This is a genomic window from Myxococcaceae bacterium JPH2 (genome assembly GCA_016458225.1).
In the GTDB taxonomy this organism is placed as follows: domain Bacteria; phylum Myxococcota; class Myxococcia; order Myxococcales; family Myxococcaceae; genus Citreicoccus.
On record JAEMGR010000008.1, the window covers coordinates 1 to 57,671 of the forward strand.

Genomic DNA, 57,671 nt, shown 5'->3' on the forward strand with positions numbered 1-57,671 from the left:
GACCTCCTCGGCGATGATGATGAGCGGCTTGCCCGCGCGCGCCACCTGCTCCAGCACCGGCAGCAGGTCCTTCATCGACGAGATCTTCTTCTCGTGGATGAGGATGAGGGCGTCGTTGAGGACCGCCTCCATGCGCTCCGGATCCGTCACGAAGTACGGGGACAGGTAGCCGCGGTCGAACTGCATGCCCTCGACCACGTCCAGGGTGGTCTCGAGGCCCTTGGCCTCCTCGACCGTGATGACGCCCTCCTTGCCGACCTTCTCCATCGCGTCCGCGATGATCTGGCCGATGGTGGAGTCACCGTTGGCGGAGATGGTGCCGACCTGGGCAATCTCCTTCTTGTCCTTGGTGGGCTTGGCCAGCGTCTTCAGCTCGGCCGTGATGGTCGCGACGGCCTTGTCGATGCCGCGCTTGATGTCCATCGGGTTGTGGCCCGCGGCGACCAGCTTCGCGCCCTCGCGGAAGATGGCCTGCGCCAGCACGGTGGCCGTGGTGGTGCCGTCACCCGCGACGTCAGACGTCTTGGAGGCAACCTCCTTGACCATCTGCGCGCCCATGTTCTCGAACTTGTTCTCCAGCTCGATCTCCTTCGCCACCGTCACGCCGTCCTTCGTGATGGTGGGGGAGCCAAAGCTCTTCTCGATGACGACGTTGCGGCCCTTGGGCCCCAGGGTCACCTTGACCGCGTCCGCGAGGATGTTCACGCCGCGGAGGATGGCCTCACGCGCGCGCACGTCGAAAATGATGTCCTTCGCCATGGTGGAATGAATCCTTGGAAAAGAGGTGGGAAGGCCGGACTACTTCTCGATCACGCCGAGCACATCCTCCTCGCGGAGGATGAGGTGCTCCTCGCCGTCCAGCTTGATCTCCGTCCCGGCGTACTTGCTGAAGAGAATGGTGTCGCCCGCCTTGATGTCGAGGGGACGAACCTTGCCGTCCTCCTGCACCTTGCCGTTACCGACGGCGATCACCTTGCCCTCGAGGGGCTTCTCCTTGGCGGTGTCCGGGATGAAGAGGCCGCCCTTGGTCTTGTTCTCCTCGGCGACGCGCTTGACGATGAGCCGATCCTGCAGGGGACGAATCTTCATGAGTTGCTCCTTGCTCCACGTGAAGGACGCCCGTTCCGGCAGGTGCCGGTCGGTGCGCCGGTGGGGGGTTGAAGAAGGGTCGTGACGACCCGCGGCATTAGCACTCGAACCACCCGAGTGCTAATGCCTGAGCGCGCGGGATAATAACCAGGGTCTTTGACCCGTCAAGCGACGACGGGGCACCGTTCCGTGCAGCGCTAAACACCTGACCTCGTTGCGCTTTTGGGCCCCGTGGGCCCGGTGCACCCGCGCGCTCCAACCCTCGCCGCACCCACCCGGAATTGGCACTCAGAGGTTGCGAGTGCCAGCGTAACCCATTGGAATCACTGGGGGTGTCTTTTGCGGTGCTCCAGGCCTGTTGCTAGCGTTGCGGGAGGCTTGGAGGTGTCGATGAGTGGACTGCTGGCTTCCTCTTCCCTGAAGGAATTCTTCAAGTCGTTGCTCGACGAGGTCCTGGCCCGGCAGCGGGTGGGGCTGACGGAGGGCGCGGAGTTCTACCTGGTCAACCTGCTGTCGGACTTCGCGGCCACGGACGCGCTGTTCAACCGGGACGCGGAGGGCCGCCGGGACCACGAGCCGCTCGCGCTGCTGTACCACCGGGCCCTCCAGCAGGAGCGTGAGGAGCGGATCCGCACGCTGCGGCGCCTGGGCGACGTGTCGCTCTACAAGGCCGGCTTCTTCTCGGGGGCGCTGCAGCACGGCCTGGTGGGGCCGGACTACTACATCCAGATGGGCGGCTCGGCGTATGGGCAGGTGGCGGCGCTGGCGCCCGCGTCGGGCTTCGCCGAGGTGTACCGGGAGCTGTGCGAGAAGTTCCGGGCCCTGGTGTCGCTGCTGGAGGAGATCGCCGCGCGCGGCATGGTGAGAGCGGGCCCCAGCGGCGCGCTGAAGGTCTACGAGTCCTGGGCCCGCACCGGCGACGACAAGCTGGAGCGGGTGCTGGTGGAGGCCGGGCTGGTCGCGCGCAAGGGCACCTTGCCCAACTGAGGGAGGCCCGATGATTGCCCGGCTTCAGGAGCACCTGGAGGCCATCTACGGCTTCACGTGCGAGGCGAGGGCCGAGGCCTTCGTGGTGGACACCGAGGCGGCGGTGCAACTGGGCGCCAGTGGCCAGGGCTCGGAGGAGCTGCTGGTGAGCGTGGACTCGGACGGGGAGGGGCTGGAGCTGGCCCTGTACCTGGCGCCCTCGCTGCTGGCCCGCCTCAAGCCCTACGAGGCGGGCCCGCTGGGGCACGTGCTGGACGCGGACCTGGACGGCTACTGCCAGGTGACCGAGGGCGTCAGCCACTTCCTCTACGTGGCCCACACGGCCCACTACGGCCGCACCGTGTCCTTGCTGGAGCTGGAGGCCCAGGCGGAGGTGGACAAGTTCGCGGTGTGCCTGCTGCACCGCTGGGGCGAGGGTGCCCAGGCCTGGGCCGCGGAGCTGCTAGGCCGGCTGTTCGACCAGGTGTCCTACCAGCCGCGCCTGTCCTCCCAGGAGCGCTGGCGGTACGAGGAGGCCAACCGGCTGTCCCGGCGCTTCTGCTCGCGGCTCATGGGGCACGTCATCGGGAGGCGGTTGGATCGGCTCCTGGGCGACCTGCGCTACGCCTATCGGTTGGGGGCGGAGGCCAAGCTGCGGCACTTCGCCCACGGTGGTTGATTGCCCCCGGGGCCGTTCGCTTCGGGTAGGGTGGGTCCATGCCGCGCGAGGCATCCGCAGGAGGTGTCGTCATCCGGGGAAGTGCCCCCACTTGGGAAGTGGCGGTCATCCGTCCGCACGGGCGCCAGCTTTGGGCCCTGCCCAAGGGCCACGTGGACCCCGGCGAGACGCCCGAGCAGACCGCGATGCGGGAGGTCCGGGAGGAGACGGGGCTCACCGTGGGGCTGCTCGCGCCCCTGGGGGAGATCCGCTACGTCTACCAGTTCCGGGGACAGCGCATCTTCAAGCGCGTCCACTTCTTCCTGTTCCGCTACGAGGAAGGGGAACTCGGGCCACTGCCCGGTCCGCGCGTGGAGGTGGATGAAGTGCGATGGGTGCCCATGGAGGGATTGGTGTCCTCGTTGGGCTACAAGGGCGAGAAGGCCGTGGCGGGGCGGGCGAGCCGCTGGATGCGCGCGCAGGGCCTGCTGCCCGAGGCTCCCCCGCCAACCGAGAGGGAGCCAGGGTAGGACACGCGGGGGTTAACCCTGCTTCTTCTCGTCGCCCGCGTACTTGCCGGACAGCGCCTCGCGCACGTCCCGGTCGAACTTCACGCGGCCCGTGGCCACCTCGCGCAGGGCGAGGACGGGGGGCTTGTTCTTGGAGGTGTCGCTGATGGGGCGGGCGCCGGCCATGAGCTGACGGGCGCGCTTGGCACCCAAGAGGACCAGCGCGAACCGGTTGTCCACGAGGGGGAGGCAGTCTTCAACTGTGACGCGGGCCATGGAACATCCTTCTCTGGCGAAAAGCGGCTGAAAACGCTGAAACCTAAAGAGGGCCCCCCGACGAGTCAAGGAAGGACGTGGCGCCCGAGCCACCCGGCGGACAGGCGCCCTGTTTCCGCCCCGCGAACGCCGCGCCGACGATGTCGCGCGCCTCCTGGACGATGGCGTCCAGGTGGCCCTGGTCCCGGAAGCTCTCCGCGTAGATTTTGTACACGTCCTCGGTGCCCGAGGGGCGCGCGGCGAACCAGCCGTTCTGGGACGTCACCTTGAGGCCGCCGATGTCCGCGTTGTTGCCCGGCGCGCGCGTGAGCCGCTGGAGGATGGGCTCTCCGGCGAGCGTGGTGGCCTTCACCGCGTCCGGCGACAGCTTCTTGAGCGCGGCCTTCTGCGCGGGCGTCGCGGGTTGATCGATGCGCGTGTAGAGCGGCGCGCCGAAGCGCGAGGCCAGGGCCTGGTAGTGCTCGCCGGGGTCCTTGCCCGTGCGCGCCAGAATCTCCGCCGCGAGCAGGTCCAGGATGATGCCGTCCTTGTCCGTGGTCCACACCGTGCCGTCGCGCCGCAGGAACGACGCGCCCGCGCTCTCCTCGCCTCCGAAGCCCAGCGACCCATCCAGGAGGCCGGGCACGAACCACTTGAAGCCCACGGGCACCTCGAGGACGCGGCGGCCCAGGTCCTTCGCCACCCGGTCGATGAGGCTGCTGCTGACGAGCGTCTTGCCCACCGCGGCCTCGGCGCTCCAGCCGGGCCGATGTCCAAACAGATAGGAGATGGCCACCGCGAGGTAGTGATTGGGGTTCATCAGCCCCTGGCTGCGCGTGACGATGCCGTGCCGATCCGAGTCCGCGTCGTTGCCGAAGGACAGCGCGTACTGGTCCTTCAGCCGCACCAGGTTCGTCATCGCGTAGGGCGATGAGCAGTCCATGCGGATCTTCCCGTCATGGTCCAACGGCATGAAGCGGAACGTCGGATCCAACACCGGGTTCACCACGGTGAGGTCCAAGCCGTAGCGCGCGGCGATGGGCGCCCAGTAGTGCAGGTTGGATCCGCCGAGCGGATCCGCGCCCAATCGCAGCTTCGCGCCGCGGATGACCTCCATGTCCACCACGTGGCCCAGGTCCTCGACGTAGGGCGTGATGAAGTCGTGCACCTTCACCGTCGGGGCGCCGCGGGCCCTCTCGTACGTCACGCGCTGGACGCCCGCGTTGCCTTGCGCGAGCAGCTCGTTGGCGCGGCGCTCGACGATGGACGTGACGTTCGTGTCCGCCGGGCCACCGTTGGGCGGGTTGTACTTGATGCCACCGTCCTCGGGCGGGTTGTGGGACGGCGTGATGACGATGCCGTCCGCGAGTCCCGTCGCGCGGCCTCGGTTGTACGTGAGGATGGCGTGCGAGATGACGGGCGTGGGCGTCGCGCCATCCGAGAAGCGCACCTGCACGCCGTGCGCGGCGAGCACCTCCAGCGCCGTGCGCTGCGCGGGCTCCGAGAGCGCATGCGTGTCCATGCCGAGGTAGAGCGGCCCGTCGTAGCCCTGCTGCTGGCGGTACTCGCACAGCGCCTGCGTCACCGCGAGGATGTGGGCTTCGTTGAAGCTGCGGCGCGCAGCCGAGCCTCGGTGGCCCGACGTGCCGAACGCCACGCGGTGCTCCGGCTCGTTCGGATCCGGCCGCTCGGAGAAGTACTGCGCGCGCAGCTTCTCCGGATCGATGAGGAACTCCGCGGGAGGGGGCTTGCCAGCGAGTGGATGGGCCATGGGCCCCGACATTAAGCGGGCCGCGTGCGGGATGGAGCCCCCCTCGTGTGGCGCTGTCGTCCGCTGATCAGGCGCGGAGGTTTCCTAGCGCGCCAGCGCCGGGGTGGGTGCGTCCGGAGCGGGGGGCGGGTCATCCTCGACGGGCATGGCCGCGTCCTCGGGGAGGATCCGCAGCAGGATGATCGCGGGCACCGCCGCGACCATGGTGAACGAGAAGAACAGGGGCCAGCCCATCCACGTGGCCAGGTACCCAGACACCGAGCCGATGAGGCGATTGGCCACCGTGCCCAGCGCGGACAGCAGCGCGTACTGCGTCGCGCTGAAGCGCTTGTGACACAGCGACATCGTGAAGGCCGCGAAGGCTGTCACGCCCAGGCCCGTGCAGAGGTTGTCCACGGTGATGGCGGTGGCGAGCATGTAGTCGTTCTTGCCCACCAGCGACAGCGCCACGAAGCCCAGGTTGGTGAGGCCCTGGCCGATGCCGAAAATGTAGAGCGCGCGGCGCATGCTCAGCTTCACCATCACCACGCCACCGAGCAGCCCCCCGACGATGGTGGCCACCATGCCCAGGCCCTTGCTCAGCGCGCCAATCTCCGTGTTGGTGAAGCCGAGGTCGATATAGAACGGCGTCACCATGCTGGCGGCGATGGCGTCTCCGAGCTTGTAGAGCACCAGGAACACCAGCACCGCGCCGGCGTAGCGCCGCCGGAAGAAGTCCTCCAGGGGATGGATCACCGCGTCCAGCAAGTTGCGCGGCGGACGCACCTGGGTGGGCTCCGGCGCCAGCAGCGTGGCCACGATGCCCACGCTCATGAGCAGGCCCATGCGGAAGTACGTCTGGGGCCAGCCGATGCGGTCCGACAGCATCAGCGCTCCAGCCCCCGCTACCAGCATGCCCAGGCGGTAACCCGTGACGTACGTCGAGTTCCCCAGGCCGCGCTCCTCCACGGTGAGGATGTCCGTGCGCCACGCATCCGCCACGATGTCGTAGCTGGCGGACAGGAACGTCACCGTGAGCGCCGTGAGCGCCATGGTGAAGGGCGAGTCCTTGGGATTCACCAGGCCCATGCCGGCGATGGCTCCCATGAGGAGCACCTGTGTCAGCAACATCCAGCCGCGCCGCCGCCCCAGGAAGGGCAGCGTGTAGCGGTCCATCAGCGGGGCCCAGAGCACCTTGATGGTGTAGGGCATGGCCACGAGGCTGAAGACGCCGATGGTCTTCAGGTTCACGCCCTCGTTCTTCATCCACGCGGACAGCGTCACCCCGGTGAGCCACAGCGGAAGCCCCGACGCGAAGCCGACGGCCAGCAGCAGCCAGATGCGCGGGCTTCTCAGGACGGAGAGGAAGGACGGGGTGGGCATGGGTGCCGAGAGCATAGAGATTTCACTCGACCCGTCACGTTCCCCCTTCGCGAATGTTCGACTGCTCGCTCCCTGGGCTACGGGTTGAGTTCGGAGAAGTCCGGGCAGCTCTTGGGGTCCCCCTCGGGGGGATTGAACCAGTCCCAGTTGCGATGGATGAAGGTGGTGTGGGCGCCGATGTCCCAGCACTCGGTGTACTTCGCCCCCTTCGCGTCCCCCTCCACGATGTCCACGCTCACCATGCCCCGTCCGTCCGGGGCCCAGCGACTGGTGAGATCCAACGTCTCCCGCAGCCCTCCGGGCACGAGGTCCGTGTCCACCAGCCGGAACACCATCTCTCCCGGCCCGTTGGGCACGGACCGATAGGCGTAGCGCGTCCCGGGCTGCGTGCGCCCCACGGCCGTGAAGGCCAGCTCCACGCGCGTGGGCAGGGCCTTCGTCTGGTAGCCGATATCCAGGCGATCGAGCAGGGCCATGTCCCGCAACAGGAACCCGTGCGCCCGGGCCTCCTTGAGGTCCAGTGACACCGAGCCCTCGCCCTTGCGGATGCCGCCATTCGCCTGGAAGCGGCCGGGCAGGAAGGTCCACCACTGGTCGTCCCCCGCGCCCGAGGGGCGGTACTGCAAGGCATAGGTGAACGCGTCTCCCTCGCGCTCCATCACGAAGCGCACGTCGTTGCCTCGGCGGTCCTTGTCCGCGAAGGGGCCCCAGACGCGCCGGTGCGCCTCGCGCAGCGTGGGCTGCCGCGAGCGGATGGCCTCCAGCAGCGTGAGCAGCGCGTCCACGCTCTGGTTGAACTGCGTGCCTTGCTTGAACGTGTCTCCCGCCAGCTCGGAGAGGTCGCCCAGGAGCTGGAGGCCCAGCGCGTCCTTGCGGGTCTCGATGCCGTTGCCGGTGACCGCCTTGCTCGAGGGGAGGCGGGCGGCGAGGTCCTCGCGCTGGGGCAGGGCGTTGAGGAACTCCAGGTCGTCGTTGGAGAAGTCTCCTCCGCACGCGGAGGCGAAGAGACAGAGCAGGGCAGGGGCCAGGGTTCTCATCGCGTGTGCCCTCATGGCTGATACGTCACCAGCGCGGCCATCTCCCAATAGCCCAGCGCGCGCTGCGCATCGACGTTGTACTGAAGGTAGTGGGCTCGGCCGCGCGTCGTGATGTTCAGTCGCGGCGTGAGCTGCCATCTCACTCCGGCGACGAGTCCCGGAGAGAGCATGTTGAAGTGTTGATCCGGCATCGCCGCGTCGCTGAAGTCTCGGCGCATCATGAGGTACGCGAGCCGTCCTCCCACGAAGGGCACCACGCGCTCCCAGGGCCACTCTGTGACGAGGCTCGTCCCCAGGTTGATCATGCTGTAGCGATACGGCGGGCCGGACAGCGTGGGCAGCGTGAGCACCGCCTGCTTTCCACCGAGCGCCACGTCCACGCCCCAGACCCAGTCGCGGCGGAAGTAGTCATGCAGCTCCGCCTCGAAGCCCACGAGCGGCACGGAGAGGAACAGCGACTGTCGCGTGGTGGAATCGAAGAAGGACTGGTAGCCGCCCGTGAGGCCCAGCGACCACCACGCGCCTCGCAGCGTCATCACACCCTTCACGGGGTCGTCGGAGAAGGGCGCATCCCGCAGCCGCGTCTCTTCCAACACGGTGGTTCGTCCGCGCCGCACCTCCACCTCGCCGATGCGCAGCCGGTCCGTAAGCCGACGCTTCACGCGGTACGTGCCCGGAGCCAGTGCCACGCGCCGCTCCTGGTCTTGCGTCTTCTCCAGCTCGGCGACCACCAGTCCGCCCGGGGTGACGAAGTAGTACTGGCCCGCGGGCGCGAGGCCGGGAACGAGCAGCCCCTCGGCGTTGGCTCGGAGGTCCGTGAGCACCAGGTCTCCGTTGCCCGCGAGGTCGTAGCTGAAGGTCGGATGCTGCGGCCCCGCGCTGCTGTCGGCGGTGTCCGCCACCGTGCGCGCGTACGCGTGGGAGTACGCCTCGAACAGGGTGACCTGTCCGTCGCCGCTGCGGTCCGCGTCGCCCAGGAGGCCGCTGGCCAGGTGGTGCGAGAAGTAGCTGCCGCCCAGCGCGTCCGACTCTTGCGAGTCCTCATCCGCCGCGCTCGACGTGAGGATGACCACGCCGCGCGCCTCTCGCGCCACGCCCGAGTCGATGTCGAACGCGGGCGCCTTGCGAGCGCCCTTCGTGCGAGTCAGCGCACCGGAACGGCACGAGTCCAGGATGGCGATGCGGATGTCCGTGGTCGCCTCCGCCAGTCGCCGCTTGAGTGCGTCAAAAGGCAGGCCGGTGTTCCCCAGCCGGAGCGCGCCATCCTTCGCGTGGCCCGAGTAGTAGACGAGCAGCGCCGTGCGCTCACCCCGAGCCTTCGCCGCGCGAGCCCGCGCCTCCAACTCGCTCAGCGCGGCCAGGAAGTCCGGCGTGCCCGAGTCCAGCAACAGGCGCATGTCGTCATCCGCCACGCCGCCCAGGCGCTCCAGCAGGTCATGCATCTTGCGCGCGTCATCGCGCGCGTAGCGCAGGGGGCGCGTGCCCTCGCCGCCCTCGTCATTGCCGGCCACCAGGGCGAAGCGGTGCACGGACTCCGCGCCCGCGACGGTGGCCCAGAGCGTGCTCAGCAGCGCGAGCGCGCGCCCCACTTGGGTGACGGCGCTCATGGCTTGAGCAAGGTCCACTGGGTCTGTTCTCCCGGCACGTCCAGCGCGGGCATGAGGTCCAGGTCGCGTCCCGAGACAGCATAGGCCCGGCGCGCCGCGTCTCGCAGGGCATCCATGTCGAGCGGCGCATCGGTCAGCAGCACCACCACGCGCTCCGCGCCCGTCCCGGTGAACTCCAGGCTGCCGGGCAGCCAGTGCATCCCTTCACCGGGCTCCACGGGCAGGCTCTCTCCGGTGTCCGGGTAGAGCGCCGTCACTTCGCCCGCCGCGTCGATGGACAGCGCCGCGACAAAGCGATGCGTGTCCGCCGTGTAGCCCAGCCGCACGCGCTCACCGGGGCGCAGCGCTTCGCGGAGGTTCGCGTCCACCACGCGCTGGGGCGCATCACCCCCGCCGATGCGCAGCTCCGCCACCGCGCCACCCTTGAGGCGATTGCTGGAAGACTCCGTGTTCATCAGCGGCCGGACCAGCACGACGAGCAGCACCGAGGCCGCGAGCGAGACGAGCGGCGCCACCCAGCGAGGACGCGCCTTCGCGCGGGTCCGGTCCTCGGTGCGATGGCGCTCCAGGGCTTGCTCGATGCCGGCCTCGAAGCGCTCGAAGGGCACCTGGGCTTCGAACTGGGATTGCACCTGCGCGAAGCGCCGCAGGACCTCCGCGCACGGGGCGCAGCCTGCCGCGTGGGACCGGGCTCGGGCGGCGTCGGAGGCGGGCAGCTCCCCGGCGTGCAGGCGGCGCAGTGTCCACTCTGACTCGTGCGCGCTCATCGAACCGTCAACTCCTCTCCGCCCAGCGTGGCGAAGTGCTCCAACCGTTTGCGCACCGTGGGGACCGAGCGCCCCAACAGCGCCGCCACCTCTTCGAGTGTCATGCCATCCACGTGATAGTGGATCGCGGCGGCTTGGGTCTCCGCGTCCACTCGCGCCAGCAGCCTCCGCACCAACACCCGCGTCTCCATCGCCTCGGGGCCACCATGTCCCTCGGGCCGGGCCGCGGCGTCGCGCTCGAACCACCGTCGCCACGCGGCGCCCTCGGAGCGCAACTGATTGAGACAGTGGTGCGTGGCGATCTTCATCAGCCACGTCAGCGGTGAGGCCTCGGCCCGGAAGGACTCACCATGGGACAGGGCGCGGGCGAAGACGTCCTGCATCGCGTCCTCGGCCTTGGTCGCGTCCTTGAGCAAGTAGCGGCAGCGCTCCTGCACGCTGCCGCCGTACTTCGAATACAGCTCGCGCAGGAAGGCGCGCCGATCCTGGGAGGCACCCCCTTCGATGACCCGGAGGATCGGCTGGCTCGTTCCTGTCACGCGCCCGTCAGCCTACCGCGACTGGCCTCACGGTGAGGAGTAGACCGGCGAGGTGAACGCGCCGCAGTCCGCCGCCTCGGTGCCGTAGCGCGCGGCCAGCTCCAGGCTGAAGCGGAAGTAGGTGCTCTTGAAGTCGGTGTTCCAGCACTCGCTCACCGTGGCCTGACCGGAGAGGTCACCGCCCGACAGCTTGATGTCCGTGCGGCCGTTGCCCAGGTTCGCCCAGCGGCTCTTGATGGCGAGCTGCTCCAGCTTCGTGCGCGTCGGGTCGATGTCGATGTTCTTGTTGAGCACGTAGTCGAACTCCCCGCCCGCGCCCGGCGTGGCCTTGTAGTGGTAGTCCGCGTCCACGCGCACGTCCTGGGCATCGTTGTCACGCACCTTGCGGAAGTGCGCATCCACCGTGGTGCCCGACGTGTCGCTCAGCCGCGCGTAGTCGATCTCCGCCGTGCCCAGGTCCTTCTGGTTGCCATTGGGCAGCGTGCGCGCCACATCCCAGTCGATGAGGATGCTGCCAGAGCCATAGCCGCGCGCGCGGTGGCCGGTCGCGTCCAGCACCACCGTCTGCGAGCCGGAGAGGACGACCTTGTAGGCGGTGTCCGCGTCGCTCTTGGCCTTGCCCTCCAGCACCCACGAGTACGTCAGGTCGCCCGTCTTGGTGACGGTGAGCTTGTACGTGGTGGGGCTCAGCGCTCCGGTGAAGGGGCCCCAGATGGCCTGGGTGTCACTCATCGACGAGGGCACGTGCTGGGTGATGTCGGAGATGAGGTCGAGCACCCAGCGCGTCCCGCCGTTGACCGTGGCGGTCGCGGCGATGGTGAGCTGGTAGTACTCCGCGGTCTGTCCCGCGGCGGAGGCGGAGTCGAGTCCCTGGCCCGTCGAGCCGGGCGACTTCACTTCGACCATCTCCTTGGCGGGGAGGCCGTCCTTGAACGACTCCTCGTCGTTCTTCGGCGTGGAATCACAACCCGCGAACAGCAGGGCGGCACACAGCAGGCTCTTGCGCAGCATGGTTTCGGCGTCCTCTCGCCGGCCCCCGGCGGGCCGTGCATGACGAGTTCGCCCCAATGGACACAGCGGTCGCGGAAAACAGAAAGCGGCTCATTTTCCTCGGTCGCCGCGCCCTGAAAACAAGGGGTTGGGGGCCGCTCGTCTGCCCACCGGCCGCCCTCGCCCGCTCGCCCGACCGCCGGACCGAGTCATCCCTACCTTTCCGCCATGGAAAAACGACACCCAAACCACCCGGGGGAGATGGGGACGGATGCCGCGCTGGCCGAGCAGGCCCGGACTCCCGACGAAATCAACGCCCGGGCCGAGGCGGTCGGGCTCCTGCTCGATGCCGGGGTGCCGTTCGTGGTGGGCGGCGCGTATGCCTATGCCACGTATACCGGCATCTACCGGGACACGAAGGACCTGGACCTCTTCCCGCGCAAGGCGGATGCGGTGCGCGCCCTGTCCATCCTGGAAAACGACGGCTGGCGCACCGAGCGCACCGACGAGGTCTGGCTCTACAAGGCCTTCAAGGGCGAGTACTTCGTCGACTTCATCTTCTCCTCCGGCAACGGCGTGGCCAAGGTGGACGACGCGTGGTTCACGCACGCGCGCGTGGCCCGCGTCTTCGGACATGACTGTCTGGTGGCGCCCGCCGAGGAGATGATCTGGTCCAAGGCCTTCGTCAACGAGCGCGAGCGCTATGACGGCGCGGACGTCAACCACCTGCTCCTCAAGGCGGGACCGACGCTGGACTGGGAGCGGCTGTTACGGCGCTTCGACCGGTACTGGGAGGTGCTGCTCAGCCACCTCATGATGTTCCGGTTCGCGTACCCCTCCGAGCGCGACATCATTCCGGACTGGGTGATGGCGGAGTTGGTGGGGCGCACGCTCCAGTCCATCCGAGACGGAGGCTGGGACGACAAGCTGTGCCGAGGCAACCTCGTGTCGCGGGTGAACTACCACGTGGACATCCACCACTGGGGCTTCCGCGACGGCCGAGCCTGGGACGAGAACGAACGAGAACTGGGGGACGAGCGTGGCGCGAGACCCGAACTCGAGAATTCGGCTGGCGGCGGTCGGTGACCTGCACTGTCGTGAAGACCACCACGGGCGCTTCCGGTTGTTCGTCAAGCAGGTGAACGCCTCCGCGGATCTCCTCCTGCTGTGCGGCGACCTCACGGACCGAGGGATGCTCGAAGAGGGTCGCGTGCTCGCCGAGGAGCTGTCCGCGCTGCGCGTCCCCTGCGCCGCGGTGCTCGGCAATCACGACTATGAGCACGGCCAGGTGAAGGACATCTGCGCCGAGCTGGCCAAGGTGGGTGTGCACATCCTGGACGGCGACCACTTCATCTTCGAGAAGGTGCTGGGCGTCGCGGGGGTGAAGGGGTTCGCGGGAGGGTTTGGCAACGCGACGCTGCAAGCCTTTGGCGAGGCGCAGACGAAGGCCTTCGTGCAGGAGGCCGTGTCCGAGTCGCTCAAGCTGGAGGCGGCCCTGAGTCACCTCGACACGCCCCAGCGCGTGGTCATCATGCACTACGCCCCCATCCCCGAGACGCTGGAGGGCGAGAACGTGGAGATCCGTCCCTTCCTCGGCACCAGCCGCTTGTCGATGCCTATCGACCATTACGGCGCGGCGTATGTCTTCCACGGCCACGCGCATCACGGCTCACGCGAGGGCCGCACCAAGAGCGGCATCCCCGTCTACAACGTGGCCATGCCGCTGTTGGCCAAGTACACCCCGGAGCAGCGCTTCGTGTTGCTGGAGGTCTGAGCGGGACGCGTGCTCAGGGCTCGGCGGCATCCGCTGGTGCTTTGACCTCGGGCGTCGCGGGGGCTCGCACGTCGTCGGGGCGCCACGGCAGTTCGTCCACCGCCAGCGCGGGGATCTCCAGCACGTCCGGCCCGGAGCCGCGCACATAGAGGGACTCGGCTTGATGGGGGACAGCGTTCCCGACCGTGAGCCGAGCCAGCTCGTGTCCCGCCGCGTCCTGGAGCGAGATGCCGCGCGCGGTGTCTCGCAAACCATACGCCTGCCAGGACTTCTTCTGGAGTGCCTGGGATGACGTGGCTCGGAGCGCGCCCAGTCGCCCGAGGATGGAGAGGACCCGGAAGTGCTGGACGGGCTGCGGGGTCGCGCCCTCCAGCGTCCAACCCTCGCGAGCCTCGGAGGCGCGCACGAGGGCGAACGCCGGTGCGCCATCGCCTGGCGTGATGCTCACGCGTCGCACGTCCTCACGCCGGAACACGAGCACATGTCTGTCTTTCAGTTCCGTGGGGTCGAGGTCGAGCAGCGCTTGGGCCTGGTCCGGGACTTCGGCGAGCACCGCGCGCGAGCCTTCCTCCCGGAGCGCGGCCGTGCGGGAGTCGCTCGCAGCGCTCGAATGGCTCAAGCGGATCCGCACCGGCTCGCCCGTGAGCGGCACGAACCGCGCGTCCACCTCGGGCTTCTCCAAGCCCAGCGTGCGACGGGCCTCCACGCTGTCGTCGGGGAAGGCGAGCGCGGTCTGCCCCACGAGCGCGGAGAGGAGCTTCGCCACGCGAGTCGTCTCCACGCGAGCGGCCACGGGCTTCACCAACATCCAGGCCGACCCGTCCGCCGCGCGCTCCAGGACATACGCACGCGAGCGCGTCGTGACGGTGATGGTGCTGAGCCGTGGCTCCGCGAGCGGCCCCAGGACGTCCTTGCTGCGCAGCGCATAGGTGCTCTGGTCGAGCGCCACCCGCGTGGTCCCATCGGCCGAGTACACCGTGGGGTCTCCGTCCCGCCGCAGATACACCGAGGCGTCGAACGGATTCTCATTTCCGCCGGCCAGCTTCACGGTGCGCGCATGCGTGGGCTCATGGGCCTCGAAGCCCTGGGCCTCGACCTCGAAGACGGGGGGCGCAAGGCCGTACTGGCGCAGGTCCGCCGCGGAGGGGTTCTCCGTGACGGTCGCCTTGGGCTTCGCGGTCGCGAGCTGTCGAAGCAGCGCCTCCACCGTGGACGCATCCGCCGGAGCCTCCACGGGCGCGGTGAGGCGCCAGCCCGTGGTGTCCTTCACCAGCTCCGTGGTCGCGCCGTGCGCCTTCACCGTGAGCCGCGTGAACGAGAGGGCGGGAGGGCTCGGCGCAGGAGCGGTTTCGTCGGAGGCTGGCGCGGAGGCGAACGCGGCCGGTGTCGGTTTCGCTCGCGACGTGTCTGAACCTGGCTTGCAGCCGGTGAGCCCCAGCCCCGCGAGGACGAGCGCGAGCCCCCGTCTCATGCGTGCTCCCGTCGCGCGAGCCAGACCGCGAGGCCCAGTCCCAGCAGGGACAAGGGCAGGAGATCCATGGCCACAAGGCGCACGCCCTCGATGACGCCGGGGCTCAGCTTCAGCGTGGAGACGGCTCGGTCCGGAGGGCGAAGGGTGATCTTCTCGACCTGCGTGCTCGCCCACGCCAGCGAGTTCATCACGAGGTTCCGGTTGGGCTCATGTCCCCAGTTCGGATCCAGGATGAGTTCCGAGTCCCCCACCACCACGAGGCGCGCCTCATCGCTGCGCTTCGCGTTCGCGTCCCGCGTGGGACGCGTGCTGGCCGCCACGAGCGTGAGCTGACCTGTCTTCTCGCCATCGGTGGGCGTGGCGTCCTCGGCGGGGTGGGTCTCCACCCATGCATAGGGAGAGGTGAGCACCACGGGTTCTACGTGCACTCCGGGCAGCGTGCCCGTGCGGAGCAGCGAGAAGCTGCGCGCGGTGACCATCTCGACGTTCAGCGCGCGCGCCTGAAGCGGCTTGCCGATGGCGTGCTCGCTGTAGAACTTGGACACGACGACGTAGGGATTGCCGGCGTTGAACTGCGTGTCCGCCACGATGCCCTCGTCGAGCGCCACGCCATGATCCGAGAGGAGCGAGTCGAGCCCGTCGGACACGGTCGCCTCGGCGAAGTAGAGCATGCGTCCGCCCTCGGCGAGGTACGCCTGGAGCACGTCAATCTCCGGCGCGGTGTAGCGCGTCTTCGCGCCCGCGATGATGACGAGCGCGGCGTCTCGCGGGACCTGCTTCTGCCCGGCGAGGTTGAGGGACTCGGCGGTGTAGCCCTCCGCCGCGAGCTGATGCCCCAACTCCGCCAGTCCATCGCCCGGACCGTCAGCTCGCGCCGAGGGCTGTCGCTCCAGCGGCCACTCGGCATGGCCCGTGAGGAAGTACGCCTTGCGCGTGCCCACCGCGCTCAACTGGATGAGTGCGTTGGTCAGCTCCTGCTCGGAGACACCATGGAGCGCGAGCCGTGATTCCTTCGCGCCCTCGCCGCGCACCAGCATCACCGTCGTCTGTCCTGTCTTGAGCTGGAAGCGCGCGGCGAACTCGGGGTTGCGGCTCGGGTCCTTGAACGTGAAGTCGAAGCGCTCCGGCGCCTCCTCGTGGTAGCGCCGGAACAACGCCTCCAGCGCGTCGTAGGACGCATCATTCGGCGGGAGCAGCCCGATGGCGGTCACCTTGTCCGGGAGCGCCGCGAGCGCCGTGTGCGTCTGGGGCGCGAGGGTGAACAGGCGATCGCGCGTCAGGTCCCAGCGCGGCCCATGGCGGAACGCCAGCACGTTGAGCGCCACCAGCGCGACGAGCGCGGCCGTGACCGCCAGCACGCTGCGCACCGCGAACGCGCCCCAGCGCACGGTGGTGAGCTGCGTGAAGAGCGAGCGGTGGAGGGCATACGCGATGCCCAGGAACAGCAGGCCGACGCCGTCCTTGCACGCGGCGGCGAGCACGCTCCCCGAGCCGAGGAGCAGCGGGAGGGGACTGGTCAGCACGAGCAGCAGTCCGAACGCACCCAGGAATCTTCCGATGGAGGGCAGTCTCATGAGTCCCTTCGAGGCCAGAGGCCCGTCACATCCACCGCTGCGCTTCCACCGCGCGGTGGGTGAGCAGCAGCGAGAACACGATGACCGAGGCGAAGAACACCAGGGCCCGCACATCCACCACGCCCTGGAGCAAGCCCTCCAATTGCGTGTCGAAGGACAGGTAGCTCACCCACGAGCGCAGCGGCTCCTCGAAGGTGCGCGTCAGTCCACGCAGCAGCATCCACGGCAGCAGCACCGCGAAGGTGAGGAAGGCCGCCACCATCTGGCTCTCCGTCAGCGCGGACAGGACCATGCCCACCGCCATGCACGTCGCGCCCCAGAGCAGCAGGCCGCCGTAGCCCAGCAGCACGGTGGTCCACTCCAGCGCCTGTCCCTCCTCGCCGTGGTTGAAGGCCGTGAGCAGCAGCGGGAAGGCGAGCGTGAGGCCCAGCGTGGCGCCCATCACGCCCAGCCCGCCCAGGTACTTGCCCAGCACGATGTCGAGCGGACGCACGGGCGCGGTCATCAGCAGCTCGAACGTCTTGTTGCGCTTCTCCTCCGCGAACAAGCGCATGGAGAGGAAGGGCGCCACGAACAGCGTGATGATGAGGACTGCGCCCCAGAGCTGCACCACCACGCCGTCCGTGAGGTTGCGGTAGACGACCGAGTCCGGTGGGAGCCGTTCCCAGCCTTGCTCTCGGGCCAGGTCCTGCACCTGCTGGAAGGTTTCGAGCAGGCCCACGAAGAAGAACGACGAGAGGGCCGCCATCGCCGCCAGCACGACGTAGACCCACGGGGTGGTGAAGGAGATGGTCAGTTCCTTGCGAGCAATCGCCAGAGCGGTGCGCATGCGCGAGGTCCTTGTCGAGAAGAGGGAGGGCGCCCGCGTCAGGCGGCGGTCAGCTTGATGAAGACTTCTTCCAGCGACGTGTGCGCGGCGTGTCCATGCGCGGCGGCCAGCGAGCGGAGGTCGTCATAGGCGACCTTCTTCCCCTGATTGAGGATGAGCACCTTCTCGCAGGTCATCGTCACCTCCGGGAGGATGTGCGTGGAGAGGATGACCGTGTGCCGGCCCGCGAGGCCCTTGATGAGCGCGCGCACCTCGGCGCGCTGAGCGGGATCCAAGCCCTCGGTGGGCTCGTCCAGGATGAGCACCGGCGGCGAGCCGAGCAGCGCCTGCGCGATGCCCACGCGCTGCTTGTAGCCCTTCGACAAGTGCTGGAGGACGCGCCCCAGGACGTGCTCCACACCAGTGAGCCCCGCCACGCGCTCGACCTCGGCCTGGAGCCCTCGGCCGGGCAAGCCCTTGAGCTGCCCGACGAACTTCAGGTAGCCGTGCACCGTCAGCTCTGGATACAGCGGCGGGGTCTCCGGCAGGTACCCGATGCGCCGCTTCACCTCCATCGGCTGCGCCACCACGTCGAACCCGCCCACCTTCACGCTGCCCTCCGATGGAGGCAGGAACCCGGTGAGAATCTTCATCGTCGTGGACTTGCCCGCGCCGTTGGGCCCGAGGAATCCAAGGATTTCTCCCTCTCGCACGGAGAAAGAGAGGTCTTCGATGGCCACTCGGTCGCGGTAGCGCCGGGTGAGCTGGCGTACCTCGATCATCGGTCCTTCGCTCATAAGATGGGACCTTACAATGGGCGGGGAGGCGTTGATGCCAATCGTGGTGCAGAAGTACGGCGGCTCTTCGGTCGCTGACGTGGAGAAGATTCGCAAGGTCGCGCGGCGCGTGAAGGAGAAGCGGGACGCCGGCTACCAGGTGGTGGTGGTGGTGAGCGCCATGGGCGACACCACGGACGAGCTGCTGTCTCTGGCCAAGCAGGTGTCGGCGGATCCCCCCCGGCGCGAGCTGGACATGCTGCTCACCTGTGGCGAGCGCATCTCCATGGCGGTGCTGTCCATGGCGCTCCAGGAGATGGGCGTCGAGGCCATCAGCTTCACCGGCAGCCAGAGCGGCATCATCACCACCGACGCGCATGCGCAGGCGCGCATCGTGGAGGTGCGGCCCTATCGCATCCAGGACGAACTGGAGCGCGGCAAGGTGGTCATCGTCGCCGGCTACCAGGGCGTGTCCTTCAAGAAGGAAGTGACGACGCTGGGGCGTGGCGGCTCGGACACCACGGCGGTGGCGTTGGCGGCGGCGCTCGACGCGGAGTCGTGCGAAATCTATTCGGACGTGGACGGCATCTTCAGCGCGGATCCGCGCGTGGTGCCGGACGCGCGCAAGCTGGAGTCCCTCGGCTACGACGAGATGCAGGAGCTGGCGAGCGCGGGCGCCAAGGTGCTCAACGCGCAGGCCGTCGAGTGGGCCAAGGCGCGCGGCATCACCATCCTGGCGCGCACCGCGCACGGCCAGGGCACGGGTACGGCGGTGCGCGAGCTGACGGTGCCGTCGGATCCGCGCGTGAAGGGCGTGACGTCCGAGGCCGAGATGATGGTGCTCTCCGTCGCCTCGAGCGTGCCGCTGGCGGAGCTGCTGGAGTTCCTCGACGCGCGCGGGGTGCGCGGCCGCTCGCTGGGGCATGACGGGCTGGACGGCGCGTCACGTACCTTCCTCGTGATTCCGTTGGCGGATGTGCACGGGCCGGAGGCGCTGCGGCGCGAGCTGGGCACGCGCTTCGGTGAGGGCGTGGCGTGGCGTGACGAACTCGGCACCGTCACCTGCGTGGGCGTGGGCCTCAACGCGGACTGGGCGCCGCTGCGGCGCTCGCTGGGCGCGGCGCAGGAGCTGGGGGCGCGCGTGTTCGCGTTGCACACGTCGCCGCTTCAGCTCACGTTGCTGGTGGAGAAGGCGCACCTGAAGCCGCTGACGGCGCGCCTGCATCGCGAGCTGCTCGGCGCGTGACGCGTCGGAAGTGTTGGAATTGATTCTCCGTCCCGAGCAGGAGGCTTTCTTTCTGTTCGGGCGAGCCTACCCTCCGCCACTGAACGCTGGGGACGGAGGGTCCTCTCATGGGATGGGCTGGCCGTTGGGTCGCGACCGCGTGCGTGCTGGCTTGTGTGGCCATGGGCATGGCCGGATGCAAGGCCTCGAACGCGTCGCCCGCCGTCCATCCGCCCGGGGATCGCCATGATGAACCTCCCGTGAGTGGAGGCTCGGATGGCGGGACGACGGAGCCTCCGCCCACGGATGGAGGCACCTGGCCCAATGAAGCAGGTGGGCCCGATGGCGGCACGGGGAACCCAGATGCGGGGCCGTTGCCCAACCGCGACGCGGATGCGGTGCGCCAGGAGAACAAGCGCCCGGGGACCACCGCGTGGCGCCTCACGCACACCGCCAACAACCGGGAGATTGAAGGCTACGCCCTTGAGACCTCGGTGACCCAAGGGGACACGCTGCGCGTGGCGGTCTCGCTGTCCGACCCCAAGGAGTTCAGTTGGTACGTGTACCGGCTGGGCTACTACAGCGGCTCGGGCGCGCGCGAGGTGGCGCGTGGCAGCCACGTGCAGGGCATCCGTCAGCCGGACTGTCCCGTCGAGCGCGCCACGGGGGTCATTGCTTGCACCTGGACGCCCACGCTGGAGCTGCCCGTGAAGGAGGACTGGGTGCGCGGCGTGTACGTCGTGAAGCTCGTGCGCGAGGACACGTTCCAGCGCTACGTGCCCTTCGTGGTGCACGACGCGAACCCGCGCCCCGAGGTGGCGATGATCATCCCCACCGCCACCTGGGCCGCGTACAACACCTGGGGCGGGACGAGCCTCTACGACGACCAGAACCGCGTGATGAAGGACCTGGGCGTCGCGCGCGCGTTCCAGTCTTCCTACGACCGGCCCTTCGCGCGAGGCCAGGGCACCGGGCACCTGATGGTGGACGACATCAGCGTGGTGACGTGGCTGGAGTCGCAGGGCCTGGACGTGGGCTACTTCACCGACGAGGACATGGACGCGCGCTACGACTTCTTGAGCGGCGCCAAGGTCCTCATGTTGTCGGGACATGACGAGTACTGGTCCAGCCGTCAGCGCGACGCCGCGGACCGGGCCCTGTCCGAGGGGCGCTCGCTCCTCAACCTGGGCGCGAACAACGGGTACTGGCAGGTGAGGATGGACGCCGCGCGCGATGGTCGGACCCGGCGCATCGTCACGTGCTTCAAGGGCCATGACAGCGACCCGTTCAAGGATCAGCGGCGCACGGTGAAGTTCCGCGAGCTGCCCAAGCCGCGCCCCGAGAACGGCCTGTTCGGCGTGATGTTCAACAGCCGCTGGCACCAGTGGTCGTTCCCCGCGGTCATCACCGCGCCCAGTCACTGGGCGCTGGCGGGCACGGGCCTCAAGACGGGAGACACGCTCTGGATGTCCAACGGCTATGAGTTGGATCAGCGCGTGGACAACGGCTTCGAGCCGGAAGGTCTGGAGGTGCTCGCCGAGTCTCCCGCCTTGTCGCTCCAGGGTGCCTTCGGCTACTCGCAGATGGTGGTGCGCCAGCAGGGCAGCGCCTACGTCTTCTCCGCGGGAGGCATCGACTTCGCGCAGAAGCTGGCCGGCACGCCCGATCGTCAGCCCGACGCGAGGGCGGGGCGCATCGTGGCCAACGTGCTGTTCCGGGCGATGGGCCACACCGTGCCGGAGGCCTTGGTGCAGTTTCAGCCCCCCGCGACGCCGTCCGCGACCGGCCCTTTCGCGAAGGATGTGCGCACCGTGGCGGGCAAGCCGGGCAAGCGCGGCGCCGCGCTTGGACGCATCGCGGAGGACTCGCTCGGCGCTCCGGTGGCGGTGGCGGTGTTGCCGGGCGGCGGCTGGGCGGTGGTGGATGGACTGGCGAACGCGGTGAAGCGCATCTCACCCGAGGGCGAGGTGAGCACGTTGCTCGGAGATCTCGCCGGACCGCTCGGCATCGCGGCGGACGCGGCGGGGAACATCTACGTATCCGACTCGGACAACAGCGTCATCCGGCGCATCACCCCGGGGGGACGCGACGAGGTGTTCGCGGGCTCCGGGACGGGGCTGCTGGATGGACCCGCGAGGTCCGCGTCGTTCAATCAGCCCGCCGGACTCGCCTTCACCCCGGATGGCAACACGCTCCTGGTGGCGGACTTGAACAATGGCCTCATCCGCCGCATCGACATGACGACCTCCGAGCACCTCGTGTCGACCGTGGGCGGCGATTGGCTCTATCGCCCGTCCGCGGTGACGGCGGCCTCGGATGGGACCCTGTATGTCGTTGAGTCGGGGATGTCCCGCGTGGTGCGCCTGCGTGGAGGCGCGACCACGGTGATGACCGGGAGCGTGCCGGGCTACCAGGATGGCCCGGCGTCCTCCGCGCAGCTCATGCCCTACCTGGGCATCGCGCTGCTGAAGGATGGCTCGCTCGCGATATCGGACCCGGGCAACTACCGGGTGCGCCGGCTCCTGTTCACCTCGGAGGGCGCACCGGATCGCCTGACGACGCTGGCGGGGACCGGGCGCTATGGCTTCGGGGGCGGGCCGGGGGGAGACGCAAGCCTCGTCCTCCCCGCCGGCCTCGCCCTGGGCCCGGACGGCACGCTCTACGTCGCCGACGCGGGCAACGCGCTGGTGCGCGCCATCACTCCGTGACGCCCGCGACCGTGTTCGTCGCGGGGGTGGCGCAGCCTGACTCCACGGCGCCAACGTCTGGTGCCGCGCCGCAGAAGGGCAGCCCCACGTCCGCGCCCTGATCCACCGCGCTCGGGCCTGGGGCCAGGGTGGTGGTATCGGCCAGCGCCGTGCCGCCCTCGCGCGAGTTCGCGTCCTGCCCGGACTGCTTCCAGACGGTCAGCGACTGCCCCACCCAGTCCGCTCCAGGGACGAAGAAGCTGGCCGTGGAGAAGCTGGCGCCTTGCGCATACAGGTTGTTGTCGAGCTTCAGGCCCGGCGCCTGTCCACCCAGGCTCACGGCGCTGCGAGCGGCGAAGATGTTGTTGCGCACGGTGACGTTGGTGGAGGCCCCGCCGGTGCCATGGCCCACCACGAGCGCGAAGCCCTCGACGTCGGTGACGGTGTTGTTCAGCACGCGCACGTCGGTGCCGTTCTCGATGCGCATGGCCGAGCCCTCGGGCGCCACCACGCCATGGATGCGATTGCGCTGCACCCGGATGTTGTTGGGCGGCGGGCCCACGCGGTTGCCACCCACCGCGACGCCGATGGACGTATCGGAGATGTCATTGTTCTCCACCACGACGTTCTTCGCCGAGTAGTGCACCACGATGGCCTCTCCACGCGAGGTGGTGGAGTTGCGGAAGCCGTGCATGCGATTGCCGCGCACGGTGACGTCGTGACACGTCTTGATGTCCGTCGCGTTCTCGCGGTTGTCGTGCAGGTGGTTGTTCTCGATGAGCACGCCCTGCGCGGGCGTGTCGTTGCTGAAGCCCTCGGGCCCCAGGCACTGCACGGAGTCGCCGGAGTTGTCGTGGATGTCGTTGTCGCGCACGGTGATGTCGCGCGACGTCGGAGTGATGACGATGCCGTGCGAGTCGTCGTTGTCACGACTGAAGTGGTGGATGGTGTTCTTCTCGATGGTGATGCCATGAGCGCCGCCGTCGGTGCTCACGCCACTTCCGAACGACCCGTGATGGATGTCGTTGCCCGTGAGGACGGTGCCCTCGGTGTTGCCACTGAAGGCCACGGCGACCTGGCGCTGGCTCTTCCCATCGATGTCGAAGCCCTCGATGGTCCAGTAGGGGCGCTTGACTTGCATCATCGCCCACGGTCCCGAGATGGGAACGATGTGGGGAGTGCCCTCGCCGCGCAGCGTGATGCGGGCGTCCTTCGTGCCGGCGGCCACGCTCTCGTCGATGAGCAGCTGCTCGGCGTAGGTGCCGGATTGGACGCGGATGATGTCGCCCGCGCCCACGACGGAGAGCGCCTTGGAGATGGTGCGCAGCGGGGCTTCGCGCGCTCCGGAGGCGCTGTCATTGCCCGAGGGGCTGACGTACCACTCGTGCGCGTATTGCGGCGGCGGCACGACGGGAACCTCCGGTGTGACCACGGGCGGCGGCGTCTCGGTGCTCGGCGTCGTCGTGGGCGGCGGCGTGGGAGTCACCGGCGGCGTGGGCGTGACAACAGGGGATGGCGTGGGGAGGGGTGTCTCCTTGTTGCCAGGGGTGGTGTTGGCCTCGGAATCCTTGCGTTGGCCACACCCCGCGAGGGTGAGACAGAGCGCGCCGGTGAGGTACAGGCTTCGCAGCGTCGGCATGGGTTCGGCTCCTCCTTTTTGAGCGGAGCCGAGAACGCTTCGGGGGACGAGCGGTATTCTGCCTGGCGCGAGTGCTGTCTACCGAGCGACCGGGGCGCCAAGCCCCTTGGGGTAGGCATCGCGCGGACGAATTCCTATCACGCGCGGAGCGCTACAGCAGCGCGCTCGTGCCGGGCGAGTGGGTGACACAGGGCCTGGATGTTCGCGTGTCGGGCGAGCCTCCGAGGCTCAGCCCGAACGTGATGACTTCGAGCGCCTACAGCGGGTGCTCGGGCTTGGGAGGCGGCGGGGGCAAGAAGAGCTTCGCCGTCCCGGGATGCAGCAGACACGCCTTGGGCACGGGCGCGGGCAAGAGCGCGCCATGCGGCGGTCGCGTGCAAGCACCTGTCGCCACGGAGGGAGCTGTCCCTGAGGTCGGTGTCGCGGTGAGCGCCTCGGTCGCGGGCTGAAGCGGCGGGGTGGAAGGGCGCTCGTCCGTCCCGTCGGCCACCGTCCCAGGCTCAGGTGGATCCTCCGGCTCGCGATCCAACCCGAGGATCGCATCGACTCGCTCGCTGTCCTCGTCGCGAGTCTCCTTCGCGCGCGCCGAGGCACACGCCGCCACGACCGTGGCCATGGAGATGACCACCCCTCTTCGCACCCACCCGCCCATGCCACCCCTCCGCTGCCTGCTGTCTGGCAGGGTCCGTCGTGCCCGGGGTGGGTGCAACGCGTGCCCGGACGCTCCCCCCTGCCTGGGGAACGAGCCCGCTGTTCAGGACGCGGGTCGCCAGCGCGCGCGGGGCGGAGCGAGCTGACGACCCCCGGACGGGGTGGAAGGGCGGACGATGTCCCGGGACCCATTGGCCATGGTCCAGCCCCAGGCGAATCCCCACATTCCGCGCGAGGCGGTGCGCGGAGGAGTGTCGACGATGCTTTGCGAGAACTGCAGGTCCCGGCCGGCCGTGGTCATCCTCAAGCAGCGCGCGGGGGGGCGGGAGGCCACCCTCAACCTCTGCAACCACTGCGCGAGCGCCATGGGCATGAACTCCGGCTCGCTCGGACCCAACGGGTTCGGCAGCCTGGAGAGTCTCGTTGAGCAGATGATGGGGCCGCGTCCGAAAGGGCGCGAGAGCCTCCTGGCCCAACTCTCCGAGATGGCCCAGCAGGTCCTGGAGAACGCCGCGCGCCTCACGCTGGAGTGGGGTTACGAACGCATGCGCAGCGAGCACCTCCTGCTCTCCATCCTGCGCAACGTCCCCGAGCTGCGGGAGCTGCTCAAGTCCATGGGCGCACCGGTGGACTCCTACGAATCCCAGCTCGAGGGCGTCATGCCTCGCCGCGAGCCGAGGCGCGCCAAGGGCGTGGGGCTGTCCTCGGGCGTCAAGCGGGTGCTCCAAATCTCCCGCTTCCAGGCCATCCAGATGGGGCACACCTTCATCGGCCCCGAGCACCTGCTGCTGGCCATCCTCCAGGAGGGAGAGAGCTTCGCGTCGCAGTTCCTCTCCGGCATCAACGCGGATGAGCTGCGCCAGCGGCTCGCCACGGGGGGGACGCCCGCGGGCACTCCAGGCACGGGCATGGGGATGGGGGGCGGTCGACGTGGCGCGGGACTGCCGCCGAACCTCACGCGCTTCACGCGCGACCTCACCGCCATGGCGCAGGCGGGAGAGGTGGATCCCGTCATCGGGCGCGAGAAGGAGATTGAGCGCGTCATCCGCATCCTGAGCCGCAAGACGAAGAACAACCCGGTCCTCATCGGCGAGCCGGGCGTGGGAAAGACAGCCATCGCCGAGGGGCTCGCTCAGCGCATCATCGGGGGCGACGTCCCGGATGTGCTCAAGGACAAGCGCGTGCTGTCCTTGGACCTGGGAAGTGTGCTCGGTGGTACGCGCTTCCGCGGTGAGTTCGAGGAGCGCTTCAAGGGATTGATGGACGAGGTCCGCAACCTCAAGGGTCGCATCATCCTCTTCATCGACGAGGTCCACACGGTGGTGGGCGCGGGCGGCGCGGAAGGTTCCATGGATGCGTCCAACATGCTCAAGCCCGCGCTCGCGCGAGGTGAGCTGCAATGCCTGGGCGCCACCACGCTGGACGAATACCGCAAGCACATCGAGAAGGACGCCGCGCTCGAGCGTCGCTTCCAGCCGGTGATGGTGTCCGAGCCCACGCCGGAGCAGGCCATCGAGATCCTTCGCGGCCTGCGCGACACCTACGAGGCCCACCACCGCGTGAAGATTCTCGACCCCGCGCTGACCGCGGCGGTGGAGCTGTCGGACAAGTACGTCAATGACCGCTTCCTGCCGGACAAGGCCATCGACCTGCTCGATGAGGCGTGCGCCATGGTGCGACTGGGCGCGCGCACGTCGCCGGACCGTCTGGGCGCGCTGGAGGAGGAGCTCGCGCGCAAGGACAAGGAGAAGGGCGCGGCGGTGGCGGGCGAGCGCTACGACGAAGCCAGCCGCCTGAAGGGAGAGCTGGAGTCCCTGCGCGCCGAACTGGAGGGCCTGCGCACCCAGTGGCAGCAGAAGAAGGGCGTCACCGAGCCCACGGTGAATCCCGAGGACATCGCCACGGTGGTGAGCGAGTGGACGGGCATCCCCGCGCGCAAGCTCCAGCTCGAAGAGGGGCAGCGGCTGCTGGAGATGGAGGAGTCGCTCAAGCAGCGCGTGGTGGGACAAGAGGACGCGCTGCGCGCCATCTCCGAGGCGGTGCGTCGGGCGCGCGCGGGACTCAAGGACCCCAATCGGCCCATCGGCAGCTTCTTGTTCCTCGGGCCCACCGGCGTGGGCAAGACGGAGACCGCGCGCGCCTTGGCGGACTACCTCTTCAACGACGAGAACGCGATGGTCCGCCTGGACATGTCCGAGTTCCAGGAGCGCCACACCGTGAGTCGCCTCATCGGCGCGCCTCCGGGCTACGTCGGTTACGAGGAAGCGGGACGATTGACCGAGGCCGTGCGGCGCAGGCCCTACTCGGTGCTCCTCTTCGACGAGGTGGAGAAGGCCCACCCGGACGTGTTCAACCTGTTGCTCCAGTTGCTGGATGACGGGCGGCTCACCGACTCGCGGGGCCGCACGGTGGACTTCAAGAACACCGTCATCCTCATGACCTCCAACCTGGGCTCGGACATGCTGGGCAACACGCGCGGGTCGCTCGGCTTCCAGCGCACGGCGGAGGGGGTGCGGACGTCGGACGATCGCGCGAGCGAGGCGGTGATGAACGCTCTGCGCGGCCACTTCCGCCCCGAGTTCATCAACCGCATCGACGAGATCATCGTGTTCCGCCCGCTCGACGCGCCGCAGCTCCGCAAGATTGTCGACACGCTGCTCGTGTCCACCCGCCGCAAGCTGCACGGGCAGAACGTGACGCTGGAGCTGTCAGACGCCGCGCGGGACGCGCTGGCCGAGCGCGGCTTCGAGCCTCGCTACGGCGCGCGTCCGTTGCGTCGGCTCATCCAGCGGGAGATTGAAACGGAACTCAGCCGCATGTTGCTGCGCGGCTCGTTGCGAGAAGGGCAGCGCGTCCGGGTGGACTTCCAGGCCGGCCGCTTCACCTTCCACACCGAGGGCGGCGTGCCGGAGCAGGAATCGACCTCCGAGCCCGCGGCTCCGCCGCCCGCGTGACGTGACTCACCGCGCGCGAGGGGCTCAGGCCACCTTCGCGCGCAGCCGCCCTCGGCGCCGTTCGATGGCCGCGCGGCCCTCGGCCTCGCTGGCCACGAACTCCAACTCCATGGACGCCTTGCCGAACAGCGAGGCGCCGATGACGAGCGACTTGAGCACGGCCTTCTGGGCGAAGCCGGCCCCGTAGCCCACCATCGCGTGGAACCAGTCCGGCGAGACGTTCTGCACCAGATGCGTGCGCGCCGCCGGCTCCACCCCCGAGCCCGTCAGGTCCACCAGCACGAACACCGGGCCCCGGCTCGCGGCCTGCCGGTACATCTCCACCACCTGCTTCGCACCGTCTACATCGAGCGTCCCGCGGAACGTCACCAGGAGCAGATCAGGCGACTCGAAACGCCCGTGACTCTCCCCGAAGGACCACTGCGTCTGGGTTGCTGTCGACACGATGTTTCCCCCCTTGTGCAAAGGCACTCAATTCTAAGGCGACCCGCACCGCGCCACGCAAGTCGTTGCCTTCGTAACGCAATGAACTCTGTCACCCATGCTGAATAGGTAATTCGTGTTCACTCGGTGTCTGAATGTGTCGTCCGTCGGTATTCCTGAGGGTTGTCTGGAAAACACCGTGTGACGTGCCGGCAGTTATCGTGGTTTGCGGTGTTTGGTCCGAGGGGAGGGCGTTGTTGTCGCGAGGCCGAGATGCTGTGCTGCGCATGTTTCGCGGCCTGAGGGTGGAGGGGGCGCTGGAGCCTTGGGGGCGTCCAGCGGGGAGGGCTGAGCATGACTGTGCGGACCAAGGTTCTGCTGTTCGCGGTGACGGCGATTGGCCTTGTCATGGGGATGAGCGCGCTCGTGTGGCTGGGCGCACATCAGGGCCGACGCACGAGGGATCGCGCGCTCGTGGCGCAGCGACAGGCGGAGCTGCTGCTGGGCCTGCGCGCCAATGCCACACACTATCTGCACGGGCTGGCGGACACGGCCATCGCGAAGCAAGACACGACGGTGGTGCGCGACGAGGCGCTGCGACACGCGGAGGGAGACTTCGTGCGACTGGCGCAGCTCGCGCGCGAGGAGGCCCGCGCGTCGGAGGACACGCCAGATGAAGAACTCGAGCGGTTCCGCCAGCTCGCGGACGGCTATCGTCGATGGTTGCGCGAGACGGAGGCGGGGCTTCGCGCCGCGGGGCCGGAGGACCTCGCGTGGCGTCTGCACGCCGCGCTGCATGTCTTCGCGCGCGAGCCCGAGCCGGAGATCCTCCAGGCCTGGGAGGCCGAGCAGCAGGAGACGGCGGAGTTGCTCGAGGAGAGCACGCTCGCGTTCGATCGCGCGCGGTGGTTGGGGGGACTGATTCCGCTCGCGGCGCTGCTGCTCGTGGGGGGGCTGGCGCTGGCCATCGTGGTGCCCCTGCGGCGCTCGTTTCGCACCATCCTGGAGGGCGCGGAGCGCCTCGGCCACGGCGACTTCGACTGCCTGCTCCCCGAGAACTCACGCGACGAGTGCGGCGCCCTGGCGCGGGCCTTCAATCGCATGGCGCGAGAGCTGCGGGACACCTTGGCGGAGCGACAGCAGCGCGTGCGCCTGGAGGCCGAGGCGGTGGGCCGGGAGATCCGCAGCGACAACGCGCGCCTGGAGCAGACGGTGCGTGAGCGGACCACCGAGCTCGAGCGCGCCAACGCGAAGCTGACCGAGAGCCTTCAGGAGCTCCAGGCCACGCAGTCGCGGCTCCTCTTCGCGGACCGGCTGGCGTCCGTGGGGCAACTCGCGGCGGGCGTGGGGCATGAGATCAACAACCCGTTGGCCTTCATCATCGCCAACCTCCAGTTCGTCGCGGGGCAGCTCGACAAGGTGGATGGTGGGGGCCTGTCCGGACGCCAGCGCCTGGAGTTGCAGGCGGCGCTGGCTGAAGCAGGGGAGGGCGCCGAGCGGGTGCGGGTCATCGTCAAGGAGCTGCAGAACCTGGCGCGGCCGGACAGCTTGGACACAGGCCCGGTGGACCTGGGCGCGGTGGCGCGCAGCGCGGTGAAGATGGCCATGCACCTCATCCGTCCCAGGGCCGGGCTGGTGCTGGAGGTGGACAGTGTTCCCGCGGTGCTCGGCAATGGCGGGCGGCTGTGCCAGGTGCTGCTCAACCTGCTGCTCAACGCGGCGCACGCCATCGAGCCGGGGCGCGTGGAGTGGAACACCATCCGACTCAGCGCTCGCGAGGAGGACGGCTGGGTGCGCGTGGAGGTGAGCGACACGGGCTGCGGCATCGCCACCGAGCACCTGGACCGCATCTTCGATCCGTTCTTCACCACGCGGCCGGTAGGGACGGGCACGGGGCTCGGGCTCGCGGTCTGTCAGGGCATCATCGCGGCGCACGGGGGCGAGCTGTCCGTGGACAGCGAGGTGTCACGGGGCACCACGTTCCGCGTGCGCCTCAGGACCTTCGCCCAGCCTTCGCGCGCGACAGGCGACACACGGAGCTTCACCGAGCGCGAGTCACTGCCCGCGCGACGGGACTACGAGCGCGCGGGGTTGGAGGCGGAGCAGGCCAGCTGAATCGACTTCAACCCCGGCGCGTGCTGGCGAGGATCCACTCAAGATAGGGCGCGTGTCCGTCGGCGATGTCCACGCGGAGCACCTCGGGGACCTGGTACGGATGCAGCGCCACGAGGCGCGCGCGCAGCCCGTCAAAGAGGTTCGCGCGGCTCTTGATGACCAGAAGGACCTCCGACTCGTCTTGAACCTGTCCCTCCCAGCGGTAGATGGAGCGCAGGCCCGGGACGAGGTTGCAGCACGCGGCCCACTGCTCTTCCACGAGGGTTCGCGCCAGCTCCGCGGCCTTCTCCTGGGTCGGCGCGGTGGCGAGCACGAGGATGGCGTCCGTCACGGGTGAGGCCATGGCGCTCAGCGACCGGGGCCGCGAGGGCCACCCGCGCCGAGGGACGGATGCGTGTCCATCTCCTGCCGCGTGCGGCGGCGATCCGGCGTGTCCTTGGGCAGCTCGACGAAGGTGCACATCTCGCAGAGCCGGCTGTAGATGCGCTCGCCCACGCGCTCACGCAGCAGCTCCGTCTCCTTCACCGCCGCGCGCGCGTCCTCCGTGCTGCGGTAGCCGGTGGGCGCCTGCCGTGCGTTCTTCCGCTCGGGCTCCAGCGAGTAGTTCGTCGCGAACAGCGTGGTGCGGCGCGCGTTGTAGCGGCGGGCGATGAGTTCATCGAGCGTCTCCATCTCGAAGGGACTGCCGCGCCCCTTGCCCAGCTCGTCGATGGCGAGGACCTCCACCTCGGACAGCGGCCCGATGATCTCCCCGCCGCTCTTGCCCTCCTGGAAGCCGCGCCGGATGGTGGCGTACAAGAGGGAGATCTCCACGTAGCGCGTCCGCACGCCCAGCTCGAGGACGAGGTGCGCCAGCGTCGAGGCCAGCAGGTGCGTCTTGCCCGTGCCCACGGGCCCGCTCAGCACGAAGCCCTTGGACGGATTGCCCTTCACGTACTGGTGGGCGAAGTGCATCGCCACGCCGCGACCGCGATCCTGCGCCTCGTTGAAGGCCCGGTAGTTGTCGAAGCTCGCGTGCGCGACCACGCCCGGCATGCCCACGTCGTTGAACAGCGTCACCCGCTTGCGCCGGTGCGTGCAGACGCACGGCTCCAGCACTTCGTAGCGCCGAGAGCCCACCTTCTGGCTGAAGGTGGCCTCGCGCTCGACGAGCACGTGCCCCTTGCCTCCGCACACGGTGCAGAGCTCCGAGCACGCGCACACCTTCGCGCCCGCCAGGTCCCCACGCCGCTCGATGACGTAGGTGCGCCCCGCGCACACGCCACAGCCTTCGCCGACATTCGCCTTCGCAGCCATCTCGCCCATCGCCATAACACCGCCTCCTGGGCCCGTCAGCTCTCTGCTCGCGTGTTCAGCGCGCGCCTGCGCTTCAGGACTCCTGGATCCCCAGTCGGCGCCGCACCACCGCGAGCACGCGGAAGCGCCGCGACAGCCGCCGGGCACGCGACGTCATCACCTGCTGGGCCTCCATGCCCGCCTGCGCCTCGCGCCACGCGCCCACACGCTCCACGCGGGGCAGGGCGCGCAGCATCAGCAGGAGGGACAGCGCTTCCTGGGCATCCAGGCGGGCAGGCTCCTGGGGAACCTGCGCCAGCACCGTCTGCCGCAGCCAGCGCACCCGCGGGGCGAGCGTCGCTTCCCGCTTCGCCACGTCCTCCAGCGCCGTGCACAGCCGGGCGTGGCGCGTCTCCTCCCAGGTGCGGCTCTTGCGCCTCGTGGCGGTGGGCACCTCCTCCGTGCCCACCCCCGCCGACAGGGAGCGATACTTCTTGATCTCCGCGTCCACCGTCCGCTTGCAGGCGCGCAGGGAGCGCAACACCGGCTCACCCGGGCGCGCGTCCCACATCGCCTTCTCCGCCGAGCGCGCAATGCCTCGCGCGACCACCTCGAAGGGAACTTCTTCCCGGGCCCAGGACGTCAACAGCTCGGTGTCCAGCGCGGACAGCATCAAGCCGGCGCCGCGCACGGCGAGGAAGTAGTCCTGCACCAGCTCTTCGAAACTGGCGCTCTCGGGGAGGAGACTCATGATCCGCGCACGACTCCAAGCAATGCAGCCGGTCAGCCGGCCGGTCGCATCCCATTACCCGGTGGGTCCGACAAGGCAACCGCCGCGCGGTCTTTTTCACAGCACTTGTGGAAGATTTTCGGCTCGTTCTCCCTCGAAGCGCCCGTCCGCCAGTCTGGGTTGACCCGCCGCGCGGAAACCGCGCATAGTGGGCACCTCCGAATGGAAATTCCCGAAGATTCCCGGACACTTGCCAACAAGGCAACGCTCCAGGAACGCCGGTCCCCCCGCCCTAGGAAGACCATGCGCCGTTCGCTCCTCGTCTGCCTCGTGCTCCTGGCCTCGGTGGCCGCCGCCCAGGAAAAAAAAGCGCCTCGCGACGCAGACCTCGGCAAGAAGTCCACCACCAACATCGACAAGTCCCTCGCTGGCGACATCACGCGCAAGAAGGACGACACCGAAGCGGCTCCCCAGCTTCAGTACGATCAGTTCCGGCTGGGCGTGGAGTTTCAGGTCGCGTCCAAGCGCCGTGAGCAGATCGAGTCGCTGAAGAAGATCATCTCCCTGTCCGCGGATCAGAAAGAGGCCCCCAGCCTCCTGTTCCGCCTGGGCGAGCTGTACTGGGAGGAGTCGAAGTTCTACTTCTTCGAGGCCAACCGCAAAGACGACGACCTCATCGGCGCGATGAACCGCAACGACGCCGCGGGTCAGCAGCGGGCCAAGGCGGAGAAGGCCGAGCTCCAGGCGCGCCAGAAGGAGTACGGCAAGCACGCCGTCGAGCAGTACACGAAGATCGTCCAGGAGTACCCGAAGTTCGAGCGCACGGACGAGGTGCTCTTCTTCCTCGGCCAGTACCTCATGGAGGACGGCCAGGACCGCAAGGCGCTGGTGGCCTTCAAGCGCCTCATCGAGAAGTGGCCCCAGTCCAAGTACATCCCGGACGCGTACTTCGCCTTCGGCGAGTACTACTTCAACAACTCCAAGGGGAAGCGCCCGGAGCTGGAGAAGGCGCTCACCGCCTACAAGAAGGCGGCGGAGTTCCCGGAGAGCCAAGTCTACGCCTTCGCGCTCTACAAGCAGGGTTGGTGCTACTTCAACCTCGCGGACTACGCGGCGGCCAAGGACAAGTACAAGACGGTCGTCCTGTTCGGCGAGCTGGCGGGTGCCAACGCGGTGGAGAAGGACGCGGGCAAGAAGGGCAGCAAGAACTCGCTCGTGCGCGAGGCCCGCAGCGACTACGTCCGCGCGTTCGCTCGCGAGGGTGACGTGACGCAGGCGCGCGAGGACTTCAGCAAGGTCGCGACGAATCCCGAAGACCGCTTCGCCATGATGAAGACGCTGGCGAACCTCTACTACGGGGACGGCAAGGACCGCGAAGCCGCCATCACGTTCAACGCCCTCATCAAGGAGAAGCCGCTGTCGCCCGAGGCGCCTGGCTTCCAGGGGAAGATCGTCGACTGCATCCTGCGCATGGGCAACAAGGAGCGCACCGTGGCCCAGGTGCGCCGGCTCGTGAAGATCATGAAGGACGTCGAGTCCTCGGGCGTCATCAAGGACGACAAGGACAAGAAGGCGCTCGCCGAGGCGAAGGAGATGTCCGAGCGCACGCTCTCGAACCTCGCCGTCACGTGGCACAACGAGGGCAAGAAGACGCGCAACGAGGAGACGTTCAAGTTCGCCGACGCGGTGTACAGCGACTACCTCACGCTCTTCCCCGAGAACCCCAAGGCCTACGACCTGCGCTTCTTCTGGGCGGAGTTGCTCAACGACAACCTCCAGAACTACGAGAAGGCCGCCGCCAACTACACGCTCGTCGTCCTGCAGGACGCCAAGGTGCTGGAGGCCAAGGACGAGAAGGGCAAGCCCAAGCCGGGCAAGCCGGGCAAGTGGCTGCCCAACGCGTCCTACAACGCGGTGCTCGCCTACGACGAGGTCGTGAAGGCGGCCGAGGCGCGCGGTGAAGGCAAGAGCGAGGCGGCGGGCTCGGACATCACGAAGAAGATCGCCATCCCCACGCTGAAGAAGTCGCTGCTGGACGCGTGCGAGCGCTACCTCAAGTACGTGCCCAAGGGCGACAAGCGGGTGGAGATCGCCTTCAAGGCGGCGAACATCTACTACCGCCACAACCACTTCGACGAGGCGGTGCTGCGCTTCAGCGAGATCGCGCTCGGCTACCCGGACTACAAGTTCGAGAACGGGGAGCGCGCCGCGGAGATCGCCGCCAACCTCATCCTCGACTCGTACAACCTGCTCCAGGACTTCGCGAAGGTGAACGAGTGGGCGCGGCGCTTCTACGCCAACGACAAGCTCGCCACGGGCAAGTTCCGCGATGACCTGGCCAAGCTCATCGAGCAGTCGTCGTTCAAGCTCGTCAGCCAGTTGGAGGAGAAGAAGGAGTTCTCCAAGGCGGCCGAGGCGTACCTGAACTTCGTGCACGACTTCCCGCAGACGGAGATCGCCGACCTGGCGCTCTACAATGCGTCTGTCGACTACTACAAGGCGAAGAGCCTGGATAAGGCCATCGAGGTGCGCAAGCGCCTGTTCGCCGAGTATCCGCGCTCGAAGTACGTGCCGGACTCCATCTACGCGAACGCCGAGGCACTGGAGGCCATCGGCGACTTCGAGGACGCCGCGGGCACCTTCGAACTCTATGTGCGCGGCTACGAGCGCAGCCTGAACGAGAAGGGCGGCGGTGTCGTCGTGGCCGCCAAGGGCCGTGGCAAGCACGCCGCTCGCGGTGGCAAGCGAGGCGCGGCGCCCGTGCCCTCCGAGTCTGGCAAGCCCGCCGTGGTGCAGAAGTGGGACGAGACCAAGGCGCAGGTGGCGCTGTTCAACGCGGCGACGTACCGCGAGGGACTGGGCCAGCTCAAGGCCGCGCTCAAGAACCGCGAGCACTACCTGGAGCTGTGGCCCAAGTCGAAGGACTACGAGCAGGTGCTCCTGTCCATCATCGACCTGTACACGAAGCAGGGCGCGTACTCGAAGTCGCTGAAGATGCTCGAGGACTACGAGCGCGACAACGCGCGCTCGGCCAGCAAGATGCTGATGGCCGAGGGGAAGATCGTCGACATCTTCGAGAACAAGATGCACAAGCCGCGCGACACCGCGCGCATGTACAAGCGCATCTCCGACTACTACGACCAGCTGCCGAAGCGCGTGCAGACGTCGCTGGAGAAGCCGGCCCTGGCCGCCGCCGCGCAGGCCAACCTGCTGGCCATCGAGCCGGACTGGAACGAGTACAAGCGCCTGAAGCTCTACTGGGGGGCGCCGCCCTCGCCGGATCGCTTCAAGGCGTCCGTGGTGGACAAGAGCCGCGCGCTGGAAGTGGTGCAGAAGAAGTATGTGCAGACGGTGGCCATGGGTGCGCCCGAGCCCGCCATCTGCGCGCTGCAGCGCATTGGCCTGGCGTACGACCACATGGCGGACCGGGTCATCAACGCGCCCATGCCGCGCGGTCTGGATGACGAGGGACAGCAGGCGCTGCGCGACGAGTTCGCCAACCAGGCCCAGCCGCTGAAGGACAAGGCGACGGAGGCCTTCGCGGGCGCGGTCGCCAAGAGCCGCGAGCTGGCGGTCTACAACGACTGCGCGGCCCAGAGCCTCAAGCTGCTGCGCACGACCTACGCGCCGGATCGCTATCCGGAGATGCCGGAGGAGAAGGCCGCGCTGAAGAACCGCGAGCTCATCATCGGAGGCGATCTGCTGGTCGCGGTGCAGGACGTGCCGCCGCCCGCGCCCGCCGCCGCCGCCGAGAAGCAGGCCAAGAGCGAGGAGCTGCGCGAGGACCTCTCCGCGCTCACCAACCAGCTGCGTCAGCAGACCGAGTCGCAGGTCGGTGCGAAGCCGGCGGCGGGTCCGCAGGACGGCAACGCGACCAAGAAGCCGGCGGATGATCAGGAGCCGGAGGACTTCCTCTAATGAATCGTACCCATCTCTTGCGTCCCGTCCTCCTGCTGGCGGCCACGGCGCTCGTGGCCTCGGGCTGCTCCACGACGAAGGCGGCGGCTCCCACGGGCCCCACCAAGCCCACCGTGGTCACGAAGACTGGCCCCGAGGAGGCGCCCACCATCTCCAACCGCGCCAAGCTCCTCTTCGAGGACGCGGTGAAGTCCTTCGACGCGCAGAAGAAGGCCAAGGCGTTCGACTACCCGTCGCTGGAGCGCAAGTTCAAGGCGGCCCTGGAGGCGGACGCCAACCTCGCCGAGGCCGAGTACAACCTGGGCGTGGTGGCCGAGCGGCAGGGCAAGAACGACGAGGCCCGCGCGCACTACAAGGCCGCGCTCACCACGAAGCCGTCGCTGCGGCAGGCCTCCGAGAACCTGGCCATCCTGAGCCAGAACTCCGGTGACGTGGCCGGCGCCGTCGCGCTCTACCAGGACGTGCTCCAGCGCTATCCGGATGACGCCAGCTCGCGCGCCCGGCTCGCGGAGATCTACCGGCAGACGGGTGACCACGACAAAGCCATGGCGCTGGCGCGCGCTGCCCTCATGCGCGACCCGCAGTCCACCACCGCGCTGAAGGTGATGATCCGCAGCTTCCTGGACCGCAAGCAGCTCGCGATGGCCAAGCTGGTCGCGCTGCGTGGCGTAAAGATCGACGCGGCGGATCCCGAGATGCAGCACGCCGTGGGCCTCATCCTCCAGAAGGAAGGGGACAAGGAGGGCGCGCAGCTCCAGTTCAAGCGCGCCCTGGAGTCTCGCGCGGACTACGTGCCGTCGCACGTCATGCTCGCGCAGCTCGCCCTGGAGTCCGAGGACTACCCGGGCGCCGAGGAGCACCTGCGGCGCGTCCTGCAGGCGGATGGCAAGAACGCCGCCGCGCACCTCGACCTGGGCATCGCGCTCAAGGGGCAGGGCCAGTTCGACAAGGCCATGCAGGAGTACGACGAGGCGGAGAAGCTGGACCCGAACCTCGCGGCCATCTACCTCAACCGCGCCGTCATCCTGCACCGCGTGAAGGACGCGCCGGAGCGCGCCGTGGAGCTGTACAAGAAGTACGTGGCCATGGCCGGCGGTGACGTGGCGCTCTCGGGCGAGGCGCCCGTGTTCGCGCTGCTGCGCGAGGCGGAGAGCATCGTCCAGGCCAAGCGCGAGGCGAAGGCCTCCGAGGATCAGGCCAAGCAGATGGAGGCGCTCCAGGCGCAGCAGCAGTCCGCGCTCAAGGCCGAGGAGGCCAAGCAGAAGCCGGCCCCGGCGCCCACGCCGGGTGGGGCCGCGACGCCCGTCAACTCCACGGGCCCGTCCACCCAGGCCACTCCGGCCACGGGCACGACGGGCACTCCCGCGCCCGCGGCTGCCACGCCCGCGACCTCGCCGGCCCCCAGCCCCGCGAAGTCGAAGGCCGCGCCGGAGAAGAAGAATGCAGGAGCGGCGGATTCCGAGGAGCCGTCCGACGACCTGCTGTGAAAACGGAAGCGCCCGCGCGTACCTTCGCTGTGGCGTGGGCGCGCGGGATGATGCGAACCTTGTGCGTCCCCGCGATCCAGGGGACGCGACGTGCATGGTGGCCCCGCGGGGCCTTCGTGGAGGCGGTATGCGGAACCTGCTGATGCTGTGTGTGGCGCTGTCGGTGTTCCCGGCGTTCGCCGCGGAAGATGGTGGCGGCAAGGGGCAGGGCGGCGAGGGCGCGGCGCGCACGCAGAAGACGACGAACATCGACTTCGAGGACGACACCATCGAGGGTGACCTCACGAAGCCGGATGGCGAATACGTCGAGGCGCGCAAGACCGTGAAGCACTCGAACCTCATCCGCGTGCGCGAGGACTTCGAGGACAAGGTGATGCAGTCCGTGGGCGAGCTGTAGTCGCACTCCTGGGCGGGAACCTCCCGTCGAATCCGTTGTCGAAGAGCGCAAAAGCCACTCGGGAGCTCTCATGGCCGTTCCGCTGACACTCAAGGTCTTCAAGGGCGACACGCTGGTTGCCTCGAAGGACTACGAGCGCGACATCATCAAGATTGGTCGGCTGTCCTCCGCGCACCTGTGCCTGGACGACGACAAGGTCAGTCGCATCCACTCCGTCATCGAGGTCTCCACCGACGGCACCATGTCCATCATCGACATGGGCAGCGTCGAGGGCACCTACGTCAACGGCAAGCGCGTCACCAAGGGCCAGGTCGCCTTTGGAGACGAGATTCGCGTGGGTGGCACCACCATCCGTCTGGAGAATCCGGCCGCGGTCGCGGCGGTGAACCTGGCGGCCGCGGTCGCTACCGCCGAGGCGCCCACGGACAAGAACCCCGTGGTGGCCGCCGCTCCGGCGCCTGTTGCCGCTCCGGTGGTGGCTCCCAAGGTCGCTCCGGCGCCGCCCCCGGCCGCGATGGATACCTCGTTCGCGACCACGCAGAAGCACGCGGTCACCACCGCGGCGCCCGACGACGATGATGCCCCCGCCGCGCCCGTGGATGCCGCGCCGCGCGTGCGCACCGTGCGCCGCTCCAAGTCCAGTGGCCCCATGGGCGTGTCGCTCCGGCTGCTGTGGGGCGATCAGCGCGTGGGCGAGTTCTTCATCGCGCCAACCAAGACGAAGAAGCTGTTCACGGTGGGCTCGGCCAAGGGCGTGGACTTCGTCATGGGTGACGCGAAGCTGGGTGCTCCCAGCTTCGTCGCGCTGCAGGCGGACGGGTCGAGCTTCTCCGTGCGCTTCACGGGGAAGATGAAGGGCGAGCTCACCCGGAAGGGCGAGGCGCGCGACCTCAAGGCCGTCATCGAGTCCGGCAAAGTGTCGCACGAGGGCGAGGCGTACTCGCTCACGCTGGAGGCGGACGACTTCTACTGGGTGGACCTGGGCGGCGTGACGCTCGAGGTCCAGTTCCAGCCGGTGCCCAAGCCGGTGGTGGTCCCGCTCGGCGAGAACCTCGACTACACGGCGCTCAACATCTTCCTGGTGATGTTCTTCATCGCCACCGCGTTCGTCATCCACTCGATGAACCGCACGGATCGCGGGGACGAGTACTCGGACGAGCTCAACGGCAACGATGCGCGCATCGCGAAGCTGATCATCAAGCCGCCCGAGACGCAGAAGAACAAGTTCCTCGAGAAGCTCAATCAGCAGAAGGAGAAGAAGTCCGGGGAGATGGCCGCCAAGAACCGCGGCGACGAAGGCCAGATGGGCAAGAAGGACGCCGCCAAGACGGGCAACAAGACCGCGGTCAAGGGTGATCCGAACAAGAAGGATCAGGCCCGCGCGCTCACCGCGAAGATCTTCGGCGGTGGCAAGGGCGGCATCTCCACCATCTTCGGCAGCAACGGCCTGGGCGGCGAGCTCAAGAGCGCCATGGGCAACATGTTTGGCGCGCGCGCGGGTGACTCGGCTGGCTTCAACGGCATGGGCCTGCGTGGCAACGGCGGCGGTGGTGGCGGCACCGGTGACAGCATCGGCATCGGTGGTGTCGGCACCAAGGGCCGTGGTGGCGGCACCAGCGCGTATGGCACCGGCGTGGGTGTGCTCGGCGGCAAGCAGAGCGTGGACGTGGGCATCACCTCGTCCGACCCGGAGGTCATGGGCTCTCTGGACAAGGAACTCATCCGCCAGGTCATCCAGCGCAACCGCGGCCAGATTCGCTTCTGCTACGAGAGCTTGCTGAACCGCTTCCCGAAGCTGGGCGGCAAGGTGGCCATCAAGTTCGTCATCAGTGCCAACGGCAGCGTGGCCTCGTCCAATGTCTCGCAGTCCACAGCTGGAAACGCGGAACTGGAGATGTGCGTGGCTGGCCGTGTGCGCACGTGGAAGTTCCCCGAGCCCAAGGGGGGCGGCTCGGTCATCGTCACGTATCCGTTCAACTTCAAGCAGGCCGGCGACTAGCGCCGACCTGGTCTCTCGCTCGGCGAGCGGGCTCTGAGTGGGCCCGCTCGCGTGGTCTTTCCGACCCCCGCCCCCGCGGGTGTCGCGCAACCCCTCAGGCACCGAATGAAAGTCCTCGCCCCATTTGCCCTGTGCGCCACGTTCCTCCTCCCCTTGGTCGCGGGTGCCCAGGAAACCTCCTCCAGCGTCGCCACCGCGGACCGCCCCGCCGTCACGTTCGATGAAATCGAGCGGGGCGTTTATTTCTCGGTGCTGGGGGGCCCCAGCTTCATGGTGAACCCGCCTGCGTCCCAGGGGCCTCGTCCCTTCTCCACCGGGCAGATGGCGCAGGTGGAGCTGGGGGTGGACCTGGGCCAGCGCCTCTCGCTGGGCGTGTTCCTGATGGGCACGGTGAACCGGGCCGGCTCGGACTACGTGGGCAACTCCCAGGGCGCCGCCTCGGGCGACTTCTCGACGATCGTCCCGGGCGCGGTGCTGCGGGCCCATCTGGTGGGCTTCGCGGACAGCCAGGAAGTGAAGCGGACGTGGATCTATGCCCGCGCGGGCGCGGGCTATGCGATGTTTACGCCGAAGAAGCTCCTCCCGGATTCCGACATTCTTGTGTTTGCCGGGCCCGGAGTGGAGTACTACACACGGCTGCGCCACTTTTCCGTGGGTCTTGAGGTGACGGGGAACTACCTCGTCTCCGCGGGCACTTTCGGGTTCGCTGTGGCGCCGAACATTCGCTACGCGTTCTAGCGGGAGATTCACGTGGCTCAGGAGAATGGAAGCGGTGGGCCGCGCCCAGGTGGGCGCGGTCGGGATGGGGGTGCGCCGGGCCAGGGGCCGCGCCGCGATGGTCCTGGCGGATTCGGTGGCCGGGGTGGACCGGGCGGCCGAGGCGAAGGACGTGGCCGGGGTGAAGGCCGAGGGCGCGACCGCGACGCGGGGCCGGTGGGGCCTGGGCAGCGAGTCATCGCCGAGCTGAGCACCCTGGAGAAGGCCCTGTCCAAGTCGGACTTCTCCGCGGAGAAGGGGCCACTCGAGGCGATTGTCCGGTCGCTGAAGCCCATGCGGCTCAAGTCGCTGGAGGACCTGGACCTCAACACCCGAGGCCGCCTCATCACCACGATGCTGCGCGTGCAGCGTCAGGTGAAGCCGGCGCTGCCGGAGAGCGTACCGGCCGAGGCCGCTGCTCCCGCGGAAGCTCCCGCACCGGAGGCCGAGGCCACCGAGGCCGCCGCCCCGGCTGAGGGCGCTGCGCCCGCCGAGGCCGCTGCCGCCGAGCCCTCGCCGGCCGAGCAGGCGCGCACGAAGTTCAATGCCTGGACGGACGTCATGTTCCTGGTCGGTCGCGTGTGGCGCGCCGCCGGTGACGCGGACCGGGCCGAGACGGCCTTCACGGCCAGTGGTCGCCAGCCGACCGCCGAGGCCGAGGAGCCGGCGCCGCGCACCGAGGAGCGTCGCGAGCGTCCCGCCGAGCGGGGCGAGCGTCGTGACCGCGGTGAGCGTCGCGAGCGCCCGGAGCGCGGTCCCCGCCCGGAGCGGAGTGCCGCGGGCGAGCGTCGCGAACGCCCTGAGCGGGGTCCCCGCCCGGAGCGTCCGGAGCGCGCGCCGATGCCCGAACTCACGGGCGAGTGGCCGGAGCAGGCCAAGCAGCTCGAGGGCATGGGGCGCACGCGTGACGCGGCCCGTCTCCACGAGCGCAACAACTCCTACGCCGAGGCCATCCGCCTGTTCGAGGCGGGCGGCGACCTCAAGAGCGCCCTGCGCAACGCGCTGGCCGGTCAGGACAACGACGCGGCCCGCCGCTTGGTGGGAACGCTCCCGGCGGAGCAGATCGCCGCGACGCTGGAGAAGGCGGGCGCCTACGAGCTCCTCATGGAGCACTACGTCGCCAAGGGTGACTTCGAGAACGTCGCCCGGCTGTACGAGCGCGCGCGCCAGTTCGACCAGGCGGCGCTCGCGTACGAGCGCGCCAACAAGCTGACCCTGGCGCGCAAGGCGTACGAGCGGGCTCGGGACATGGCGAGCGCCAACCGCATCCGCGGCCTCGAGGTGAAGAACCTCGTGGAGCGCGGCGACCGCCTGGGCGCGGCCACCCTCCTGGTGGCGGTGGGCCAGCGGCGCGAGGCCGTCGAGGTGCTCGGCACCCTGCCGCCGCCCAAGGCCTTCCACTTCATGCAGCGCCTCAAGCTGGATGAGGAGGCCAAGACGCTGGCGCAGCGCGAGCTGGCCCGCGCCGAGCAGGAGCAGAAGCCGGCGGGCCGCGCCCGTTGGCTGGAGCTGCTGGGTGACACCGCCGCCGCGGCGGAGACCTGGGAGCAGGCTGGCCGCAAGGACAAGGCGCTTCCGCTGCACGAGAAGATGGGCAACATCGCTCGCGCGGCGCAGCTCGCCGAGGAGCTCCAGCTGCGCGAGAAGGCCCTCGCGCTGTACACCCAGGTGGGCGATGCCGCCGGGGTGGAGCGCGCGAAGGCGCTGCCCGAGGCTCCGGCCTCCGCGCCTGCCGCCGACAAGTCCGATGCGAGCGACGAGGGCGACGACAGCGCGTCCGCCGCCTCCCCGTCCGGAGAGCAAGAAAGCCAATAATTTCCGTCGGTTGACGGGTTTTGCATGATTGCCCGGGGGCGCCCGCGGCCGGTAGAGTCCGGTCGCTGGCGCCCTCGTTTCATTCCTCCTATCCCTGGCCCGCGACTCTCATGGAACAGACGACCTCCCCGCGTCCCACGCTGCGTGTGAGCGATGATCGGACCTTCATCGAGGCCGAAGCGGCCTTGGAGAAGGCCGGCCGTGTGGAGGAGCTGATCCGCCTGTACGAGGGGCGCTCGCGCGACGTTCCGGCGGACGAGGCCGTGCGTCTGTTGTGCCGCGCGGGAGAGCTGGCCCACGAGCGGCAGCGCAACGCGCCACGTGCGGAGGAACTCCTCAAGCGCGCGCTGCTGGTGGCGCGTGACCCACTGCCCGCATTGCGGGGCTTGAAGCGACTGAACGAGATTCGCCAGGACTCGGCGGCGCTCGCGGACGTGCTCGAGCGGCTTGGCGCCGCGACGCAGGGCGAGGAGAGCGCGAGCCACTACCTGAAGGCCGCGGACCTCTACGAGCAGAAGCTGTTCCGGCGGGACCGCGCGGTGCTGTGCCTGCAGCGCGCCGCGCGAGCGAAGCCGGAGCGCAACACGTTCCGGCGCGTGCGTCAGCTGTTGCTCTCGGAGGAGCGCTTTCAGCCCGCGTTCGAGGCGCTGCAGCGTGAGCGCGCGGCGCTCGGTGACACCGGCATGGCCGAGGAGTACGCGGCCCTGGCGGAGCGTCTGGTGGATGACCCCACCGAGCACGCGCTGACGCAGCAGGTGCTGGAGGTCGCGCGGACCCTGGAGCCGCAGAACGCGCGGGTGGAGAAGGCGACGCGCGCGCTCCAGCGCTTCGAGCAGCTCTGGCGCGACAAGGTCCGCATGCTGCGCTCCATGTCGCTGGAGGAGCGCGACCGCAAGAGCGCGGCGCGGCTGTCGCTGCTCGTGGCCAAGCTGTTCGCCTGGTACGACCCAGGCGCGGCGGGGAAGGTGAAGGAGGCGCTGGATCGCTGCTTCCTGCTGTGGCCCGCCATGCCGGAGGCCCTGACGCTCATCGAGAAGCTGGCCGAGCGCGCCGGAGACTTCGCGCCCGCGATGGCCCAGTTCGAGGCGATGGCGGGCGAGGCGAGGGATCGCACCGCCCAGGTCGACCTGTGGCTGCGCCTGGGCATGCTGCGCCTGGGGCGGATGAACGACGCGGCGGGCGCGCTGGCGGCCTTCGAGAAGGCTGTCGCGGCGGACGCGTCGCGCGCCGATGCGGCGAGCCTCGCGGCGGAGCTGATGCTGGAGCAGGGACGCTCCGCGGAAGCGGTGGCCACGTTCGAGCGCTACCTGGCCACGGTGAAGGACCGCTCTGTCCAGGCCGGGCTGCGGCTGCGGTTGGCGGATCTGTGTCTCTACCAGGTGAAGGATCCGGACGCGGCGCGCGGGCACCTGGAGACGGCGCTGAAGTTGGATCCCACGAACGCGCTGGCGGCCTTCCAGCTCGCGCGACTCCTGGCGGAGGACGACAAGCCCGAGGAGGTCCTTCCGCTGTTGGATCTCGCCATGCTCGCCCCGCGTCCGCGCGCGGAGCGGGTGGCCTTCTGCGAAGCCCTGGCGCTGATGTTCGAGGAGCAGGAGAACGCGCGCGGCGCGTTCGACGTGCTCGCGCGAGCGCTGGAGTTGGATCCGGCGCGGCCGCTGCTGATGAACTCGGTGGTCGAGCACGCGCAGACGGCGGGCGCGCAGCCGGCGCTGGCCTCCGCACTGCTCCGCGCGGCGCAGGCCGCGACCACCGCGCCCGAAGTGGCTTTGGCGATGTGGCGCCACCTGGCCCAGTTGCTCCAGGGCGCGCTCGCGGATCCTGTTCGTGCAGAGGCGGCGTGGCGCGAGGTGCTGTCGCGTGCGCCGGGGGATGCCGCCGCGACGGAGGCGGTGCGCTCGCTGCAGTCGGCGGCTGCGTTGGCGGATGATCCGAAGGTGCGGCTGGAGACGGACATTGGCCGGCGCGAGGCTGCCGGTGCGCCGCCCGAGGAACTCGAGCCGCTCGTGCGTCAGTGGGTGCAGCTCGCGCCCGAGGACGCCGCGCCGGTGCACAAGCTCCAGGCTCTGTGCGTGGCGCTGTCCAAGTTCGACGAGGCCGCGGCGCTGGCAGGCCGTCTGGTGACGCTCGCGGAGTCGCAGCTCGAGCGCAACGAGTGGACCGCGCGACAGGCGAAGCTCTATGCGGAGCGGCTCGGCCGTCAGGAGGACGCGGCGGATCTGTTCCTCGGGCTGCTGTCGGAGAACGTGTCGTCGGGAGTCGTCGTGGGTGGCCTCGAGCGGCTCGCGACGAATGGCATCCGGACCGGGGAGATCGCCGCGGCCCTCGCGGCCCACTACGGACGCACGGGTGACCACCAGCGACAGGTGGCGGCGCTGCAGCGGCAGCTCGACGCGGTGACTGAGCCCGCGGGCCGCAAGCGGCTGTTGGGGCTGCTGGCGGGGATCCACGAGAAGCAGCTCGCGGACAGCCGGGCCGCGTTCGACGTGCGGTTGCGCGCGCTGCGCGAGGACCCGCGCGATGACGCGAACCGCGCCGAGTCGCAGCGGCTGGCGCGTGACTTGTCCGCGCACGCGGAGCTGGGACGCGCGCTGCGCACGCTCGCGACTGAGTCGGAAGAGCCGACGCTCGCGGTGCAACTGCTGACCGAGGCCGCGACGCTGGCTGAAGAAGGCGGCATGGTCGCGGAGGCCGTGGCCGCCCTCGAGGCGGGCCTCACGCGCGCGCCGGAGTCGCCGCAGGTGCTGGAGCGACTCGTCCGCCTGTACGGCCGGGCAGGGCGCTCGGCGGATGCTGAGACGCTGCTGCGCAAGCGCATCCACGCGACGCGAGGCCCCGAGCGGTTGGAGATGCTCCTGCGGCTGGTGGACCTGAACGTGGAGCTGGGGCGCCCCGCGCAGGCGGCAGAAGCGCTTCAGTCCGCGATCTCGCACGGCGCGGAGGAGGGCCGCCACCTGCCTCGTCTGGCCGAGCTGTATGAGAAGGCCGCTCAGACGCGTGAGCTGGGCGAGACGCTGGCTCGGATGATTGCGCTGGCCGAGTCGGCGGGGAACGCGGACACGGTGTCCCGCCTGAAGCTGCGCCGCGCTCAGCTCCTCCAGGGCTCACAGGACGGCAGCGACGAGGCGGTGCAGAGCTACGCGGACATCCTGCGCCAGCGGCCGTCGGATCCAGACGCGCTGGCGGCGCTGGAGGCCATGCTCGCCGAGGGCCCGTCGCGTGAGGCCGCGGCGCGCGCATTGGTTCCCGCGTACGAGCGCACCAAGGACCACCGCAAGATGGTGGCCACGCTCGACATGCTGGCCGAGGTGGCGCGCGATGATGCTCAGCGAGTGCAGGCGCTGCGGCACGCGGCGCAGGTTCACCTCTCGCACCTGCGTCAGCCCGAGCTGGCGTTCTCTGCCTTGGCGCGCGCCCTGCGGTTGATGCCGGCGGACGCGGGCCTGAGGGCCACCGCACGGCAGGCGGCGGAAGACGCGGACGCGCTGGACAGCTACGCGGAGATCCTCTCCGAACTCACGGAGGAGGGCGAGGTGGGCACGGCCCGAGGCGCGCTCCTGCGCGAGCTGGCCGAGGTCCAGGAGAAGAAGCTCGACGACAAGGCGGGCGCGGTGAAGGCCCTGCGCGCGTTGCTCGCACTGGAGCCCGGCAACCTCGACTGTCTGCGCGCGCTCCAGCGACTGCATCGCGCGAGCGAGGAGTGGGCGGCGCTGGCGGAGGTGTTGGAGAAGCTGGCCGGCGCTTCGAGTGAGGCGTCGGAGCAGCTCGCGTATCTGCGCGAGGCCGCGCTGCTGCACGACACGAAGCTCACCGACAAGGAGAGCGCCGCGGACGCGTGGCGCGCCATCGCGGAGCGTGACCCCGCGCAGCGCGAGGCCGCCGCTGCGTTGGATCGGCTCTACACGGAGATGGAGCGCAACGCGGACCTCGCCTGGGTGCTGGCGCTGCGGCGCAACCAGGAGGGGCAGAGCCCCCAGGGCCGCGAGGTCTCCTTCCGGCTCGCGGAGCTGCAGCGCACCGTCCTGGACGACGCCAACGCAGCGCTGGGACTCTACAAGCGCATCCTCGCGGAGGACCCGGGCCATCCGGGGGCTCGCGCGGCGCTGGAGTCCTGGGTGAAGGCGGCGGTGCCCATGAGCGGCGCCGCGCTGGAGGTGCTCGACAAGGTGCTGGAGCAGGTGGGCGACCACGCTCGCCGCGTCAGCCTGCGCGAGACGCGGATGGAGTCCGCGCTCACCGTCGAGAAGATCATCCTCGCCGGAGAGGTGCGCCGCATCTACGAGCGCGACATGCAGCAGCCGTCGCTCGCCTTCATGTCGGCCGTGAAGACCTTCGCCGCGGGCCTGGACCGCGACGGCGTGCGCGCGGACCTGGAGCGCCTCGCGCGCGAGACGGGCAGCCACGAGGTGCTCGCGGAGATCTACGAGACAGCGGCGGTGGACCTCACGTCCGGCGACCCCGCTGCGCTCGAGCTGCTGCGCCGCGCCGCTGAGCTGCGCGAGCAGTTGGATCAGCCCGAGGAGTCCACGCGCCTCTGGAAGAACCTGCTCGCGGACGCGCCGCAGGACCGGCAAGCGCTGGAGGCGCTGTCCCGACTCTACGAGAAGGGCCAGAACGCCAAGAGCCTCTCCGAGGTGTACGCCAAGCAGGCGCTGCTCTCCACGGACCCCGAGGCGCGCCTCGGGCTGCTTCTGAAGGCTGGTGAGGCGTACGCCAACGCAGGCGATGACGCGAAGGCCATCGAGGCCCTGCGCTCCGCGCTCGCGTTGCGCAAGGTTCCTGAAGGATTGCTCGCGCTGGAGAAGCTGTATGCCAAGACGCGGCGCTTCGCGGAGCAGGCCGACGTGTTGGAGCAGCTCGCGGAGGCGGCCCCGGACGAGCCCGCGCGGCGCGGGTGGCTGCTCAAGCGCGCGCTGCTCCTGGAGAAGGAAGTGGGCGCCGCCGAGTCGCTGCCGGTGTACCGGCGGCTGCTGGAGATTGCCCCCGGTGACAATCAGGTGGTCGCGGGCCTGGAGCGCCTGCTGTCGCATGAAGGGCCGCGCATCGAGGCGGCGCGCCTGCTCGAGCCCGTCTATCGCGGGCTGAACGACACGCGGAAGCTGGTCGACGTGCTCGAAGTCCTGCTCCCGGGTGTCCAGCCCGAGAAGCGGCTGGAGCGCATCCAGGAGATCGCCACGCTGCGCGAGGCGTTGGGACAGACCTCGCTGGCGTTCGTCGCACGCCTGCGCGCCTTCAACGAGTTCCCTGGCGAGACGTCGGTCCGGGACGAGTTGGAGCGGCTCGCTGCCGACTCGGGCTCCTTCGAAGAAGTGTCGGCGGCCTACGAGGATCAGCTCGAACGGGACGCCACCGAGCCGCTCGCCGGAGACTTGTGGCGCCGTCTCGCGGGCATCTACGACAACCGCCTGAAGCGTTACGACCTGGCGGTGCGCGCGCTCGAGGAAGTGAGCCGGCGCGATCCGAAGAACAAGACCGTGCTGGAGGCCATCGCCCGCGTGCATCGCCGCACCGGCGCGCACCGTGAGCTGGCGCTGGTGATGCGGCGACAGGTGGCGGTCGAGCAGAACGCCAGCTCGCAGGTGAACCTGCTCTTCGAGCTGGCGCATCTGGCGGAAGAGACGCTCGCGGACAAGTCGCTGGCCGCTCAGGCCTACCGCGAGGTGCTGGGGCTCCGGCCGGAGAACACCAACGCGCTGAAGCTCTTGGGGCGCGTGCTGGCGGAGATGGAGCGCTGGCCGGAGCTGGCACAGCACATCGAGCGAGAGATTCAGCTCGCGGACGCGCGCGGCGCGCAGGAGGAGGCGTCGGATCTGCGCGTGCGGCTCGGACGGCTCAAGGTCGGCCGCCTGGACGACCCGCGTGGCGCGCTGGAGCTGTACCAGACGGTGCTGTCGCGTCGCTCGGGGCACGCGGGCGCGGTGGGTGCGCTCGAGGAGATGGCCCGCTCGGAGAGTCCGCTGCGCGGCGCGGCGGCGCAGGCCCTGGAGCCTGTCTTCGCGTCGGTGGGCAACCACCTCAAGCAGGTGGAGATGCTGGAGTCGCGCGCCTCCGCGGAGCCCGTGCCGCAGGAGCGCGCCGCGCTGTTGCGCCGCATCGCGGAGACCTACGCCGGGCCGCTGGAGAACCCAGAGATGGCCTTCCTGGCCGCCACGCGCGCGCTGCGCGAGCTGCCGGACGACCTGCGCTCGCTGGAGCTGTGCGTCTCGCTGGTGGACAAGGCCGAGGCGCCCGAGGAGCTGTGCGCGGTGTTGCTGGAGGTGGCGCCCAAGGCGAGCGACAGCGCTCGCGCGGAGCTGTACCGCGCCCTCGGTCGCATGCAGGTGGACCTGGGCGAGCCCGCCGAGGCGCTCGCGTCGTGGAAGAAGGTCCTGGAGCTGAAGCCCACGGATCAGGAAGCGCTGGATGGCACGGCGCGGCTGGTCGCCTCGCAGGGCAAGCCGACGGAGCTGCTGGAGGTCCTGCGCCGACAGCTCGCGCTGTCGGAGGAGCCTGCGCGTCGCGCGGCGGTGCTGCTTCAGATCGGCACCGTGCAGGACGAGCAGCTCAAGGACTCGCTGGCCGCACTGGCCACGTTCCGGCGCTTGCTGGAGCTGAAGCCGGACGACACCGCGGCGCTCGAGAAGATGGAGGCGCTCTGCCAGAAGCAGGAGCGCTGGCCGGAGCTGGCGGACGTGCTGGCGCGGCGCATCGCGCAGCTTGGGCCCGAGGAGGGATTGGAGCTGAAGTTCCGGCTCGCCTCGGTGCGCGAGACCAAGCTGATGGACAAGTCGGGCGCACTGGCGCTCTACGGCGAGGTCCTCGCGGTGCAGCCGAACCATGCGGGCGCGGTGGGCCGCATGGAGGCGCTGGTGAATCGCGAGCCGCAGAACCTGCTCGCGGTGGAGACGCTGCTGCGTGCCTTCCGCGCGAGCGGTGACGTGGCGCGTCTGGCGCAGGTCATCGAGGTCCGCGTCGGCGTGTCGCGTGACGCGCTGGAGCGCAAGCAACTGCTGGGCGAGCTGGCCACGTTGCGCGAGGCGCAGGGCGAGTCGGAGCTGGCCTTCCTGGCCCTCTTCCGCGGCTTCAAGGAGGACCCGAACGACGCGGAGGTTCGCCGGCGACTCGAAGACGCCACGGATGCCTCGGGCAGCTACGACGAACTCGTGGTGGCCTACGAAGAGGCCCTCCCGCGCGTGGCCGAAGCGGCCGATGCCGCCGACGTCTGCCTCAAGCTGGGCCAGATGTTGGAGACGAAGCTGCGGGATCCCGACCGCGCCGTGTCGTACTACGAGCGGGCGCGCACCCTGCACGCGTCGGTGCAGGACAAGGCGCTGGTCGCGTTGGATCGCCTCTACGTGGAGCTGGAGGCGTGGCCGGAGCTGGCGGGCGTGCTGGAGGCGCTCGCGGCGGGCGGCGCCAACGTGGCGGACCGCGTGGGCTTCCTCTTCCGGCTCGGTCAGCTCTACCACGAGCGGCTGGACAGCCCGGACCGCGCGGCGGGCGCGTACGAGTCCATCCTCGCGTTGGAGCCGGGGCACCTCGCCTCGGCGCGCCTGCTCGAAGGCATCTACGAGGCGGCCAATGCCTCGGAGAAGCTCTACGGCATCCTGAAGTTGCAGGCGGACAAGGCCACCGGCGCCGAGCGCGACCGGGTGGTGGCCAAGATGGCCCAGGTGTCCGCCGAGGGCCTCGCGGACCTGGATCGCTCCATCGAGCTGTACCGCGAGCTGCTCGCGAAGAACGCGCGCAACGAGCAGGCGTTCTCCGCGCTGGAGTCGCTGTACGAGCGCGCCAATCGCCCCGAGGACCTTCGTGCGTTGTTGGAGGGCCGGCTCGCGCTGACATTGGATCCTCGCGAGGTGGTGCGGCTCAACGAGCGGCTCGGGCGCGTGGTGTACCGCCTGCTCAAGCAGCCCGAGGCGGCGGTGCCGTTCTTCAAGGCCGCGCTGGACCGCGACGCGCGCCACCGCGGCGTGCTGGATACGCTGCGCGAGCTGTACGACGAGACCGGGCAGCGCGAGGAGTTGGTGGGAGTGCTCCGCCGCCTCATCCCGCTGCAGGAGAGCAGCGAGGGCGTCAAGGCGCTGCGCCTGCGACTGGCCGAGGTGCTCGCGGGGATGGGCCGCCGCGAGGAGGCGCTGGACGCGGCTCGGCGCGCGCTGGAGGTGGAGCCGCACGCGGTCGCGGACCTGGAGCGGGTCAACGCGCTCTTCGCCTCGCTGCGGGCCTGGAACGACGCGGTGCGCGCACTGGAGCTGAAGGTCCAGGTGCACCTCGGCGCGGAGGAGCGTGAGCAAGCGGTCGCCACGTACTTCGCCGTCGCCGACCTGTGGGAGGGCCCTGGCGCCAAGCCGGAGCTGTCCGCGGGCGCGCTGGAGCGCGTGCTGGAGCTCGACCCCGCCAATCGCACCGCATACGAGCGGGCGTGCACGCTGTATCGCTCGCACAATGACTGGCGCGCGTATGCCACGGTCATGGACCGGTACATGCCTCACCTCGTCACGGACGAGGAGAAGCTGGCCGCGTTGCGCGAGCTGGCGCGCGTGCAGGAGGAGCGGCTCGGTCAGAAGGACGTCGCGTTCCTCGCCTTGTGCCGCGCGCTGCAGCTCGATGCCTCGGACGACTCGCTCCGCGAGGAAGTGGAGCGGCTCGCCGACGAGACGGGGAGCCACGAGGAATTGGCGGCGGTCTACGACCAGGTGGCGGACGACCTGCCTCGCGGCCCGCTCGCCGAGCGCATCTACGCCACGTTGGCGCGCGTGCACGACACGCGGCTGGATGATCCGCAGGCTGCGGAGGCCGCGTTCCGGAAGATCCTCGAGTTCGACCCGACGAACGCCACCGCGTTGGACGGTCTGGCGGCGGTGTTCCAGCGCCGGGGACGGGATCGCGAGTACGTGGTGGCGCTCGAGCAGAAGCTCGAAGCGGCCGGCTCCATCGAGGCGCGCAAGCCCATCCTGCGGGAGATCGCCCGCGTCTGGGACGAGAAGCTGGAGGACCCGACGGAGTCCGCCAGTGCCCTCTTGCGCGCCCTGGACCTGGAGCCGGACCTGGAGACGCTCGGGGTCCTCACCGCGCTGTATCGGCGGGGCCGGGCGTACGCGGACGTGGCGTCGTCGCTGCTTCGCGCGCGGGACCTCGCGGACTCGAACGAGGCCCGGGCACGCATCCAGGTCGAGGTCGCCGGTGTCTATGAGCGCGACCTGAAGGATGACGAGGCCGCGGTGGCTGCCTATCGGCAGGCCCTCGAGTTCGAGCCCGACAACCGCGAGTCACTGGAGTCGCTGGAGCGCCTGCACACGCGCTTGGATCAGCCCGCGGACCTGCTCGCCATCTACGAGCGGATGCTGGAGCTGAGCCAGGACTGGCGCGAGAAGGTCCGCGTCCTGTTCCGCAGCGCGACCATCTGGGAGGACACGTACCAGAACCCGGCCAACGCGGACGCGTGCGTGGAGGGCGTGCTCTCCATCGACCCGACGAACGTGCAGGCCATCAAGGCCCTCATCCGCCTGCGCCGCGCTCAGGCGCGCTGGGAGGACCTCATCGCCGCCTTCGAGCGACAGCTCGCCCTGGCCACGAGCCCGCAGGAGCAGGCGGAGCTCTACGTCGACATCGGCAACGTGCAGTACCAGCAGCTCAAGGCGCTGAACAAGGCCGTGAACAGCTACCACGCGGCGCTCGCGGCGGACCCCACGAGCCGACCCGCGCTGCACGCGCTGGGCACGCTGTACGAGCGCAGCGGCAACTGGCCCTTCGCGCTGGAGATGCTGCAGAAGGAGGCGGAGCTGGCCGGCCAGTCTCCCGAGGCGGTGGAACTCTGGTACCGCCTGGGGAAGATCAACGAGGACATGCTGATGGACTCCGGCAGCGCCCGGAACGCCTATCAGCAGGCCCTCGCCGTGGACGCGAGCCACCTGCCGAGCATCCGCGCCCTCAAGGGCATCCAGGAGCAGGAGAAGGACTGGGGCGGCTACGAGCAGACGCTCTTGCAGGAGGCGCGTCAGACCGAGGACCCCGAGGCGAAGGGACGCGCGCTGCTCGACGTCGCGCGCTACCACGCCGAGACGCGCGAGGATCGCGATACGGCCACGGGCTACTGGGAGGAGACGCTCAAGCACATCCCGGACAGCCTGGAGGCGGCGAGGCCCCTGGCGGACATCTACATCGCTCGCGAGGACTGGGCCGCGGGCGAGCGGATGCTCGACATCGTCACGCGCAAGATGGCCGAGAAGGCCATGGCCGAGAAGGACGGCGCGCTCGCCGCGGAGCTGTGCCGCCAGCTCTACCGCCTGGGCTACGTGGCGGAGAAGCTCGGCCGTCGCGACAAGGCCCTCAAGGTCTACGAGAAGGCGTACGAGCTGGACGCCACGTACCTCCCGGCGCTCGAGGGCTACGGCAACCTGCTCGTCCAGGCCCGTCGCTTCGAGGACGCGCTCAAGGTCTTCCAGACCATCCTCATCCACCACCGCGAGGAGCTGACCGACCTGGAAGTGGTGGAGGTGTACTGGCAGCTCGGTGACGTGCACGCGGCGCTGGGACAGGCCGACCGAGCGCAGAACCACTTCGAGAAGGCGCTCGCGCTGGATCCGGGGCACGAGCCCACGCTGCGTGCGCTCGTGGCGCTGATGGACAAGGCGAGCAAGTTCGAGAAGTCCGCCGAGCTGCGCCAGCAACTCGTCAACGTGGTGGAGGGAGACGCGAAGATCCGCGTGTTCCTCGAGCTGGGTCGCATCGCGCGGGATCAGCTCAATGATCCGTACATGGCCATCGACGCCTTCAGTGGCGCGCTCAAGGTCGACCCCACGTCTCCCGAAGTCATGGACGCGCTCTACGTGCTCCTGCGGGAGACGCGACAGGGGCAGAAGGCGGCCGATGTCCTCACGCGGATGCTCGCGCTGCCGGCGCTGTCGTCCGAGCCGCACAAGGCCAAGCGCGTGTGGTTCGCGCTGGGCGAGATTCGTCGCGACGAGCTGAAGGACGTCGAGGGCGCGACCCAGGCCTTCAACGCCGCGCTCGACCTGGACCATCGCTTCGTGGAGGCCTTCAGCGCGCTGGAGGCGCTGCTGGGCGGCGCGCGCCAGTGGAAGGTCCTCGAGGAGAACTACACGCGGATGCTGGGCCGTCTGCCCAAGACGCCGGACACCCATGCCGCGCGCATGACGTTGTGGCGGGCGCTGGGCGATCTGTATCTCCAGGTGCTCAAGAGCCCGGAGGGGGCGGTCGCGGCCTACGGCGTCGCGGCCAAGGGCCTGCCGGACGATGCGAGTGTGCAGGAGACCTTCGCCGAGATCGCCGGCGCCATGCCTGGCAAGGAGGATGAGGCCATCGCCGCGCTGCGCCGCGCGCTGCCGCACACCCAGAACGCGCGCAAGGTGGTGGGACACCTCGTGCGCCTGTCCGCCCTGCGCAAGGACTACGACGCGGCCTGGCTCGCGGCACAGGCCGTGACGGGGCTGCTCGGTGAGGCGGGGGAGGATGAGCAGGAGATCCTCACCAAGCTCGGTCCCTACGCGAAGAAGAAGGAGCTGGCGCAGCGTCCGTTGACGGATCGCCTGTGGCAGACGCACCTGTTCCACCCGAAGGTGCGCGGGCCGTTGTCCGAGCTGCTGGGCCTGCTCTTCGAGAAGGCGGGGCACCAGTACGCGGTGCCCGTCACGCAGTACCAGCTCGTGCCCAAGAAGCACCGCATCGACGTGGCGACGGCGCAGGAGTACCACGTCAACCACTACCGCTACGTGGCACGCCTGTTCGGCATGGAGGCGGTGGAGCTGTACTCGGCCTTCCTCGTGGCGACGCGCGAGCGCCTCGCCAAGCGCTCCAACGATCCGGCGCCCGAGCCGCTCATCAACGTCGAGCTGCTCCAGACGCATCCGGCGTCGGTGCGTGTGGGTGGCAAGTACTTCGCGGAGCAGGGACAGAAAGAGGTCTACTACCTGCTGGGTCGCACCCTGGCGCTGGCGCGTCCGGAGCTGTCGTTCAGCCAGCGCGTGGCCCCCGAGCGCCTCGAGGCCGTGGTCCAGGCCGCGCTCACGCTGGTCGTGGGCAACGTGCGGCTGACGGTGGACCCGCGCGCGGTGGACGCGGAGCGTCGCTTGCTCGAGAAGAGCCTCAGCGAGCCGGACCGCGCGGCGCTCGCGAAGGTGGCTCGGGCCTACCTGCCCACGGCGACGCCCCAGGACGTGAAGAACTGGCTGGAGGGCGCCGAGCTTACGGCGTCACGCGCTGGACTCTTCGCGGCAGGCGAGCTGGAGCCGGTGCGCCGCATGGTGCAGGGTGAGACGGGCTCGGCATTCCGCGTGCCCTCGCGCACCAAGCTGCGAGAGCTGCTGGTGTTCGCGACCTCCGAGGATCTGCACGACTTGCGAGTGGCGGTGGGGACGCACGTGGAGGTGCAGGTGCGACGGTAGCGCCAGACCCGGACTCTGGGTTCATGCGTTGAGTAGCATTCGGGCAATCAAGGCGCGCGACCTTGATCTCCCCGGTGGGCACTTCTACGATTCCGACGGGATTTCTTCCGTCATTTCTGAGGGTTGCGGGAAAGATGCGTTTCGTCTGCGACAGCTGCCGCGCGCAGTACATGATCAGCGACGACAAAGTTGGCTCCAAGGGAGTCAAGGTTCGTTGCAAGAAGTGCGGTCACACCATTCTGGTGAGGCCCGCGGGAGCACCGTCGGTGAAGGAGGGCTCGCCGGAGATTGCACCGGTCGAGACCACGCCTCCCGCTGCCGGTACGCCACGCGGGGCCGAGCCCGCCGGAACGGGGTTGCCCGCTTCGCTGGGCACGCCTCCGGAAGGTGGCCTCTTCACGGACGTGGAGGAGGACGAGATCGGCGCCGTGTTCGATCAAGTGCTGAGCTCCGGCTCGCACAAGATTCCGGCGGGCGAGGCCGTGGGCGCGACGAAGGATGCCGCGTCCGAGACGGTGCGCCGTTTGGCCGAGGCCGAGGAGACCGAGTCCGCGAAGGAAGACGCCAAGCCCAACGCCGCGGCCCACGAGTGGTACGTGGCCATCGAGGAGAAGCAGGTCGGGCCTTGGTCGGTGGAGAAGGTGAAGGACGCCTGGGAGCGCGGAGAGGTCGGGCCGGACAGCCTGTGCTGGCGCTCGGGATTCAGTGATTGGATTCCGCTGTCCGAGACCGCCGAGCTGGCCTCGGTCCTCGCGCCGCGTCCGTCCAAGCCTGTCATTGTCGCGCCCGCGCCGGTGTCCTCGTCGTCGCCCTCCGTGGTGGCTGGCCCGGTCGAGTCAGCCTTCAGCGCGGGCAGCTCCAAATCGGGTCGCACGGACACGGGTGTGGGAGTGCCGTTGGCGCCGGCCGAGGAGTCCGTGGGCTGGAAGCCGTCGGCGGCCAGCGTGCTGGCGTCTCTGGTGAAGGAGGAGAACGAGGCGCTGGCGAAGCCGCCGCCGCGTCCTGCTCCGTCGCTGGAGAAGGAGCCGGTGTCCCAGTCTCGGCTGCTGGACGTGCCGATTCCGCCTCCCGAGCCGTTGTCGTCGCCAGGTGCGCCCATGCCGATGATGGGTGCGCCCATGGCTCCGGCGCCCATGGCCTATCCGCCGCAGCACGCGGCGCCTGCGTATGCCCAGGCCGCGCCTGCCTATGCGCAGCCGGCGTACGCGCAGCCCGCGCCCGCCTATCCGCCCCCGGGTTATCCCGTGGGCTATCCGCCTCCGCAGGCCGCGCCTCCCGCGGGCAAGAGCAAGATGCCGCTCATCGCGGGCGGCATCGGCGGGGTGCTCATCGTGGGCGTGTTGGCGGTGCTGGCGTTCTCGCGCGGTGGCAACGCGCGCGGTGAAGAGACGCCCGTGCCGTCGGCGTCTCCCTCGCAGGTGGCGGCCGCGACGCCTCGTCCGAGCGCGGAGATGCCGCCGATGCCTGCGGCTCCGGTGGGGACGGTGCAGACGCCGCCCCCGGCGACGGCTCAGGCCACCGCGACTCCGCCTCCAGGCACGACCGCGCCCGCGGGTGGGGCGCCAGTCGCCGCTGCCGGTACGCCGCCGGTCGCGGCGGCTGTGACGCCTCCGGCGGGCGGGACGAGCGCTCCGGTCGCGGCGGCCACGCCGCCTGTTCCAACTGCGACTGCGGCCGTGACACCTCCGCCGGTCGCTGCGCCTCCGACTCCGGTGGCTGCAGTGGCGCCGGCCAATCCAGGCACGCCGGTGGCGCGTGTGGATCGCACGCCGACGACCCGTCGCACGGGCACGTCGAGCCGCGCTGGGGGGCACGAAGAAGAGACGCACAGCAGTTCGCAGCACACGGCTTCGACTTCATCCAATGCGGGCGGCGGGGATGATGAGTTTGATGATCTCTTCGGCACGAAGAAGGCGCAGCCGGTGCCGAAGCCGGGAGGCAAGACTCCGACGACGTACATTCCGCCCGAGCCTGGCGGCTCGATGCCAGACACGCTTCAGCAGTCCGACATCATGCAGGTCGTGTTGTCGAACAAGCCTGCCATCGTGAAGTGTGTGAGTGAGCAGAAGAAGAAGGACCCGGCGCTGAGTGGCAAGCTGGTGATGCGTTGGACGGTGCAGACGAGCGGTAAGACAACCGCTGTGTCATGTCGCACGGATGAATTCCGTTCGAGCTACATGGCGAGCTGCATTTCGGGCCTCATCAAGGGCTGGACGTTCCCGCGGCACAAGCGCCAGGGCGACCCCATCGATTTCCCGTTCACGTTCTAAAGGACACTTGGGTCGAGGGTGGTGCATGACACCCTCGACCCAAGTGTTGGTTTTTGAAGAGGTTGAATATCTGCGGAGTGAGGCCGTCGACACTGATTGACACGTCTGGACGGGGGGGGCTAAAGCCCGCTCAGTCGGTGGCGTCGGGGCTTGGAAGTTGAGGCCGGAAGCCCCGTGCGACGTTCAAACAGAGGAGGAAGTGCCGAATGCAGCTTCGCAAGATGATGGTGCTGTTCGCCGCGCTGGGTGCGGTGGGGTTGGCGGTCAGCGGGTGTGGTGACGACACGAATACTTCGACGACGTGCGCGGCCAATTCAGACTGCGCTGGAACGGAGATCTGCCACCCGACCGCGAAGGTGTGTGTGGCCACGTGTACGGGGGCCTCGGACTGTCCGGACACGGCGAAGAACTGCGCCGCGTTGACGGTGTCGGGTGCGGACCCGAGCGTGAAGGTGTGCCAGTGCCAGACGGACCAGCTGTGCAACAAGGATGGTAGCCAGGTGTGCTCCAACCTGGACAAGGTGTGCGCGAACAAGTGCACGGCCGACGCTGACTGTGGTGTGGGCCGCACCTGCGACACTGCCTCGGGCCAGTGCAAGGCCGGTTCGACGACGGGCGACACCTGCTCCGGCGAGGGCCAGGCGACCTGCAGCTACGGCAGCTTCTGCAACTCGAGCAAGTGCGCCGCGGTTCCCGCGCCGACCTGCGACAACTTCCAGAACTTTGGCAACAAGTCGGATTTGGGCACGACCGGTCCAATCATCTTCAAGGCCGCAACGACCAGTGCAACGACGGATACTTCGTTCTGTGGCGCATCGGCACCGAAGCGAGTCAAGATTACGATTTCTGCCTACTCGAACACCCCATTCCCTCAGACGGCAGCGGAGCTGAACGGACTCTTCTATGTGCTGGTTAATGGTTCGAAGCAGGCGCCATCAATTAGCAGCTCCTCTGGTAACTATACTGTGACCGGGGTGAATCGGGAGCGCGC

General features: G+C 69.2%; 39 protein-coding genes (1 of these 39 running past the window's edge). 19 read left to right on the forward strand and 20 right to left on the reverse strand.

Annotation, left to right across the window (positions count from 1 at the left end; genetic code table 11):
- Together groEL and groES are read right to left on the reverse strand one after the other, a co-directional pair.
- Positions 1 to 759 (reverse strand): chaperonin GroEL (gene groEL / locus JGU66_15095; GenBank protein MBJ6762097.1); only part of this gene is annotated, 759 nt, incomplete at its 3' end.
- Between the two features lie 39 nt (positions 760 to 798).
- Entirely contained in the window at positions 799 to 1,089 is a 291-nt protein-coding gene (groES, locus tag JGU66_15100; protein MBJ6762098.1) for a co-chaperone GroES, read from the reverse strand.
- Positions 1,090 to 1,479: 390 nt separating this feature from the next.
- On the opposite strand from groES, the gene JGU66_15105 reads away from it, so the two are divergent.
- The 3 genes from JGU66_15105 to JGU66_15115 are packed head-to-tail and all read left to right on the forward strand — an operon-like array spanning position 1,480 to position 3,243.
- Positions 1,480 to 2,076, forward strand: coding sequence for a hypothetical protein (locus JGU66_15105; GenBank protein MBJ6762099.1), 597 nt, complete (start codon positions 1,480 to 1,482; stop codon positions 2,074 to 2,076).
- A 10-nt stretch (positions 2,077 to 2,086) separates the two neighbouring features.
- Positions 2,087 to 2,734, forward strand: coding sequence for a hypothetical protein (locus JGU66_15110; protein MBJ6762100.1), 648 nt, complete (start codon positions 2,087 to 2,089; stop codon positions 2,732 to 2,734).
- A 38-nt stretch (positions 2,735 to 2,772) separates the two neighbouring features.
- Positions 2,773 to 3,243 (forward strand): NUDIX hydrolase, encoded by a 471-nt coding sequence (locus JGU66_15115; GenBank protein ID MBJ6762101.1) that lies wholly within the window; start codon positions 2,773 to 2,775, stop codon positions 3,241 to 3,243.
- 12 nt (positions 3,244 to 3,255) lie between these two features.
- On the opposite strand, the gene JGU66_15120 is transcribed toward JGU66_15115, so the two are convergent.
- The 8 genes from JGU66_15120 to JGU66_15155 all read right to left on the reverse strand — a co-directional run bounded on the left by JGU66_15120 (position 3,256) and on the right by JGU66_15155 (position 11,571).
- Positions 3,256 to 3,498, reverse strand: coding sequence for a DNA-directed RNA polymerase subunit omega (locus tag JGU66_15120; GenBank protein ID MBJ6762102.1), 243 nt, complete (start codon positions 3,496 to 3,498; stop codon positions 3,256 to 3,258).
- A gap of 43 nt (positions 3,499 to 3,541) precedes the next feature.
- A complete protein-coding gene (locus tag JGU66_15125; protein MBJ6762103.1) occupies positions 3,542 to 5,248 on the reverse strand; it encodes an alpha-D-glucose phosphate-specific phosphoglucomutase in 1,707 nt (568 codons plus the stop codon).
- A gap of 84 nt (positions 5,249 to 5,332) precedes the next feature.
- Positions 5,333 to 6,610 (reverse strand): MFS transporter, encoded by a 1,278-nt coding sequence (locus JGU66_15130; GenBank protein ID MBJ6762104.1) that lies wholly within the window; start codon positions 6,608 to 6,610, stop codon positions 5,333 to 5,335.
- A gap of 77 nt (positions 6,611 to 6,687) precedes the next feature.
- Positions 6,688 to 7,662: a hypothetical protein gene (locus JGU66_15135; GenBank protein MBJ6762105.1), complete on the reverse strand. Its 975-nt coding sequence runs from the start codon at positions 7,660 to 7,662 to the stop codon at positions 6,688 to 6,690.
- The gene (locus tag JGU66_15140) at positions 7,659 to 9,254 is read right to left on the reverse strand and encodes a caspase family protein (GenBank protein MBJ6762106.1); all 1,596 of its coding nucleotides are present in this window, start codon (positions 9,252 to 9,254) and stop codon (positions 7,659 to 7,661) included. The genes JGU66_15135 and JGU66_15140 overlap by 4 nt, the downstream gene beginning before the upstream one ends.
- Complete coding sequence (locus JGU66_15145) at positions 9,251 to 10,021, reverse strand: DUF4384 domain-containing protein (GenBank protein MBJ6762107.1); 771 nt, start codon at positions 10,019 to 10,021, stop codon at positions 9,251 to 9,253. The genes JGU66_15140 and JGU66_15145 overlap by 4 nt, the downstream gene beginning before the upstream one ends.
- On the reverse strand, positions 10,018 to 10,560 hold the full coding sequence (locus JGU66_15150; GenBank protein ID MBJ6762108.1) for an RNA polymerase sigma factor: 543 nt from the start codon (positions 10,558 to 10,560) through the stop codon (positions 10,018 to 10,020). Before JGU66_15150 ends, JGU66_15145 begins: the two co-directional genes overlap by 4 nt.
- A 27-nt stretch (positions 10,561 to 10,587) precedes the next feature.
- Positions 10,588 to 11,571, reverse strand: coding sequence for a hypothetical protein (locus JGU66_15155; GenBank protein MBJ6762109.1), 984 nt, complete (start codon positions 11,569 to 11,571; stop codon positions 10,588 to 10,590).
- Between the two features lie 240 nt (positions 11,572 to 11,811).
- Here JGU66_15155 and JGU66_15160 point away from each other — a divergent pair, with 240 nt between their 5' ends.
- Positions 11,812 to 12,636, forward strand: a complete 825-nt coding sequence (locus tag JGU66_15160; protein ID MBJ6762110.1) for a nucleotidyltransferase — start codon at positions 11,812 to 11,814, stop codon at positions 12,634 to 12,636.
- Positions 12,620 to 13,324: a metallophosphoesterase gene (locus tag JGU66_15165; GenBank protein MBJ6762111.1), complete on the forward strand. Its 705-nt coding sequence runs from the start codon at positions 12,620 to 12,622 to the stop codon at positions 13,322 to 13,324. Before JGU66_15160 ends, JGU66_15165 begins: the two co-directional genes overlap by 17 nt.
- 13 nt (positions 13,325 to 13,337) lie before the next feature.
- On the opposite strand, the gene JGU66_15170 is transcribed toward JGU66_15165, so the two are convergent.
- The 4 genes from JGU66_15170 to JGU66_15185 are packed head-to-tail and all read right to left on the reverse strand — an operon-like array spanning position 13,338 to position 17,959.
- Positions 13,338 to 14,795, reverse strand: coding sequence for a DUF4340 domain-containing protein (locus JGU66_15170; GenBank protein ID MBJ6762112.1), 1,458 nt, complete (start codon positions 14,793 to 14,795; stop codon positions 13,338 to 13,340).
- Positions 14,792 to 16,369, reverse strand: coding sequence for a GldG family protein (locus JGU66_15175; protein MBJ6762113.1), 1,578 nt, complete (start codon positions 16,367 to 16,369; stop codon positions 14,792 to 14,794). Before JGU66_15175 ends, JGU66_15170 begins: the two co-directional genes overlap by 4 nt.
- A 25-nt stretch (positions 16,370 to 16,394) precedes the next feature.
- The gene (locus JGU66_15180) at positions 16,395 to 17,198 is read right to left on the reverse strand and encodes an ABC transporter permease (GenBank protein ID MBJ6762114.1); all 804 of its coding nucleotides are present in this window, start codon (positions 17,196 to 17,198) and stop codon (positions 16,395 to 16,397) included.
- 38 nt (positions 17,199 to 17,236) lie between these two features.
- Positions 17,237 to 17,959 carry an ABC transporter ATP-binding protein gene (locus JGU66_15185; protein MBJ6762115.1) on the reverse strand — a complete coding sequence of 241 codons (723 nt, stop codon included), beginning with the start codon at positions 17,957 to 17,959 and terminating at the stop codon, positions 17,237 to 17,239.
- Positions 17,960 to 18,008: 49 nt separating this feature from the next.
- Between JGU66_15185 and JGU66_15190 the strand changes: the two genes are divergently transcribed.
- Both JGU66_15190 and JGU66_15195 read left to right on the forward strand, forming a co-directional pair.
- A complete protein-coding gene (locus JGU66_15190) occupies positions 18,009 to 19,199 on the forward strand; it encodes an aspartate kinase (GenBank protein ID MBJ6762116.1) in 1,191 nt (396 codons plus the stop codon).
- Between the two features lie 107 nt (positions 19,200 to 19,306).
- Positions 19,307 to 21,886 carry a hemolysin gene (locus tag JGU66_15195; GenBank protein MBJ6762117.1) on the forward strand — a complete coding sequence of 860 codons (2,580 nt, stop codon included), beginning with the start codon at positions 19,307 to 19,309 and terminating at the stop codon, positions 21,884 to 21,886.
- Here JGU66_15195 and JGU66_15200 read toward each other — a convergent pair.
- Positions 21,876 to 23,504 carry a right-handed parallel beta-helix repeat-containing protein gene (locus JGU66_15200; GenBank protein ID MBJ6762118.1) on the reverse strand — a complete coding sequence of 543 codons (1,629 nt, stop codon included), beginning with the start codon at positions 23,502 to 23,504 and terminating at the stop codon, positions 21,876 to 21,878. The genes JGU66_15195 and JGU66_15200 overlap by 11 nt on opposite strands.
- Positions 23,505 to 23,760: 256 nt before the next feature.
- Positions 23,761 to 24,120, reverse strand: coding sequence for a hypothetical protein (locus JGU66_15205; GenBank protein MBJ6762119.1), 360 nt, complete (start codon positions 24,118 to 24,120; stop codon positions 23,761 to 23,763).
- Positions 24,121 to 24,415: 295 nt separating this feature from the next.
- On the opposite strand from JGU66_15205, the gene JGU66_15210 reads away from it, so the two are divergent.
- Entirely contained in the window at positions 24,416 to 27,109 is a 2,694-nt protein-coding gene (locus tag JGU66_15210) for an ATP-dependent Clp protease ATP-binding subunit (protein MBJ6762120.1), read from the forward strand.
- A gap of 24 nt (positions 27,110 to 27,133) precedes the next feature.
- On the opposite strand, the gene JGU66_15215 is transcribed toward JGU66_15210, so the two are convergent.
- Positions 27,134 to 27,553, reverse strand: coding sequence for a hypothetical protein (locus JGU66_15215; protein ID MBJ6762121.1), 420 nt, complete (start codon positions 27,551 to 27,553; stop codon positions 27,134 to 27,136).
- A gap of 333 nt (positions 27,554 to 27,886) precedes the next feature.
- On the opposite strand from JGU66_15215, the gene JGU66_15220 reads away from it, so the two are divergent.
- Positions 27,887 to 29,647 (forward strand): HAMP domain-containing protein, encoded by a 1,761-nt coding sequence (locus JGU66_15220; protein MBJ6762122.1) that lies wholly within the window; start codon positions 27,887 to 27,889, stop codon positions 29,645 to 29,647.
- Positions 29,648 to 29,654: 7 nt separating this feature from the next.
- On the opposite strand, the gene JGU66_15225 is transcribed toward JGU66_15220, so the two are convergent.
- Genes JGU66_15225 through JGU66_15235 form a run of 3 tightly spaced genes read right to left on the reverse strand, consistent with a single transcriptional unit; the run spans position 29,655 to position 31,673 of the window.
- Positions 29,655 to 29,978, reverse strand: a complete 324-nt coding sequence (locus JGU66_15225; GenBank protein MBJ6762123.1) for a divalent-cation tolerance protein CutA — start codon at positions 29,976 to 29,978, stop codon at positions 29,655 to 29,657.
- Between the two features lie 17 nt (positions 29,979 to 29,995).
- On the reverse strand, positions 29,996 to 30,958 hold the full coding sequence (locus JGU66_15230; GenBank protein ID MBJ6762124.1) for an ATP-binding protein: 963 nt from the start codon (positions 30,956 to 30,958) through the stop codon (positions 29,996 to 29,998).
- A gap of 58 nt (positions 30,959 to 31,016) precedes the next feature.
- Entirely contained in the window at positions 31,017 to 31,673 is a 657-nt protein-coding gene (locus tag JGU66_15235; GenBank protein ID MBJ6762125.1) for a hypothetical protein, read from the reverse strand.
- A gap of 201 nt (positions 31,674 to 31,874) precedes the next feature.
- Here JGU66_15235 and JGU66_15240 point away from each other — a divergent pair, with 201 nt between their 5' ends.
- The 10 genes from JGU66_15240 to JGU66_15285 form a co-directional block, all read left to right on the forward strand.
- The gene (locus JGU66_15240; GenBank protein MBJ6762126.1) at positions 31,875 to 35,570 is read left to right on the forward strand and encodes a tetratricopeptide repeat protein; all 3,696 of its coding nucleotides are present in this window, start codon (positions 31,875 to 31,877) and stop codon (positions 35,568 to 35,570) included.
- Positions 35,570 to 37,057 carry an adventurous gliding motility TPR repeat lipoprotein GltE gene (gene gltE, locus JGU66_15245; GenBank protein ID MBJ6762127.1) on the forward strand — a complete coding sequence of 496 codons (1,488 nt, stop codon included), beginning with the start codon at positions 35,570 to 35,572 and terminating at the stop codon, positions 37,055 to 37,057. The genes JGU66_15240 and gltE overlap by 1 nt, the downstream gene beginning before the upstream one ends.
- Before the next feature lie 127 nt (positions 37,058 to 37,184).
- The gene (cglF, locus tag JGU66_15250) at positions 37,185 to 37,454 is read left to right on the forward strand and encodes an adventurous gliding motility protein CglF (protein MBJ6762128.1); all 270 of its coding nucleotides are present in this window, start codon (positions 37,185 to 37,187) and stop codon (positions 37,452 to 37,454) included.
- Positions 37,455 to 37,524: 70 nt separating this feature from the next.
- Complete coding sequence (gene gltG, locus JGU66_15255) at positions 37,525 to 39,453, forward strand: adventurous gliding motility protein GltG (GenBank protein MBJ6762129.1); 1,929 nt, start codon at positions 37,525 to 37,527, stop codon at positions 39,451 to 39,453.
- A gap of 105 nt (positions 39,454 to 39,558) precedes the next feature.
- Positions 39,559 to 40,191, forward strand: a complete 633-nt coding sequence (cglE, locus tag JGU66_15260) for an adventurous gliding motility protein CglE (protein ID MBJ6762130.1) — start codon at positions 39,559 to 39,561, stop codon at positions 40,189 to 40,191.
- Positions 40,192 to 40,216: 25 nt separating this feature from the next.
- Positions 40,217 to 40,420 (forward strand): hypothetical protein, encoded by a 204-nt coding sequence (locus JGU66_15265; GenBank protein MBJ6762131.1) that lies wholly within the window; start codon positions 40,217 to 40,219, stop codon positions 40,418 to 40,420.
- Complete coding sequence (locus tag JGU66_15270) at positions 40,387 to 42,024, forward strand: DEAD/DEAH box helicase (protein ID MBJ6762132.1); 1,638 nt, start codon at positions 40,387 to 40,389, stop codon at positions 42,022 to 42,024. The genes JGU66_15265 and JGU66_15270 overlap by 34 nt, the downstream gene beginning before the upstream one ends.
- Positions 42,025 to 42,134: 110 nt before the next feature.
- Positions 42,135 to 54,410, forward strand: a complete 12,276-nt coding sequence (locus JGU66_15275; protein ID MBJ6762133.1) for a tetratricopeptide repeat protein — start codon at positions 42,135 to 42,137, stop codon at positions 54,408 to 54,410.
- A 134-nt stretch (positions 54,411 to 54,544) separates the two neighbouring features.
- The gene (gene gltJ, locus JGU66_15280) at positions 54,545 to 56,680 is read left to right on the forward strand and encodes an adventurous gliding motility protein GltJ (protein ID MBJ6762134.1); all 2,136 of its coding nucleotides are present in this window, start codon (positions 54,545 to 54,547) and stop codon (positions 56,678 to 56,680) included.
- Positions 56,681 to 56,886: 206 nt separating this feature from the next.
- On the forward strand, positions 56,887 to 57,671 hold the 5' portion of the coding sequence (locus tag JGU66_15285) for a hypothetical protein (GenBank protein ID MBJ6762135.1). 103 nt of this gene lie beyond the right edge of the window; 785 of the gene's 888 nt are visible here — the first part of the coding sequence; its start codon is at positions 56,887 to 56,889; its stop codon lies off the right edge, out of view.

Coding starts and splice junctions, on each gene's coding strand:
- groES (MBJ6762098.1), bottom strand. CDS start 1,089: ATGAAGATTCGTCCCCTGCAGGATCGGCTCATCGTCAAGCGCGTCGCC.
- JGU66_15105 (MBJ6762099.1), top strand. CDS start 1,480: ATGAGTGGACTGCTGGCTTCCTCTTCCCTGAAGGAATTCTTCAAGTCG.
- JGU66_15110 (MBJ6762100.1), top strand. CDS start 2,087: ATGATTGCCCGGCTTCAGGAGCACCTGGAGGCCATCTACGGCTTCACG.
- JGU66_15115 (MBJ6762101.1), top strand. CDS start 2,773: ATGCCGCGCGAGGCATCCGCAGGAGGTGTCGTCATCCGGGGAAGTGCC.
- JGU66_15120 (MBJ6762102.1), bottom strand. CDS start 3,498: ATGGCCCGCGTCACAGTTGAAGACTGCCTCCCCCTCGTGGACAACCGG.
- JGU66_15125 (MBJ6762103.1), bottom strand. CDS start 5,248: ATGGCCCATCCACTCGCTGGCAAGCCCCCTCCCGCGGAGTTCCTCATC.
- JGU66_15130 (MBJ6762104.1), bottom strand. CDS start 6,610: ATGCCCACCCCGTCCTTCCTCTCCGTCCTGAGAAGCCCGCGCATCTGG.
- JGU66_15135 (MBJ6762105.1), bottom strand. CDS start 7,662: ATGAGGGCACACGCGATGAGAACCCTGGCCCCTGCCCTGCTCTGTCTC.
- JGU66_15140 (MBJ6762106.1), bottom strand. CDS start 9,254: ATGAGCGCCGTCACCCAAGTGGGGCGCGCGCTCGCGCTGCTGAGCACG.
- JGU66_15145 (MBJ6762107.1), bottom strand. CDS start 10,021: ATGAGCGCGCACGAGTCAGAGTGGACACTGCGCCGCCTGCACGCCGGG.
- JGU66_15155 (MBJ6762109.1), bottom strand. CDS start 11,571: ATGCTGCGCAAGAGCCTGCTGTGTGCCGCCCTGCTGTTCGCGGGTTGT.
- JGU66_15160 (MBJ6762110.1), top strand. CDS start 11,812: ATGGGGACGGATGCCGCGCTGGCCGAGCAGGCCCGGACTCCCGACGAA.
- JGU66_15170 (MBJ6762112.1), bottom strand. CDS start 14,795: ATGAGACGGGGGCTCGCGCTCGTCCTCGCGGGGCTGGGGCTCACCGGC.
- JGU66_15175 (MBJ6762113.1), bottom strand. CDS start 16,369: ATGAGACTGCCCTCCATCGGAAGATTCCTGGGTGCGTTCGGACTGCTG.
- JGU66_15180 (MBJ6762114.1), bottom strand. CDS start 17,198: ATGCGCACCGCTCTGGCGATTGCTCGCAAGGAACTGACCATCTCCTTC.
- JGU66_15185 (MBJ6762115.1), bottom strand. CDS start 17,959: ATGATCGAGGTACGCCAGCTCACCCGGCGCTACCGCGACCGAGTGGCC.
- JGU66_15190 (MBJ6762116.1), top strand. CDS start 18,009: ATGCCAATCGTGGTGCAGAAGTACGGCGGCTCTTCGGTCGCTGACGTG.
- JGU66_15195 (MBJ6762117.1), top strand. CDS start 19,307: ATGGGATGGGCTGGCCGTTGGGTCGCGACCGCGTGCGTGCTGGCTTGT.
- JGU66_15200 (MBJ6762118.1), bottom strand. CDS start 23,504: ATGCCGACGCTGCGAAGCCTGTACCTCACCGGCGCGCTCTGTCTCACC.
- JGU66_15205 (MBJ6762119.1), bottom strand. CDS start 24,120: ATGGCCACGGTCGTGGCGGCGTGTGCCTCGGCGCGCGCGAAGGAGACT.
- JGU66_15210 (MBJ6762120.1), top strand. CDS start 24,416: ATGCTTTGCGAGAACTGCAGGTCCCGGCCGGCCGTGGTCATCCTCAAG.
- JGU66_15220 (MBJ6762122.1), top strand. CDS start 27,887: ATGACTGTGCGGACCAAGGTTCTGCTGTTCGCGGTGACGGCGATTGGC.
- JGU66_15230 (MBJ6762124.1), bottom strand. CDS start 30,958: ATGGCGATGGGCGAGATGGCTGCGAAGGCGAATGTCGGCGAAGGCTGT.
- JGU66_15235 (MBJ6762125.1), bottom strand. CDS start 31,673: ATGAGTCTCCTCCCCGAGAGCGCCAGTTTCGAAGAGCTGGTGCAGGAC.
- JGU66_15240 (MBJ6762126.1), top strand. CDS start 31,875: ATGGAAATTCCCGAAGATTCCCGGACACTTGCCAACAAGGCAACGCTC.
- gltE (MBJ6762127.1), top strand. CDS start 35,570: ATGAATCGTACCCATCTCTTGCGTCCCGTCCTCCTGCTGGCGGCCACG.
- cglF (MBJ6762128.1), top strand. CDS start 37,185: ATGCGGAACCTGCTGATGCTGTGTGTGGCGCTGTCGGTGTTCCCGGCG.
- gltG (MBJ6762129.1), top strand. CDS start 37,525: ATGGCCGTTCCGCTGACACTCAAGGTCTTCAAGGGCGACACGCTGGTT.
- cglE (MBJ6762130.1), top strand. CDS start 39,559: ATGAAAGTCCTCGCCCCATTTGCCCTGTGCGCCACGTTCCTCCTCCCC.
- JGU66_15265 (MBJ6762131.1), top strand. CDS start 40,217: ATGGAAGCGGTGGGCCGCGCCCAGGTGGGCGCGGTCGGGATGGGGGTG.
- JGU66_15275 (MBJ6762133.1), top strand. CDS start 42,135: ATGGAACAGACGACCTCCCCGCGTCCCACGCTGCGTGTGAGCGATGAT.
- gltJ (MBJ6762134.1), top strand. CDS start 54,545: ATGCGTTTCGTCTGCGACAGCTGCCGCGCGCAGTACATGATCAGCGAC.